Here is a 54,794-nt window from a genome sequence, read left to right on the forward strand (position 1 = left end):
CGGAGACGGCCCGCTGCCGGTCTACGCCAACGACTGGCACCCCGAGGACGGCCTGCTCGCGCCGATGTACAGCGCCGGCGGCGACCTGCTCGGCGTCCTCTCGGTGGACCGCCCGCGCAGCGGCAAGCGGCCCGGCGCGTGGACCAGGGAAGCCCTGGAGATGTTCTCGCTGCAGGCCTCGATCGCGATCGGCAACGCCCGCCTGCGGGCCGAGATGCAGCGTGCGCTGGCCCGCCTGGAGAAGGAGCAGCAGGCGCTGCTGGCCAGTGAGGAGAGCTTCCGCCAGGCGTTCGAGTACGCGCCCAGCGGGATGGCCATCACCGAGCTGCACGGCGCCGCCCGGGGGCAGCTGACCCGGGTCAACGACGCGCTCTGCCGCCTGCTCGGCCGCCCGCGCGCCGCGCTGCGCCAGCAGAGCTTCCTCGACCTGGTGCACCCCGACGACCGCGGCCTGCTGGAGCGCACCAGCGCCGAGAGCGGCCGGGCCGAGCTGCGGCTCTCCCGCCGGGACGGCGGCTACCAGTGGGTCTGCCTGCGCAACTCGGTGGTCGCCGACGCCGCCGAGGGGCCGAGCTTCCTGCTCACCCACGTCGAGGACATCGAGGACCGCAAGCGCCACGAGTTCCAGCTCGCCCACCGGGCCAGCCACGACGCGCTCACCGGCCTGCCGAACAGCGCCGAGCTGCGCAGCCGGCTGGCCCGCCGGCTCTGTCCGCTGCCGCAGGGCCCCGGCGGCGCCGCCGCGCACGGCGCGGCCACCTGCGCGCTGGAGGGCGCGGCCGCCTCGCACAGCCCGTCCGGCTCGTACGGGCCGCACAGCCCGCGCAGCGGCCAGGAGGCGCTGGAGGGCGCGCCGGGTGGCGCGGGGGCGCCTGGCGGTGCGTCAGGGGCACTGGAGGGGCTGTCGGGGCCCGGCGCCGGCCGCACGATGCTGATGCACGGCTACGGCGAGCACGAGCGCTACTCAGGATCCGGCTACGGCGGGCGGGACGTCATCCCCGAGCGGCCGCCCGGCTACGGCGAGCCGCCCCCCGACCACGTGCACGCGGTGGTCCCGGCCGACCCGGGCACCGCCGCGGAGCCGTGGAGCGCCCCGTTCCGCGCCGGCTCCGGTGCGGGCGCGGCGCCCGCGGCCCAGAAGGGTCTCGCGGTGGTCTTCTGCGACCTCGACGGCTTCAAGTCCGTCAACGACCGGTTCGGCCACAACGCCGGGGACGCGGTGCTGGTGGAGGTGGCCCGCCGGCTGCAGCAGGTGGTCCGTGAGGGTGACACGGTGGCGCGGCTCGGCGGTGACGAGTTCGTCGTGCTCGCCGACGGCATCGGCTCGGAGGAGGCCACCGAGCTGGCCGTCCGGCTGCGCAACGCGATCATCCCGCCGATGCGGATAGCCGGACGCGTGATGCGGGTCGGAGTCAGCCTGGGGATCGGCTGGGCGGGCTGCGGGATGAGCATCGAGGAGGTGCTGCACGCCGCCGACAAGCGGATGTACGACGAGAAGCGGGCCCGCGGCGGCGCCGTCCGCGGTGCCCGCGGCGAGCGCTCGCACCGCCGCGCGGGCTGATCCGGGCGCCCGCACGGGCGCCGGTGAGCCGACTCTTACTTTTTTCCCTGCCATGTGCTGCGGGTAGTGTGCCGTGCGTACGGCCAGACAGGGCGTCGGGGCAGGACACGGCATTGGGGAGTTGAGCACCGCGATGACGGACGGCAGCAGCGGAGCGCCCGAGAACGGTGCGGGCGGGCCCGCGCAGGACGACGACGTGTTCGCGTACCTCTACCGACCCGCCGAGGGCGAGGAGGGGGCGGAACGCGCGCCGGTGGCGCCGCGCAACGCCTACCAGCGTCCGATGGAGGTCGGCCGGGCGCAGTACGGCCAGCAGCAGCCCTACCGCCAGTACCCCCAGCAGCAGCCGCCCCAGCAGCACCAGCAGGGCCAGCGGCCGCAGGGCCCCGGCGCCGAGTCGACCACCCAGCTGCCGCAGCAGTCCCGCTACGCCGAGCGCTCCCGTCCGGCGCCCGGTGAGGACACCCCGCGCGGGCGCGGCAAGGGCCCGGTGATCGGCGTGGTGGCGGTGGTCGCGGCCATCGCGATCGGCTCCGGCATCGCGCTCTCGGGCAACGACGCCAAGGACACCAGCGCGGGCGGCCACCCGGTGTCGAGCACCGGCTCGACCCACGCCGGCTCCTCCGGTTCGCCCGGCTCCACCTCGCCGTCGGCCTCCCCGTCCCCGTCGGCCGGCCAGACCGGCAGCGCCGGCAGCGTGCTGGACGCCTCCAAGGCGCAGGCGCAGAACGCCCCGTCGGCGAACACGATCAAGGGTGCGGTCTCCTCGGACGGCAGCTACCTGACGCTCCAGACGGGCTCCTCGGTGACCTGGACGGTCACCGTGCCCACAGCCGGTAAGTACAAGTTCTGGATCCACTTCAACAACAGCGGCGACCTGGTGCAGGCCGCGGTCGCCGTCAACGGCACCGACCGCAGCGGCGGGGTGCCGTTCAAGAACTACGGCGCCAAGGGCGCTGACCCGACGCAGTCCTGGTACTCCACGAACATATGGCCGGACCTCCAGGCGGGGACCAACACCCTCACGGTGTCGGCCCCGTCCGGAGGGTCCGTCCTGATCGACCAGGTGGCGGTCACCACGTTCGACGTGAACAGCTACCCGACCGGCGGCGCCGCCCCCGCGCCGGCGTCGAGCTGAACCGGGCTCCTGCGCCTGCGGCCTGACCAATCGTCAGGTTGCGGCCGCAGGGGCGAAGCGGTCGCCGCCGACGATCCACTCGCCGCGGCGGACCACCGCGAGCAGGTCGTACGAGGCGGAGTCCAGCACCACCAGGTCGGCGTTCTTGCCGGCCTCCAGGGTGCCGATCGAGTCGGACAGGCCGAGCAGCCTGGCCGGCGTGGTGGAGATCGACTGGACGACCTGCGGCAGGCTGAGCCGGTTGATCGTCACGGAGCGCTTGAACGCCACGTCCAGGGTGAGGGTGGAACCCGCGATCGAGCCGCCCTCGACCAGCCGGGCCACCCCGTCGGTGACCTGCACCTGGAGCGGGCCGAGCGGGTAGCGGCCGTCGCCCATGCCGGCGGCGCCCATCGCGTCGGTGATCAGCGCGACCCGCTCGGCGCCGGCCGTGCCGTACGCCAGGTCGAGCACCGACGGGTGCAGGTGGGTGCCGTCGTTGATCAGCTCGACGGTGACCCGCTCGTCCTCCAGCAGGGCGACGATCGGGCCCGGCGCGCGGTGCTGGACGCCCGGCATCGCGTTGAACAGGTGGGTGGCGACGGTGGCGCCGGCCTCGATCGCCTCCAGCGTCTTGGCGTAGTCGGAGTCGGTGTGGCCGACGGCCGCGATCACGCCCAGCTCGGCCAGCATCCGGACCGACTCCAGGCCGCCGGGCAGCTCCGGGGCGAGGGTGACCATCCTGGCGTGGCCGCGGGCGGCGTCCACCAGCTTGCGCACCAGCGCCGGGTCCGGGTCGCGCAGCAGGTCGGGGCGGTGCGCGCCGCAGCGGTGCTGCGAGATGAACGGGCCCTCGAAGTGGATGCCCGCCAGCACGCCGTCCTCGACCAGTTCGGACAGTACGGCCGCCTGCCGGCAGAGTTCGTCGATCTCGCCGGTGACGGTGGAGGCCATCGTGGTGGTGGTGCCGTGCTCCAGGTGGGCGCGGGCCGCGGTCAGCGCCTCCTCGGCGATGCCCTCGGTGAACGCGCCGCCGCCGCCGCCGTGCACGTGGAGGTCGACGAAGCCCGGCACCACCGTGCAGCCGGTCAGGTCGAGGTCGCCGGCCTGCGCGGTGCCGCCGACGGACTCGATCGTGCTCCCCGCCAGGGTGAGGCGACCGTCCTCGACCACGCCGGTGGGCAGCACCAGCCGCGCGCCGGCCAGCACTGTACGCACAGCAGTCACTCGGTCACCTCCGTTGAGAGCAGATCCCAGGCGAGCAGACCCGCGCCCAGGGATGCCGCGGTGTCCTTGAGCGTGGCCGGGACGACCTTCGGGGTCATCTGGAAGGTCAGCCGGTCGCTCACCGCCGCGCGCAGTGGTGTGAAGAGCGTGTCACCGGCTTCGGCGAGCCCGCCGCCGACGATCACGGTCGACGGGTCGAGCAGGCTCTGCGCCAGCGTGATGCCGTCCGCGAGGGCGGCCACGGCGTCCTGCCAGACCGCCAGGGCCCGCTCGTCGCCGGCCTCGACGGCCGTCGCGCAGTCCGAGGCCTCGGCGCGCGGGTCCCCGCAGGCCTCGGCCCAGGCCCGGGAGACGGCCGAGGCCGACGCCAGGGTCTCCAGGCAGCCGCGGGCGCCGCAGCCGCACCGGGGACCGCCGGGGCGGACCACCACATGGCCGATCTCGCCCCCGTAGCCGTGCGCACCGGCCTCGATCCGGCCGCCGATCCCGATCGCCCCGGCGATGCCGGTGCCCAGCGCGATGAAGAGGAACCGGTCGACCCCGCGGCCGGCGCCGAGCCGCCCCTCGGCGAGCCCGCCGGAGCGGACGTCGTGGCCCAGCGCGATCGGCATGGCCTCGCCGCCGGGGCCGGCCAGCCGCTCGCCGAGCAGCTTGCGCAGTGGCAGGTCCCGCCAGCCGAGGTTGGCGGAGAAGACCGCGATCCCGTTCCTCTCGTCGATCGTCCCCGGTACGGCGACGCCCGCGGCGAGCGGCCGGCAGCCGAAACGGCTGAGGCCCTCGTCGGCGAGGTCGGCGGCGAAGTCGAGGATGGTGGCGACGACGGCATCGGTGCCGTGCTCCCGCCCGGTCGGTCGGCGTGCCTCGAACAGCACGGAGCCGTCCTGGGCGAGCAGCGCGGCCTTCATGCCGGTGCCGCCTACATCGAGTGCGATGACGTGCTTCACGGGGGACAGTTTCCCTTGGCCGAGGACGAGAGGTCTAGTCCAGTGGCGTGATTGGTCTGAGCCACGGGCAGTGAGCTTGGTCGCGTCCTCCCAGGATGGACCACCTGGGTGTCTCTCGGGAGGGGTCAGAGCTGGACCGACCGGGTGAGTGCGCGCGGGTGGTCGGGGTCCAGGCCGCGCGCCTCGGCGAGGGCGACCGCGAGGCGCTGGGCGCGCACCAGATCGGCCATCGGGTCGAGGCCGTCCGGGCCCGAACCGGCCACCAGCAGGCCGCCGGTGCGGGCGATGTCCTCGGCCAGGCCGTCCGGCAGGGCGCCGAACATCCAGGCCGCGCGGCCCGGCGCGGTGATGGCGATCGGGCCGTGCCGGTACTCCATCGCCGGGTAGGACTCGGTCCAGGCGCTCGCCGCCTCACGCATCTTCAGGCCCGCCTCCAGCGCCAGGCCGTTGGTCCAGCCCGCGCCCAGGAAGGTGACCTGCTCGGTGGCGACCAGGCCCTGCGGCAGCGGCTCGGTGACCGCGCGCTCGGCGTCGTCGGCGGCCTCGGCCAGGCTCTTCAGCCCGGGTGCGAGGGCGCCCTGGGTCTCCAGGTGGGCGCGCAGCAGGGCGAGTGCGGTGGTCGCGAAGCGGGTCTGCACCACCGAGCGCTCGTCGGCGAAGTCCAGCACCACGACGTGGTCGGCGGCCTGCATCACCGGGGTGGCCGGGTCGCCGGTGAGGGCGGTGGTGGGGGTGTGGCCGCGCAGCCGGTCCAGCAGCGCGAGCACCTCGGTGGTGGTGCCGGAGCGGGTGATCGCCACCACTCGGTCGTAGCGGCGCCCGTACGGGAACTCGGAGGCCGCGAACGCGTCGGTCTCGCCGTGCCCGGCGGCCTCCCGCAGGGCGGCGTACGCCTGCGCCATGAACCAGGACGTGCCGCAGCCGACCACGGCGACCCGCTCGCCGGCGGCGGGCAGGGCGGGCGAGGACGGGCCGGCCAGTTCGGCGGCGCGGCGCCAGCAGGCGGGCTGGGTGGCGAGCTCCTCGGCGGTGAGCGAGCTGCCCGTGGTGGTCATGCCAGTCATGCCGACGTCTCCCTTGGTTGCGTGAAAGTGATTGATTTATAGCTGTTTTGCGCATGAGTGCGCAATACCCTGATCCGAGGGTCGAACGCGCGCCGCCCCTCGCGCGGCTCTGTGCGACGCTGTCACCGCAGTGCTCGTCGAGAAGAGGGAGTGGCACGGCGTGTCCAGATATGAGCGGTGGAACAGTCTCCTTGAACTCCTTGCCGAACACGGCAAGTTGGAGGTCGAGGAGGCGGCTGCGGCGCTCGATGTCTCGGCGGCCACGATCCGTCGCGACCTCGACCAGCTGGCCCGCCAGCAGATGGTCACCAGGACCCGGGGCGGCGCGGTCGCGCACAACGTCTCGTACGACCTGCCGCTGCGGTACAAGACCGCGCGCAACGCCGGTGCCAAGCAGCGGATCGGCGCAGCGGTGGCCGGGCTGATCGCCCCCGGGGAGGTGGTCGGGCTGAACGGCGGCACCACCACCACCGAGGTGGCGCGCGCGCTGGCGGTGCGCCCCGAGCTGACCGAGCGCGCCGAGTCGGGCGCCGGCCAGCCGCTCACCGTGGTCACCAACGCGCTCAACATCGCCAACGAGCTGACGGTCCGTCCGGCGGTGAAGATCGTGGTCACCGGCGGGGTGGCCCGGCCGCAGTCATACGAGCTGATCGGCCCGCTGGCCAGCGCCGTGCTCGGCGAACTCACGCTGGACGTCACGGTGCTGGGCGTGGACGCGCTGGACGTCGAGGTGGGCGCCACCGCGCACCACGAGGGCGAGGCCAGCGTGAACCGGCTGCTCGCCGAGCGGGCCCGCCGGGTGGTGGTGGCCGCCGACTCCAGCAAACTCGGCCGCCGCGCCTTCGCCCGGATCTGCGGCCTCGACCGGATCGACACGCTGGTGACCGACGAGGCGGTGGACGAGGAGCTGGTCCTCGCCTTCTCCGACGCCGGGGTGCGCGTGCTGGCGGTGTGACCTGGACCTGTGTGACCTGGACCTCCCGGTCGGTTGCACGCTGTGCAACGCGACCGGGCACTTCGGTAACGTTCGGCGGGCGGAGCCCTCTGGTGTGGACCACTGGGGGTCCGATTTGGCAACGTTTCGGACACCCCTCGTAACCCCTGACGAGGTCCCCCCGTAGCTCGAAGGCGGTCCCCCGTGTTGAACTCCCGGCTCTGTGCTGCCCTGGCGACGGCCACCCTGCTGCTCTCCGGGTGCGGAACGCTGGGGCTGGGCTCGGACGGCACGGTCACCCTGAAGCTGGTCGCGGCCGACTACGGCGACAGCGAGGCGAACAGCTCCACCCACTACTGGAACGACGTGGTCAGCCGCTTCGAGGCGGCCAACCCCAAGATCAAGGTCGACGTCCAGGTGCTCGCCTGGACCGACATCGACGCCAAGGTCGCCGCGATGGTCAAGTCCGGCCACTCGCCCGACATCGTGCAGACCGGCGGCTTCGCCGACAAGGCGCAGGCCAACGAGCTCTACCCGGTGCGCGAGGTCCTCTCGATGGACACCGAGGCGAACCTGCTGAACGTCTTCGACCAGGCCGGGCAGGTGCTCGGCACCCAGTACGGCATGCCGTTCGTCTCCTCCTCGCGGGCCTTCTTCTACAACAAGGCGATCTTCGCGCAGGCCGGCATCAGCCAGCCGCCGGTCACCTGGGCCGACCTGAAGGCGGACGCCGACCTGATCCGCGCCAAGGTGCCCGGCGTCACCCCGTACGCGCTGCCGCTGGGGCCCGAGGAGGCCCAGGCCGAGTCGATGATGTGGATCAACAGCGGCGGCGGCCAACTCGCCGACGACGCGGGGAACTACGCCCTCAACAGCTCGCAGAACATCAACACCTTCACCTGGCTGCGCACCAACCTGGTGGAGACCCACGACACCTACCCCGACCCGTCGACGGTGGACCGCGGGAAGGCCTTCGCCGACTTCGCGGCCGGCAAGGTGGCGATGCTCAACGGCCACCCCACGCTGATCCAGCAGGCCGCCCAGGGCAAGATCGACTACGGCACCGCGCCGATCCCGCGCAAGGACGCGGCCGCCAAGCCCACCACGCTGGGCGTTGCCGACTGGATGATGGCCTTCACGGCGAACGGGCACCGGGACCAGATCCGGACCTTCCTCAACTTCGCCTACCTCAAGCAGAACATGCTCAAGCTCGACGAGACGTACAACTTCCTGCCGGTCACCCAGGACAGCCTGGACGCCATGACCGCCGGCGGGCAGCACAACGACCTCAAGCCCTTCCTCGACGCGCTGCCCAACGCCAGCTTCTACCCGTACGGCGACCCGGCCTGGGACACCGTCAGCGGACGGCTCAAGAAGGACATCGGCAAGGCCGTCAAGGGCGACCCGGGCCAGCAGCTCGGCACGCTGGAGCAGTACGCGACGGACCAGGCCAAGAGCGCCCGCCAGCAGTAGCACACTTGCGGTATGAGTGGTGGAGAACTGAGCGAGCGCGAGATCGCCGTGCTGGCCCTGGAGGGCCGGGCCTGGCGGACCCAGGGGGCCAAGGAGCAGGCGGTCCGGGAGGAGCTGGGGATCTCCAGCACCCGGTACTACCAGCTGTTGAACGGCCTGCTGGACCGGGAGGAGGCGGTCGCGCACGCCCCGGTGCTGGTCTACCGGCTGCGCCGGATCCGCGACGCCCGCCGCGCCGAGCGTTAGGGGCGGGCGGGCCTGGGTAGGGTCGCTGCCATGGGCCCTGCTGCGTTCGAACCGAGCACACCGTCCGGCCGCGCGGGGCTGGCAGCCCTGCTGGCGGCACCCGCCGAGGCGGTCGTCGCGCTGGACTTCGACGGCACGCTGGCCCCGATCGTCGCCGATCCCGAGCAGGCCCGCGCCCACCCCGGCGCGGTCCCCGTGCTGGCCGAGCTGGCACCGCTGGTGCGCGCGGTGGTGGTGGTGACCGGCCGCCCGGCGCAGGACGCCGTCCGGCTCGGTGGCTTCGCGCGGGTGCCCGGCCTTGAGCACCTGGTGGTGCTGGGCCACTACGGCGCCGAGCGCTGGGACGCGGCGACCGGGGAGCTGCGGGCCACCCAGGTGCACCCGGGGGTGGCCGGGATCCGGGCCGGACTGCCGCCGCTGCTCAAGGAGTTGGGGGCTCCCGAGGGCACCTGGACGGAGGACAAGGGCCGTTCGCTGGCGGTCCACACCCGGCGCACCGCCGATCCGGACGCCGCCCTGGAGCGACTGCGCGAGCCGCTCGCCGAGCTCGCCGCCGCGCACGGCCTGGTGGTCGAACCCGGCCGGATGGTCGTGGAGTTGCGCCCGCCGGGGGTCGACAAGGGAGCCGCCCTGACGGAGTTCCTGCGGGCGGTGGGCGCCGGCTCGGTGCTCTACGCCGGTGACGACCTCGGCGATCTGGCCGCCTACGCGGCGGTGCGCGAGCTGCGCGCCGAGGGCCTTCCCGGACTGCTGGTCTGCGCCGGCCCGGTGACCGGCGAGTCGCCGGTGCGCGAGGTGGCCGAACAGGCGGACCTGGTGGTGCCCGGGCCCGGCGGGGTGGTCGCGCTGCTGGAGAACCTCTATACGAGCGCGTCCAGTTGATCGAGGAACCACTGCTGAGGGGATAGCGCGACGGCCGCCGCGGCCAGCCGCTTGGTCCGCTCGGTCCGCTCGTCGGCCGGCATCGACAGCGCGCGGTGCAGCGCCTCGGCGGTGGCGACCACGTCGTACGGGTTGATCGTCAACGCGTCCTCGGCGAGCTCCGCGTGGGCACCCGCCTCGCGGGAGAGCACCAGCGCGCAGCCCTGGTCGCTGACCACCGGGATCTCCTTGGCGACCAGGTTCATGCCGTCCCGGATCGGGTTGACCAGAGCCACGTCGGCGAGCCGGTAGGCGGCCAGCGAGCGGGCGAAGTCGTCCTCGACCTGGAGTATCAGCGGCTGCCAACTCATCGTTCCGAACTCGGTGTTGATCTCCTCGCTGATCCGCCGTACGGCCGCGGTGTAGGAGCGGTACTCGGCCAGGTCCTGCCGCGAGGGGTAGGCGAAGGCGACGTGCACCACCCGCTCGCGCCACTCGGGCCGGGTGCGCAGCAGATGGCGGTAGGCCAGCAGCCCGCGCACGATGTTCTTGCTCAGCTCGGTGCGGTCCACCCGCACGATGGTCTTCCGCTCGCCCACCGCGCGGCGCAGTGCGGCCAACCGCTCGTCCACGTCGGGTCGGTGGGCCCGCTCGCGGAGGAACTCGCCGTCCGCGCCCAGGCTGTGCACGCCGAGCTTGGTGGTGCGGCCCTGGAAGGTGACCGAGAGGTCGACTCGGTCGACCTGCGCGCCCAGCAGCTCCGCGCAGCAGTCCGCGAAGGCGGTCGCCCAGCGGCGGGTGTGGAAGCCGGCCCGGTCGGCGCCGAGCACGCCGGTCAGCACCTGCGCGGCGATGTCGTCGGGCAGCAGCCGGAAGTAGTCGACCGGGGCCCAGGGGATGTGCGAGAAGTAGCCGATCCGCAGGTCCGGGCGCAGCTCGCGGAGCAGTGCCGGGGTCAGCGCGAGGTGGTAGTCCTGCACCAGCACCGCCGCGCCCGGCGCGGCCTCGGCGGCCAGCGCCCGCGCGAAGGCGGCGTTGTACTCCTCGAAGGAGGCCCATTGCTCGCGGAAGCCGGCGTCGAAGGACGGCGCGGTCGGGGTGTCGTACAGCAGGTGGTGGACGAACCACAGGGTGGAGTTGGCGATCCCGTTGTACGCCTGGTCGAAGACGGCGGGATCGATGTCCAGCATGCGGACGGCCTGCCCGCCGACGTCGAAGCCGCCGCGGTCCAGCCGGCCCTGCGGGGACTGCCGGGCGGCCGCCCGGTCGGCCTCGCCCAGCGCCGCGCAGACCCAGACCGCGTTCGGGTCCTCGATCGCGGAGAGCCCGGAGACCAGGCCCCCACCGCCGCGCCGCAGGGTCAGCGTCCCGTCCGGCGAGCTGCTGAAGGAGACCGGACCCCGGTTGGAGGCCACCAGAATGCGTGCGGTCGTCAGTTCGGCCATAACTCCAACCTTGCCGTGGTCAGGGGGTGGCAAACCCCCGGTACTCCTCGACCTCGATCATCGGCGGGCGTTCCAGCGCGATCACCGGGTGGCTGTCGGCGGTGAAGGCGCGGGTCCGGGCGTCCCGGGAGAACTGGGTCAGCACCGGTCGGGCGAGGTCCTCGGCGGCCTTCAGGCGGTGCGTGCGGTCCAGACGCTCCAGCGCGGTGCGGTAGATCGTGGCGGCCATCCGGCCCAGCGCCTGGCCGTCCTGGTGGCGGTGGTGGCGCACGCCGACGTCCACCTGGGCCAGTGCGTCCAGGCCGGCCAGCTCCAGGGCGTCCACCAGCAGGCCCAGTTCGACGCCGTAGCCGGTCGGGAAGTGCAGCCGCTCCAGCAGCGAGCGGCGGGCCGCGTACTCGCCGCCGAGCGGCTGGACGAAGCCGGCCAGCTGCGGCCAGTGCAGGTTGAGCAGCGGCCGGGCCACCAGCTCGGTCACCCGGCCGCCACCGGCTGCCACGACCGCGCCCTCGGTCTCCAGCGGACGGTCGTACATCGCCTTGACCAGCTGGATCGCCGGATCGGTGAGCAGCGGGCCGACGATCCCGGAGACGAAGGTCGGGTCGAACTCGCGCAGGTCGGCGTCGACGAAGCAGACGATCTCGCCGGAGGTCACCAGCAGCGAGCGCCACAGCACCTCGCCCTTGCCGGGTACGGCGGGAAGCCGCGGCAGGATCGTGTCGCGGTGCACCACCCTGGCGCCGGCCGCCGCCGCGACCTCGGCCGTCCGGTCCTTCGAGCCGGAGTCGACCACCACCAGCTCGTCCACCAGCGGCAGCCGTTCCATCAGCTCGCGGCGGATCACCGCGACGATCTCGCCGACCGTGGACTCCTCGTCCAGCGCGGGCAGCACCACGCTCACCGTGCCCGCCCGCCCGGCGGCCCGCTTGGCCGCGAGCAGCGCGGACTCGGGCCGGTCGGCCGCCGTCCAGGAGCGGCGGCGCAGCCAGGATGCGGCTTCCGGGAGTAGTGCGGGACTCTGCTCGGCTGGCAAATCTCGCTCCTTGTCTGGTCCATCTCGCGTTGCGGACGGTCGAGGCCGTGACGCGGGCCTTCGGATACAGTCTTCGTACAGCGGTCAGACCTTCGCACGCCGGGGTCGGCCGCACCGCATGACCACAACTTCACAGAGCTCATCCAGAGGGACTGAGGGAACGGCCCGTCGAAGTCCCGGCAACCTTCTCGCACGGCTACTGACCACTTCGCTGGTCGAGGCCCCGGCGGGACAGGTGCCAATTCCGTCCTGTGTCGCAACCGCGGCACGGGGAAGATGAGGAGAGAGGCCTCCGCCATCATGGCTGTTGACGCACCCGCACCCACTTCTTCGACCGTAGACCTCGGTCCCGCCGCCGCGCTGTCCTGTCGCGAGTGCGGCACCCGCTTCGAGCTCGGCCCGATCTTCGCCTGCGTCGAGTGCTTCGGCCCGCTGGAGATCGCCTACGACTTCGGCTCGTACGAGGCCGAGGAGCTGCGCAAGCGGATCGAGTCCGGCCCGGCGTCCATCTGGCGATACGCGCCGCTGCTGCCCGTTCCGGCCGACGTCGCCGACAAGCCCAACCTGAACCCGGGCTGGACCCCGCTGGTGAAGGCCGACAACCTGGGCCGCGAACTCGGCTTCACCGCCCAGCTGCACGTCAAGGACGACTCGGGCAACCCGACCCACTCCTTCAAGGACCGGGTGGTGGCCTGCGCGATCGAGGCGGCCCGCGCCTTCGACTTCACCACGCTGTCCTGCTCCTCGACCGGCAACCTGGCCGGCGCGGTGGGGGCCGCGGCCGCCCGGGCCGGCTTCAAGTCCTGCGTCTTCATCCCGCACGACCTGGAGCAGGGCAAGGTCGTGATGGCCGGTGTCTACGGCGGCGAGCTGGTCGGCATCAAGGGCAACTACGACGACGTGAACCGGTTCTGCTCGGAGCTGATCGGCGACCCGGCCGGCGAGGGCTGGGGCTTCGTCAACGTCAACCTCCGGCCGTACTACGGCGAGGGCTCCAAGACCCTGGCGTACGAGATCTGCGAGCAGCTGGGCTGGCGGCTGCCCGAGCAGCTGGTCATCCCGATCGCCTCGGGCTCCCAGCTCACCAAGATCGACAAGGGGCTGCAGGAGCTGATCAAGCTCGGCCTGGTCGAGGACCGGCCGTACAAGATCTTCGGCGCCCAGGCGGCCGGCTGCTCACCGGTCTCGGCGGCGTTCAAGGCGGGCCACGACGTGATCCGCCCGGTCAAGCCGGACACCATCGCCAAGTCGCTGGCGATCGGCAACCCGGCGGACGGGCCGTACGTGCTGGACATCGCCCGCCGCACCGGCGGCGCGGTCGAGGACGTCACCGACACCGAGGTGGTGGAGGCGATCCGGCTGCTGGCCCGCACCGAGGGCATCTTCGCCGAGACGGCGGGCGGCGTGACCATCGGCGTGCTCAAGAAGCTGGTGGAGAACGGGCTGCTCGACCCGTCGAAGGAGACCGTCGCGATCAACACCGGCGACGGCCTGAAGACGCTGGACGCGGTCTCCGACGCGGGCCTGACCGCCACCATCCAGCCCACCCTGGAGTCCTTCCGCGCCGCCGGCCTGGCGTCCTGACCACCTCGAAGCCCGTCGAAAGCTAGGAGATCCCCCATGAGCTCCACCGTCCGCATCCCGACCATCCTGCGCACCTACACCGGCGGCAGGTCCGAGGTCCCCGCCGAGGGCGCCACGCTGGCCGAGGTCGTCAGCGACCTGGAGAAGAACCACCCGGGCATCAGCGCCCGGATTCTGGACGACTCCGGCAAGCTGCGTCGCTTCGTGAACGTCTATGTGAACGACGACGACGTGCGTTTCGCCGAGGGCCTGGGCACCGTGATCGCCGACGGCGCGGGGATCTCGATCATCCCCGCGGTGGCCGGCGGCTGCTGAAGTCCCACCGTCCGCAGGGCGCCCCGAGCCTGACTTCTCGTCAGGCCCGCGGCGCCCTGCGGCGTGTCCGCGGCCGGGTCCGCCAGGGCATAGGCTTCGTCCGGCCGGTGAGACGTCCCGTCCGGCGTTCCGTTCGAACATGTCGGCGACGTGTCAGAATTCCTCGGACAATTCGCACGATTGGTCCGCTATGCCCGGCATGAATTGCTGAGTTCTGTCGCATTCATCCCCGAAAGTCCCTTAAAGGCGTTCCTGAATTCCCCGCCAGTGGGCCTGTTGCAGAGGGCTTCGATACGGATACATTCAGCCGCGGTCGACGCATCCGTCCCTGCCAACGGCGCCAACTGGCGTTCGGGGGTTGGGCGCTGCGGCGTTCAGGGCTGCGCTCCGGGGGGTATCCCGAGCCGGTCCGACCAGAGACCCGGGCCCGCGACCTGCGGACCTGTGAAGGGCCAGCACAGTACTAGGGGAGTTCGGAATGGCTCAGGGCACCGTCAAGTGGTTCAACGCGGAGAAGGGCTACGGCTTCATCGCGGTCGACGGTGGTGCGGACGTGTTCGTCCACTACAGCGCGATCCAGATGGACGGCTACCGCACCCTCGAGGAGGGCCAGCGGGTCGAGTTCGAGATCTCCCAGGGACAGAAGGGCCCGCAGGCGGACATGGTCCGTGCGCCCGCGGTCTGACCTTTCCGAACCTCGGAACCTCGGCTCGCTCGCGGGCTGGTGATCCAGCAGGGTCTGCACGCTTCCCCGGCACCGGGGGAGGGTGCGGACCCTGCTGTCGTTCCGGGTGGCTCGTGCGCGCGGCTTGCCGGTAAGAGCTTGCACTCGCCACCCGAGAGTGCTAATCATTGGCGTTAGCACTCACAGCATGAGAGTGACAACGGACCGGGTCGGTGAGGCCCCCGGGAGCGGTAGGGGACGAGACCCCCGCACACCAGGGCCGTCCGTCGCGGGCACCTGTCGGTCCGGTGCAGTCGACGTCGTCCCGGAGGACCACTTCACATGGCAAAGATCATCGCGTTTGACGAGGAAGCTCGCCGCGGCCTTGAGCGCGGGATGAACCAGCTTGCCGACGCCGTCAAGGTGACGCTGGGCCCCAAGGGCCGCAATGTCGTTCTTGAGAAGAAGTGGGGCGCCCCCACGATCACCAACGATGGTGTTTCCATCGCCAAGGAGATCGAGCTTGAGGACCCCTACGAGAAGATCGGCGCCGAGCTGGTCAAGGAGGTCGCCAAGAAGACCGACGACGTCGCGGGTGACGGCACCACCACCGCCACCGTGCTCGCCCAGGCTCTCGTCCGCGAGGGTCTGCGCAACGTCGCGGCCGGCGCCAACCCGATGGCGCTGAAGCGCGGCATCGAGAAGGCCGTCAAGGCCGTCTCGGACGAGCTTCTCGCGCAGGCCAAGGAGGTGGAGACCAAGGAGCAGATCGCTGCCACCGCCTCCATCTCGGCCGCCGACACCCAGATCGGCGAGCTCATCGCCGAGGCGATGGACAAGGTCGGCAAGGAAGGTGTCATCACCGTCGAGGAGAGCAACACCTTCGGTCTGGAGCTCGAGCTCACCGAGGGCATGCGCTTCGACAAGGGCTACATCTCGGCGTACTTCGCCACCGACCTGGAGCGTATGGAGACGTCCTTCGACGACCCGTACATCCTGATCGCCAACTCCAAGATCGGCTCGGTCAAGGACCTGCTGCCGCTCCTGGAGAAGGTCATGCAGAGCGGCAAGCCGCTCCTGATCATCGCCGAGGACGTCGAGGGCGAGGCCCTGTCGACCCTGGTCGTCAACAAGATCCGTGGCACCTTCAAGTCCGTCGCCGTCAAGGCCCCGGGCTTCGGTGACCGCCGCAAGGCCATGCTCGGCGACATCGCCATCCTCACCGGTGGCACCGTGATCTCCGAGGAGGTCGGCCTCAAGCTCGAGAACGCCGGCGTCGACCTGCTGGGCACCGCCCGCAAGGTGGTCATCACCAAGGACGAGACCACCATCGTCGACGGTGGCGGCGACAGCGAGCAGGTCGCCGGTCGCGTCAACCAGATCCGCGCCGAGATCGAGAACAGCGACTCGGACTACGACCGCGAGAAGCTCCAGGAGCGCCTCGCCAAGCTGGCCGGCGGCGTGGCCGTCATCAAGGCCGGCGCGGCGACCGAGGTCGAGCTCAAGGAGCGCAAGCACCGCATCGAGGACGCCGTTCGCAACGCGAAGGCGGCCGTCGAGGAGGGCATCGTCGCCGGTGGTGGCGTTGCGCTGCTGCAGGCTTCGGTCGCGTTCGACAAGCTGGAGCTCGAGGGCGACGAGGCCACCGGTGCCAACATCGTGCGCGTCGCGCTCGAGGCCCCGATCAAGCAGATCGCGATCAACGCCGGCCTCGAGGGTGGCGTCGTCGTGGAGAAGGTGCGCAACCTTCCCTACGGCCACGGCCTGAACGCCGCGACCAACGAGTACGTCAACCTGATCGAGGCGGGCATCATCGACCCCGCCAAGGTCACCCGTTCCGCCCTGCAGAACGCCGCCTCCATCGCGGCGCTCTTCCTGACCACCGAGGCTGTCATCGCTGACAAGCCCGAGAAGGCCGGCGCCCCGGCCGGTGGCGGCATGCCGGGCGGTGACATGGACTTCTGATCCCTCGTCGGATCAGTCGCTTCCTCGATCGCGTGGGCGGTCCCCTTCGGGGGGCCGCCCACGCGGCGTTCGCGCCCCCGCGCGTTTGGGACAATGGACGGATGTCCAGCGATATCGAAGCCGCCCTGCACAGCGCCCGTGCGCTGATCCTTGCCGACCTCACCGCCCGGGACGTCGCCGACGCGACGGTGGTCTCGCTGGTCGAGGACGCCGTGACGCACCGGCGGTGGTGGCTGGAGCAGTGGCCGGACGGGGTGGGCTTCGTGCTCGGGCTGATCGCCCAGGACGTCCAGGACGCGCTGCTGGAGGCCTACGGGCGCTGGCCGCTCTGCCTGGCCTGCGCGGCCGAGGACGACCCGCACGCGCTGAGTGTGGAGCCCGAGCTCGGCCCGGACCCGCACTGGGTGTGCGGCAAGGAGGCCGTCGTGGTGGCGCCGGTCGGCTCGCTCACCCCTCCAGCGTTGTGAGTTCGGTGGTCAGGTTGGCGCGGGCGCGCTGCTCGAAGCGGGCGTGCCCGGCCGGGGTGCGGTAGAGCGCCGGCAGCGCGAGCAGCTGGCGCAGGACGGCGGCCCGGCCCAGCCGGAAGGCCTCCGCCGGGACGAAGTCGTACTCCGCGCGGACGGCCGCCGCGTACGCCGCGTACTGCTCGGCGGTGCCGCCGAGCACGGCGAGGTCGGCGTCGCACAGGACTTCGCCGTCGCGGTCGCCGGGCAGCGGGTCGTGCCCGACGGTGAGCCTGACCAGGCGGACCACCTCGGCGATCGGCTCGGCCGCCAGCCCGGCCTCGCGTAGCGCGCGGACGGCCAGCTGGGCGCTGCGCTCCTCGTTCTCGGAGCGGTCGGGCCGGTAGACGGCGTCGTGGAACCAGGCCGCGAGCCGGACGGTGTCCGGGTGTTCGGCGTGCTCGGCGAGCGCGTCGACGTGGTCCAGCACGGCCAGCAGGTGGTCCGTGGTGTGGTACCGGCGCTGCGGCTCGGCCCAACGGGCCAGCAGGGCGCGGCCGTAGGGCTCGGGGTCGACGGTGGCGCCGGAGCGCTCCAGCGCGGAGTGCCAGCGCCTCAGCAGGACATCGGTGGCCGGGTGCGGGTCGGTCGGCATGCGCTCATTGTGAACCCGGGCGCCGGTACTGCCGCGGGTGGGGGGTCTCGCCCGCCGGGCGCCGATATGGCAGGCTGTCGATATGTCTAGACCAATTTTCGAAGTCATCGCGCTGACGGCGCAGGATGCCCAGGCCGCCCAGTCCGGCGGCGCCGACCGCCTCGAACTGGTCACGGACATGGCCGCCGACGGTCTCACCCCCACGGTGGCGGGCTTCGCCGAGATCCGCGCCGCGGTGGACCTGCCGCTGCGCGTGATGCTGCGCGGCCGGGTCGGCTTCGAGCCCGGCAGTCTGGACGAGCTGCGCGCCGCCGCCGCGGCACTGCGGGCCGAGGGCGCCGACGAGTTCGTCTTCGGCTTCCTGGACGCGCAGGGCGGGCCGGACCTCGCCGCGGTGCGGGGGCTGGCGGAGGCCGTCGACGGCTGCCGCTGGACCTTCCACCGGGCGATCGACCACAGCGCCGACCGGTCCGCCGTGCGCGACGCGCTGGCCGAGCTGCCGGGCCTGGACACCTTCCTGACGGCGGGCTCGCCGGCCGGCGTCTCGCACGGGCGCGAGGTGCTGGCGGGCGAGCTGGCCAAGGCCGGCGAGCCCGGCTACCGTCCGCAGATCCTGATCGGCGGCGGGCTGTGCGCCGAGCACGTCCCGGAGCTGCGCGCGGCGGGCTTCGACGCCTTCCACGTCGGCGGCGCGGTGCGGGCCGGCGGCTGGGACTCGCCGGTGGACGCCGGCAGGGTCGCCCACTGGCGGGCGCTGATCGACGGCTGAGCGCCGGGTCCCTTCGCCGCGAAGGGACCCGGTCCCCGCGTCAGCCCAACTCGGCGGGCAGCGGCTCGGCGTGCAGCACCGTCAGGCCGGAGACCGCACGGGTGAGGGCGACGTAGAGCCGCCGCAGCCCGGTCCGCTCGTCGGGCTCGCCGGCCACCACGGCGGCCGGTTCGTCCAGCACCACGTAGTCGTACTCCAGGCCCTTGGCCAGCGAGGCCGGCACCAGCGTGAGCCGGGCCTGCTCGGTGGTCTCCGCGCCCGGGGTCAGGTAGGGCAGCCCGGCGTCGGTCAGCGCCTTCTCGAAGAGCGGGATCCGCGCGTCGGCGGCGATCAGGCCGGTCGAGCCCTCGTGCCCGAGCGCCGTGCGGCAGGCCGCGACGACCGCGTCGGTCAGCGCCGCGTCATTGGTGTGACGGATCGTCAGCGATCCGGGGGTGTCGCGGATCGAGGTGGCGGGGGCCAGCCCGGGGGCGATCGCGGGCAGCAGCCGCGAGGCGTAGGCGATCACCTCCTCCGGCACCCGGAAGCCGGTGGTCAGCTCCTCGATGTGGGCGGCCGGCTTGCCCAGGTGGTGCAGGGCGTCCGCCCAACTGGCGGTCGCCCAGGGGGTGGTGCCCTGCGCGAGGTCGCCCAGGACGGTGGCCGAGCCGGTGCTGCAACGGCGGCCCACCGCGCGGTACTGCATGGGCGAGAGGTCCTGCGCCTCGTCGACCACCACATGGCCGAGCGAGGCAGTGCGCTGCACCAGGTCGTTGGCCTCGTCGATCAGCACGGCGTCGGCGGGCGTCCAGGGTGCGGTCTTCAGCGAGCGGCCGGCCGTCCGGTGGATCAGTGCCTGCTCGTCCTCGTCCAGCAGGCCCTCTGCGCACTGCGCCAGGAACGCGGCGTCGGTGAGCAGCCGGTGCACCAGCTTGGCCGGGTCGACCGGCGGCCAGCAGGCCTTGACGGTGGCCTTCACCTGCGCCGAGCGGGCCACCGCGTCCTGGACGCGGTCGTCGGGCGCCTCGCCGCCCTGCTCCATCTTCAGCAGCACGGCGTGCGAGATGCGCTGCGGCAGCGCCTCCATGGCAGCTCCGTAGCGCATCTCCCGGGCGGCCAACTCCTCGATGATCTCGACCAGTTCGTAGGCCGGGACGCGCCAGCGCCGGGAGCCGCGGATCACCACGCAGGGCTCGGTGGGCAGCGTGATGCCGGACCGCACGGCGCGCCGCAGCACCTCGGCCATCCGGGCGTCGCCCTTGATCCGGGCGGCCGGGGCGGAGTCCTCGGCGCGGACCTCGACGTGCGCCACCAGCTGCTGCACGGTGGCCTGCGCGACGTCCAGCTCGCCGAGGGCGGGCAGCACCTGCTCGATGTAGGAGAGGAAGGAGCTGTTCGGCCCGATCACCAGGGTGCCGGTGCGGGCCAGCCGGTCGCGGTGCGCGTACAGTAGGTAGGCGACTCGGTGCAGGCCGACCGCGGTCTTCCCGGTGCCGGGGGCGCCCTGGACGCAGACCGTGCCGGTGATGTCGGCGCGGACGATCTCGTCCTGCTCGGGCTGGATGGTGGCGACGATGTCGCGCATCGGGCCGACGCGGGGCTTCTCGATCTCGGCGGCCAGCAGGGCGGAGGCGGTGTTCTGCTCGCTCGGGTCGCTGAGGTTCTCGTCCTCGTAGGCGGTCAGCTCGCCGCCGGTGTAGCCGAACCGGCGGCGCTTGTCGACGTCCATCGGGGCCGTCCGGCTGGCCCGGTAGAACGGCTGCGACACCGGCGCCCGCCAGTCGATCACCATCGGGTCGCCGCTGGCGTCGTGCACGTGCCGGCGCCCGATGTAGAACCGCTCTCCTCCCGCGCCCTCCGACTCGTCCGAGGAGATGGCGTGCAGGTAGTCCAGCCGGCCGAAGAAGAGCGGGGTGTGCGCCAGGTCGGCCAGCGCGGCGATCCGGTTCTGGATCTGGTTGTGCAGGACGGCGGCGGTGACCCAGGTGCCGGCGACGTCGGAGATGTCCAGCGCCTGGGCGTCCTCGCGCATGGCGCGCAGTGCGGCACGGGAGGAGGCGAGGTGGTCGCGCTCCCGTTGCAGGGGGTCGGTGGTGGCGGGGGAGTGCACAGCGAACCTTCCCGGCCGGGTGTTCGGTCCCGGCGGTTCTCGTCGTAGCTCACGGTGAGAGCCCGGAGGCTCTGGGGGAACCTGGCCGGTTGCCGAGCGGCCAGGGCCTCCCCCGGCTGCCGACGGACGGCACCACGGTTCGGGAGGGGGCAAGACCGACCACCCTAGACCCAGCAGGCGGTGGGGCGCCAAGGCTTTTCGCCGTAGGGGTGGCGTACGCCGGGAGGACGAGACCGGTCCCGAGAGTGGTGACCTTTGGGGTGATGTGTCCGGGATGTCGGGAAACTACGGTGGAACACATGAGCCCCGTATCCATGACGGCGCCCCCGGCAGCGGCCAAGGCCCCCCGGGCGCGCACCCCGATGACCGAATCCGTCCCGACCCCGACGCCGACTCTCCCGACCCACGGCAGCACCGCGGCCGACCCCGACCGCCGCCGCGGCCCGCTGCTGACCGCCGTCCGCAACGTCGGCATCGTGCTCGACACCGCCGCGCGGGTGGTCTTCCTCGGCCGCGACGGCGTCAAGCTCTAGCCGTAGCGCCTAGCCCTGGCGCCTAGACGTCGTCCGCGTCGATGATGCGGTACGCGTACCCCTGCTCGGCCAGGAAGCGCTGCCGGTGGGCGGCGAAGTCCTGGTCGACGGTGTCCCGGGCGACCACCGAGTAGAAGTGCGCCGAGTGCCCGTCGGCCTTCGGCCGCAGCACCCGGCCCAGCCGCTGGGCCTCCTCCTGACGGGAGCCGAAGGTCCCGGAGACCTGGATGGCGACGGTGGCCTCCGGCAGGTCGATCGAGAAGTTCGCGACCTTCGACACCACCAGGACGCTGATCTCCTTGGTGCGGAAGGCCTCGAACAGCTTCTCGCGCTGCGCGTTGCTGGTCTCGCCCTTGATCACCGGGGCGTTCAGCACCTCGCCCAGCTCGTCCAGCTGGTCGATGTACTGCCCGATGATCAGGGTCTGGTCCTTCTCGTGCTTCTTGACCAGCGCCTCCACCACCCGGCGCTTGGTCGCGGTGGTCGCGCAGTACCGGTAGCGCTCCTCCGGCTCGGCGGTCGCGTAGGCGAGCCGCTCCGAGTCGGTGAGGGTGACCCGGACCTCGCAGCAGTCGGCGGGCGCGATGTAGCCCTGCGCCTCGATCTCCTTCCACGGCGCGTCGAACCGCTTGGGCCCGATCAGCGAGAAGACGTCGCCCTCCCGGCCGTCCTCGCGCACCAGCGTGGCGGTCAGCCCGAGCCGGCGGCGGGCCTGGAGGTCGGCGGTGAACTTGAAGACCGGCGCGGGCAGCAGGTGCACCTCGTCGTAGACCACCAGGCCCCAGTTGCGGGCGTCGAACAGCTCCAGGTGCGCGTAGCTGCCCTTCCGCTTGGTCGTCATCACCTGGTACGTGGCGATGGTGACCGGGCGGATCTCCTTCCTGGTGCCGCTGTACTCGCCGATCTCGTCCTCGGTCAGCGAGGTCCGCTTGACCAGCTCGTGCTTCCACTGCCGTGCCGAGACGGTGTTGGTGACCAGGATCAGCGTGGTCGACTTGGCCTCCGCCATCGCCGCCGCGCCGACCAGCGTCTTGCCCGCGCCGCAGGGCAGCACCACGACACCGCTGCCGCCGTGCCAGAAGCCCTCGACCGCCTGCTGCTGGTACGGGCGCAGCTGCCAGCCGTTCTGGTCCAGCTCGATCGGGTGCGCCTCGCCGTCCACGTACCCGGCGTGGTCCTCGGCCGGCCAGCCGAGCTTGAGCAGCGTCTGCTTGATCTGCCCGCGCTCGGAGGGGTGCACGAGCACGGTGTCCGGGTCGACCCGGGCGCCGACCAGCGGCATGATCTTCTTCGACCGCAGGATCTCCTCCAGCACCGGACGGTCGGTGGTGGTCAGCACCAGCCCGTGCACCGGGTGCTTGCTGAGCTTCAGCCGCCCGTACCGCGCCATCGTGTCGGCGACGTCCACCAGCAGCGCGTGCGGCACCGGGTAGCGCGAGTACTTCACCAGCGCGTCCACCACCTGCTCCGCGTCATGCCCGGCAGCCCGCGCGTTCCACAGCCCCAGCGGAGTCACCCGATAGGTGTGGACGTGCTCGGGCGCGCGCTCCAACTCGGCGAAGGGCGCGATGGCTCGGCGGCACTCGGCGGCTGTGGGATGGTCGATCTCCAGCAGCAGAGTCTTGTCGCTTTGTACGATCAGCGGGCCGTCGTTCACTTTGAGCGATCCTCCATCGGTCAGACGCAGACCCTCCAGTGTCGCTCACTCCGGGCGCTTTCGGTCCTCCAGCCAGATGTACGAGGCGAAGCGGCCGGTCAGCGGATCAGGACGACCTTGGTGTGGAAGAGGTTCTCCAGGTCCTTCCAGGCCCGGTCACTGGTCATCGCGGGCAGGCCGAGGCGCTCGGCCACCGCGATGCAGATGCCGTCACCGAGTGACAGGACTGCGGTTTTCTCCTCGCCCCGCCTGGTGCGGCAGTCGCGCTCGTCGTAGGAGAGCCGGATCAGTTCGGCCGCGCGCACCGCGTCGGCAGGGGTGACGGTCTCCTCCAGGGTCAGCCCGGCGCTGACGAGATCCTCGGCGAGGTCGGCGGTGGCCCGCTGATATCCGCGCTGTTCAGCCCGGCGGCATACCTCCGCAAGGTTGGTCGTGGTCAACGTGGCACCGGTCAGGACCGGGTCGACGACCTCTTCGCCGCGTTCCTGGAACAGCCAGGCGAGGACGGCCGAGGAATCGAGGACATGAGTCACGGGGCGCCGTGCCGGGCGGTGTCGTTCTCGGCAGCCTCTTCTTCCGCGGCGTCCTCGCGGGCCTCGGCGGCCGAGTCCCCGTCGCCGACGGGGGCGGCTGCGCGCAGTCGGCGCTTGACGGCGTCGAGGGTCTCCACGATGAAGGTGCCCTCGCCCAGGGAGCGGATGACGACCTCGGTGCCCTCGCCCACGTGGACGGTGTTCTGGATTGCGACAGGGATCACCATCTTGCCGCGCTGACCGATTCTCGTCCGGCTCACCGGGAGTTCATGTGTGACGCTCATATCACGATGGTACTCCCGGATCTGGATGGTGAGCAGATCCTTACATGGTGACCGAGCCTTGGCTTCGGTCCTCCAGCCAGATGTACGAGGCGAAGCGGCCGGTGCGGTGGTCGCGGCGGTGGGAGAAGAGGTCGGGGTCCTCGATGGTGCAGCGGGGGTCGTGGCGGATCTCGGTGAGGCCGGCGGCAGTGAGTTGGGCGGTGATGGCGGCGCGGATGTCCAGGGCGGGGGTGCCCTGGCGGGTGGTGGACCAGAGGGCGGGGAGGGTGGCGCTCGCTTCGGCGCGCATGGGCTCGGGGACCTCGTAGCAGCGGCCGCAGGCCATCGGGCCGACCAGGGCGGTCATCCGGGCGGGTTCGGCGCCGGCCTCGGCCATCGCGGCGACCAGGTTGGGCACCACGCCGGCGAGGGTGCCGACGCGTCCGGAGTGTGCGGCGCCGACCAGTCGGGCCACCGGGTCGCCGAGCAGGACCGAGGCGCAGTCCGCCGCCAGCGCGGCAAGGGCCAGGCCGGGCTCGTCGGTGAGGACGGCGTCCAGGCCGGGGGCGTCCGATCCCCAGGGCCGGGAGACCCGGGCCACCGTGGCGCTGTGGACCTGCCGCATCCAGACCACCCGGTCCGGCGCCAGGCCCAGCTCGCGCGCGGTCGACTCGCGGTTGCGCAGCACGTCCTGGTAGCTGTCCTCGGTCGCGCCGCCCAGGTGCCGGGAGTCGAACGGAGGCCCGCTGAAGCCGCCGTGGCGGTCGGTGACGGCGTAGCGGATGCCGGGGGCGAGTTCGGTGCCGGCGGGTTCCATGCTGACGGGCCTCAGTTCTCGTCGAGTTCGGCGACGCCGGTGATCCGGTGCAGGGCGAAGGTGTTGAGCTTCTCGGCGTGGTGGTCGAAGGCGGTCACGAAGCCGCCCTCGACCTTCACCGGGTCGATGACGCGCTGCGAGGCCAGGCCCTCGGCGTTGATGTAGCCGATCCACATCCGTTCGCCGAGCATCACGGCGGTCTGCAGCGCGGCGAGGGTGTCGGCGGCGGCGGTGCGCGGGAGTTGGCGGGTGTCGGTGCGGGCCGGGCCCTGCGGGGGGCGGTTGGCGGCCGGCCCGGTGACGGTCTCGCGGCGGACGGCGGTGGCCGCCCGGTCGCCGGCCCGGATCGCCTTGACGGCGGCGCCGAGCAGCACGGCGTCCGGCGTCGAGGGGCCTTCCGAGACGGGGGTGGGCGCGCTGCGGTGCGGGGTGCGGTGGCTGTCGGGCCGGGTGATCAGCAGGTCGCCCTCGAAGGACTCGGCGGCCGGCGCGTACCCCATGGTGCGCAGCACGGCGAGCACGGTCTCGGGCGGGGCCTGGGCGGCGAGCACGGTGGGCGCGAGCAGCCGCAGCCGCAGCTCGACGGTGCGGCGGTCGGCGAGCACCTCGGCGAGCAGGCCGCCGTCGTCGCAGCGCAGGTACGCCGAGGCGGCGCCGACCCGCATGACGCCGTGCCGTCGGGCCACGTCGTCGATCAGGTAGCTGAGCGGCTGCGGTACGGGCGTGCGGGAGTGCTGGCCCAGGAAGACGTGCAGGTCGGCGGCGCTGCGTCCGGCGTCCAGTGCGCGGCGGATCGATTCGGCGGTGAAGCGGTAGACCGTCGCGCCGCCCTTGGACTCGATCTCGGCGCAGAGCGAGAGGGCCTGCGAGAGCGGGGTGAGCAGCGGGCCCGGTGCGATCGCGGTCAGGTCGGGCTGCAGGATCACGTGGTCCAGCGGGCGGGGCAGCAGCGGGGCGAGCACCGGGCCGGGGTCCTCGCCGGCCAGCAGGGCGCGGGTGTGGGCGGCGAGGGCGCCGCGGCCGGTGAGGCCGAGCAGCTCGGCCTCGGTGAGGGTCCAGCCGGTGAGCTGCTCGCGCAGGTCCAGGCCGTCGGGGCCGGCCGCGCCGCCGCGCAGCGGGCGGTGCCAGCGCTGGACGGCCAGCAGGGTGGCCGGGTCCGCCACGCCGCCGGGCGGGAGCTGGGCCAGCAGCTCCAGGACGGCGCGCCGGGTGGCGGGGGCGAGCACCCGGTCGAGCTCGGGGCCGAGCGGGGCGCGGGCCTTGCCCTTGCCGTCGGGGGCGCCGATCAGTCCGGCGACCCGGGTGGCGGCCAGCCAGGTCCGGGCCAGCAGCTCCCAGCGTTCGGTGACCGGCTGCTGGAGCCAGAGGTCGTACGCGGGGGTGGGTGCCCAGACCTCGCCGATCCGGGCGGGCGACTCGGAGCTCTCGCCGTCCGGGGCCAGCAGGCCTGCGCCGTAGGCGAGTTCGAGCCAGAAGGCGGCCTGCTGCTCGGAGCAGTCCAGGGTGAGCGCGGTGCGCTTGAGGTCGCGGACGCCGAGGCCGCCGGCGCGCAGCGTGGCGGGGGGCTGCAGCCCCCAGAAGTCGAGCAGCTCCTCGATGGTGCGCACCGCCGTGTACGCCTGGCCGGCCGCCGCGCTGTCCACAGCCTGTGGATCGCGCTCGACGGTGGGCACCAGCGCGGGCGCCGCCGGCTCGACCACCTGGTGGCTGCGCCCGCCGCGCAGGTGCAGTGCCAGCTCGCGCGGCAGCACCACGGTGCCCGGGCCCGAGGGCAGCAGCAGACCGCGGGCCAGCAGCCATTCGACGGGGCTGCGCGCGTCCCCGACGGTCACCGGGCGGCCGGCGTCCGGGACGGTGCCGGTGGGCGGGCCCCAGACCAGCTTGTCCAGCACGCCGAGGGCGGCCTCCGGAGCCTGCGCGAGCAGCGCGGCGCACCGCTTGCGGTCGGTGAAGAGCCCGCTCAGCGCCGCCACGCCGGTCACCGGGTCGGCCGTGCCGGGCAGGCCGGCACCGGTCACCAGCTGCTGCAACCGGGCAGGGGACATCCCCAGGGTGGCCTCGGCCAGGGTCGGGCCGAGCCGGGTGCTGCCGGGGGCCGAGCTGGTCGGGGCGAGCGCCTCGCGGACCGCGATCACCAGGCGCAACGCGGAGTCCGGACCCCAGAGCAGGGCCCGGTCGCGCAGTGCGGCCAGTGCCTTGGGGAGCGCGGCGACGACGGCCGCCCGCTCCACCGGCTGGGCGGCCGGGTGCGGTTTGACCCGGGCCGGGCCGGCCAGCAGGTCGCGCGCGACGGTGTCCGGACTGCCGTCGGGGGCCGCGGCCAGCGCCTCGGCGACCTGGAGGGTGAAGCGGTCCAGGCGCTCCAGCGCCCGCAGCGCCGAGGCCCGACTGGAGAGCCGGGCGGAGAGCTGGGTGAGATCGCTCGGGACCGGGTTGAGCAGATCGGGGCGCAGCCGCAGCAGGGTGGCCAGCGCATCGTCGCTGCGGGCACGGAGCTCTTCGGCGAGGGTGCGGGCCCTGCCGGGCTGTCCGTTCGGCTCAGTGGTCATCCGATCCAGAGTAGTCGGCCCAGGTGAAGCCCGGGAGCCGTGACCGGGTACGGGTTCTGCTGGGCGGGTAGGTGGGTCGCGTCGAGGGGCGGCAGTCGGTAGCGTCAGCGGGCGGCAGGGCCTGGCGTACGGAACAGGGTGGCTGGCAATGGCGGGTGGGCAGTCGGACGGACAGCCGGGCGGGCGCCCGGAGGACCGGTCGCAAGGGCACGCCGACGGGTACACGGGCGGCCTGTCGGGCGGTGAGTGGTGGCGGGTGGACGGTCCCTGGCGGGTCATCGGCGCCGCGACCCCGCCGGAGGAGGCCTCGGACGAGGCGTCGGACGAGCCGCAGGGCGGCGACGGCGGCGACGGCGTCTACGTCGTGGACCCCGCCGAGTTCGCGGCACCCGGCCCGGTGCGGCCGGGTCCGGTCCGACCCGGACCGAGCCTGGCGAAGCCGGTGCCGCCGAGCCGGTCGACCGAGAGCCGGTCCGTCGCCGGTCCCGCGCAGCCCGCCGGGCCGCCGGCGCCGGAGGTCCCGGTGCAGCAGTCCCGTTCGATCTTCCGCAAGCGCTCGGTGGCCGCGCCGCCGGTACTCCCGCCGATGCCCGAGCAGCCGCCGGCCTGGCTGATCGCGCCGGTCTCACCCGGTCCGGTGCTGCCGAGGGCCACGGCCGCCGACTACCCCGGCTGGGACTCCGTGCAGATCGCGTTCCCGCCCGACGACACCGAGCCCGCCGAGGCCGCCGAGCCGCCGGAGGAGGTCGCGGCGGTGGAGCCGCCGGCCGCCCGGTCGCGCTGGATCCCGGTGCAGCGCCGCCCGGGGATCGCGCCGGTGACCGCTGCGGCGGACGTCGTGGACGCGCAGCCGCTGCCCAGCCGCGGGTTCCTGGCCGGCCGCCGCCCCTCACCGCTGCTGCTGCTCTCCGCGGCGGTGCTGGTGGGCGGGTCGGTGACCGGGCTGATCCTGGTGATGCTGGCCGGCTGGGTGCTCGGCTACCTCTCGCAGCAGCTGGGTGAGCTGACCAAGCGGTTCGCGGTGATCGGCATCCCGCTGATCACCATGACGGTGTCCGCCTTCTGGTTCTGGGGGCGCAGCACCGGGCGCTGGGGCGAGCCGCTGGCGAAGGGGGCGCCGATGACGCACGCCGTCTTCACCTCCACCCCCGGGGTGCTGCGGTTGGCCGCGGTGCTCTCGGCGCTCTTCCTGTTCGTCGTGGCGATGCGCCGGCGCTCCCAGGCGTAGAGCCGCTGCTCAGTTCACGTCAGCTCGGCTCAGCCGGTCGACCAGCTGGACGAGCGCCGCGCGGCGGCTCTCGGTGCTGTCGTTCGGCAGGTCCGCCATGATCATCGCGATCACCCGGGGAGCCGCGAACCACCAGGCCGCCATCGCGAAGGCCGCGTAGAGCAGGTGCTGCGGCGCGACTTCGGAGGTCGCCGTCCCGGCCTGCTGCGCGCGGACCACGGCGGCGACCTTTTCCGCGTAGTGCGCCGCGCGCTCGGCGTCGCCGACCACCGGACCGTCCCCGACCAGCAGTCCCTCCCAGCGCAGCAGCCGCAGGAAGGTGGGGTCGGCGGTGTGCGCGTCGAAGAGCCGCCCGGCGTACTCGCCGAGGCTGGCGCAGTCCTGCGGATCGGGTGAGGCGACGGCCATCACTCGGCTCAGCTCCTGCTCGATGACGTGGCCGAAGAGCTGCTCCTTGTTGCCGAAGTACTGGTAGATCCGCTCCTTGTTGACGCCGGCGAGCTTGGCGATCCGGTCCACCCGGGCGCCCTGCGGGCCGTGTTCGGCGAACTCCCGGACGGCGGCGTCGAGCAGCAGCTGCTTGGTCTTTGCGGTGTCCCATGCCATGGGTGCAGCGTACGGCAATCTCCAACTGAATGGTTGGACTCTGGTCGGAGTCCGTGGCAGACTCCAACTATCCAGTTGGAGATTCTCTCCTTCGACGCCTCAGGGGGCTCCCGTGCAACCGAACATCCACCACCGCGCACTGATCACCTGGCTGGCCGTCTACCCGACGATCACCCTCGCCTCGACCCTGCTCGGCCCGCACACCGCCCATCTCCCGCTGGCAATGCGCACCCTGATCCTGACCGCGCTGGTGGTGCCGGTGGTGTCGTACGGCGTCATCCCGGTGCTGTTCCGGGCGCACTCCGCCGTCACGAAGCGCGCGTCCGCTACCCGCTGAGCGCCGTGGTGTACCGGATCGCCGTCCGGCGGACCAGGCTGCCGTCCGGCCGGGCGAGCGGGGCCAGCTCGGCGAGGGCGGCCGCGCGCGCCTCGTCCAGCCGCTCGGCCGGGATGCTCTCCAGCAGCCCGCGCCAGCCCCCGGCGCGCAGCGACTGCCACCAGGCGGTGGCGTCGGGGTAGTGCGTCGCGGCGGGGTGCTCGACCGTCCGCAGGTCGGTGAACCGGGCCCGGTGCAGCAGTTCGGCGGCCTCCTCGGCGCTGCGGCCCAGCGGGTTGAACTTGGCCGCTCTGCTCTGCCGGCGGCGCGCCGCCTCGGGCGGCAGGAAGGCGTTCAGTGCCGCCATCGGACGGTCCCAGCCGGGTTCGTCGGCGCCGAAGGCGGTGAAGCCGAGCCGCCCGCCCGGGATCAGTACCCGGTGCAGCGAGTCCAGCGCGGCCTGCGGGTCGGGCGTGAAGATCAGCGCGAACGAGGAGAGCGCCGCCTCGAACGAGCCGTCCGGGAACCCCAGCGACTCGGCGTCGTCCACCCGGACGCTGACGTTGCGCAGTCCCCGTCCGGCGGCCTGCGCGGCGGTGGCCCGGACCATCCCGGGCGCGAGGTCCACGCCGGCCACGTACCCCTCGGGTCCGACCTCGGCGAGCGCGGCGAAGAGCACCGCTCCGCGGCCGCAGCCGACGTCCAGGACGCGATCACCGGGCCGCAGCCCGGCCAGCTGGGCGAGTCGGACGCCGACCGGGTTGAAGAACGGGCCGTTGGCCTCGTCGTACTCGTCGGCGGCGAGCGAGAAGGCGCGGGCCAGCGCGGCTTTGCGCCGCCGTGCCCCGGATCCGGACTGCTCGTCGGATGCTGACTCACCTCTGGTCTGAGTGTTCGTCATATCGCCATGGTGGGCCCGCTGTGGCGTACGTCACAAGATGTCGGGAGGCCCTATCGGCCGGACAGGCCCTAAGAGCCCAGCAGGCACTGGAGCTGGGCCAGTACCAGTTCGGCGCCGGTGTACCCGATGCCCTCGAACCAGAGCTGGTCGTCCACCGGGAAGGCCCGGTGCGCCCGCACCGCGCTCAGTGCCCGCCAGCCCGGGGAGGCCAGTGCGGCGGTGGTGCCGGCCGCGGCCGGATCGCCGTAGGTGGCGTAGAGCAGGACGTCGCCGTCCGCGCCGGCGAGCTGGTCGAGCGTGATCTCGACGTCGAACTGGTCGACGTTCTGTGCGGCGGGCCGGCCGAGCTGGAGGTCGGCGAGCAGCGTGCCGGGGAAGTTCTGCCGCCCGTAAAGCCGGATCCGCCCGCCCGGGACGAACCGCACCAGGCTGACGTGCTTCGCCGAGGTGCCGCCCGGGCCGCCGAGGGCGCGCGACACCTGCGCGACCTGGCCGCGGTAGGCGGTGACGATCGCGGCGGCCTCCGTCAGGCGGCCGAGCGCCTGGGCGTGCAGCTGGAAGTTGGCCTTCCAGGGGGAGCCGGTGGTCTCGCTGAGCACGGTCGGGGCGATCTCCCGCAGTGCCTCGTAGCGGGCGGCGTCGCGCACCCGGCTGCTCAGGATCAGCTCCGGCCGCAGTGCCCTGACCAGCGCGAAGTCCGGATCGGCGACCGCCCCGGTACCGGCCACCGCGGCCAGCCGGGAGGCCGGCCAGTAGCCGGGCAGGGTCCGGTCGGCCGCCGGGCGGGAGGCGCCGACCGGCGTGATCCCCAGGGTCATCACGGAGTCCAGCTCGGCGGTGTCCAGCACCACCACCCGCAGGGGTGCGGCCGCCACCGCCACCGGCCCGTTCGCGGTGCCGACGATGCTGCTCGGCTGGGCTGTCGGCGCCACCGCGGCTCGGCCGCCCAGCGGCGTACAGGCGCCGAGTGCGGCCGCCGCCGCCGTGCCCAGCACGGCCCGGCGCGTCAGTTGACGAGGCATCGGCGCTCCCTGGCGGTCGGTGCGCCCATCATCGCGCAGAACCCGCTCGCGGGCCTGGCTAGGCTGGCCCGTATGCCTACCTCTGCCGCTCCCGCCCTGCTCACCGTCGGTTTCGACCTCGACATGACCCTGCTGGACACCCGTCCGGGCATCAAGGCGACCTACGAGGCGCTCGTCGCCGAGACCGGGGTGCCGATCGACGCGGACCTGGTGGTCACCCGGCTCGGTCCGCCGCTCGCCGACGAGCTGGCCAACTGGTTCCCCGCGGAGCACATCCCGCAGATGCTCACCCGCTACCGCACGCTCTACCGCGACCACGCCTTCGCGCCGACCGTCCCGCTGCCGGGCGCGCTGGAGGCGGTGGCCGCGGTCCGCGCCCACGGCGGCCGGGTCGTCGTGATCACCGGCAAGTACGAGCCGAACGCGCGCCTGCACCTGGAGCACGCGGGCATCGAGTCCGACGCGGTGGTCGGCGACCTCTGGGCGGAGACCAAGGGCACGGCACTGCGCGAGCTGGGCGCCAGCGTCTACGTGGGCGACCACCTGGGCGACATCGTCGGTGCCCGCGCGGCCGGTGCGGTGGCGGTCGGGGTGACCACCGGCCCGTACGCGGCCGAGGAGCTCACCGCGGCCGGCGCCGACGTGGTGCTGGCGGACCTGACCGCCTTCCCCGGCTGGCTGGCCGGGCACCTGGCGCGCTGAGCGCAGCGGCTACGCGGCGTCGGCGCGGCGGCGCTGGGCGCGGGCGGAGCGGTACAGGCCGACCAGCGCGAGCAGGAAGCCGAGCGGCATCAGCATGCTCGCCCAGTACGCCGGCGTCGGCAGCGGCGTGAGGTGCAGGAAGAGCGGCACGAAGGTCACGATCGTGGCCAGCGCGCCCACGCAGAAGACGATGGCGCCGGTCCGGACCAGGCGCTCGCCGGCATCGCTGCTCACCACGGATCTCCTGACATTTGGGTGCTGGCGGACGTCCCAGTCTCGCAGACGGGAGCTCCGGCGGGGCTCCCGGCGGCCTGACGGGCCGTCACTGCCTGCGGTTCCTCGTGGACAGGGAGTTTTGACCGCAGGCAGACAGGGGTATGCAAGGTCTCGCACGGGGTCACCGACGACCCCGCTTCCTGCCAGGGGGTGTGAGCCAGTGGAGAGTGCCGCGTCGCGACCCGGTCCCGCCGTACCCTGGCCGCCCGCCCGCGCCAGAGCCGGGCACCGTGCCCCGGCCGTACGCGAGTGAAACCCTTGAGCGGTCGTTAGTCTGCGGCGAAAGCCCGCGAATGACGGCCCGTTGCCCAGCCGTCCATCTGCTCCGCGTCCACCTGTCACTGATTCCGGACGTGCCGAGCCAGGTCCGGCCCCACCACTCCGTTCGGTTCCCCGGTTCAGCTGCCGGGGTGCCCACCTCCACACCAAGGAATGTCGAGATGCCCACCGGCCAGGTCAAGTGGTTCAACGAGACGAAGGGCTTCGGCTTCCTGTCGCGCGACGACGGCGATGACGTCTTCGTCCACAGCAAGGCGCTCCCCGCCGGGGTGAGTGTGCTCAAGCCGGGTCAGCGGGTGGAGTTCGGGGTGGTCGCCGGGCATCGCGGCGAACAGGCGATGTCGGTGACCCTGCTGGACGCGCTGCCCTCGGTGGCCGCCGCGCAGCGGCGCAGCGCCGACGACATGGCACCCATCGTGCAGGACCTGATCACCACGCTGGACGGCATCCTGCCCGGGCTCCAGCACGGCCGCTACCCGACCAAGCCGGCCGGCCCGCAGCTCGCCGCCCTGCTGCGCGCGGTGGCGGACCAGTTCGACGTCTGAGCCGCACGCGCTGGCCGTCCGCTACGGGAAGGCCAGCGCGTCCGGTCCGATCGCGGGGACCAGGCCCTCGGCCGCCGCCCTGGTCAGCAGCCCGCGCACGGCCGCGTAGCCGGCCTCGCCCAGGTCGGCGGTGAACTCGTTGACGTAGAGCCCGATGTGCTGGTCGGCGACGGCCGGGTCCATCTCCTGGGCGTGCGCCAGCACGTACGGGCGGGAGGCCGCCGGCTCCTCCCAGGCGGCCCGCACCGAGCCGCGGATCGCCTCCGCGATCTCCTGCAGCCGGGCCGCGCCCAGCGAGCGGCGGGCGACGATGGCGCCCAGCGGGATCGGCAGGCCGGTGCTCCGCTCCCAGGCCTCGCCCATGTCGGCGAGCTTCGCCAGGCCGTACTGCTGGTAGGTGAACCGGGCCTCGTGGATCACCAGTCCGGCGTCCACCCGGCCGTCCCGGACGGCCGGCATGATCTCGTGGAACGGCAGCACGACGATCTCGCCGAGCCCGCCGGGCACCGCTTCGGCGGCCCAGAGCCGGAACAGCAGGTACGCCGTCGAACGCTCGCTCGGCACCGCGACCCGCTTGCCGCTGAGGTCGGCCGAGGCGTCCGGCCGGGTCAGCACCAGCGGCCCGCAGCCGCGTCCCAGCGCCCCGCCGCAGGGCAGCAGCGCGTACTCGTCCAGCACCCAGGGCAGCGCGCCGTAGCTGATCTTCAGGACGTCCAGCTCCCCGCGCTCGGCGAGGCCGTTGGTGACGTCGATGTCGGCGAAGAGCACCTCGGGCGCGTCCGCGCCGGGGACCAGGCCGTGCGCCCAGGCGTGGAAGACGAAGGTGTCGTTGGGGCAGGGGGAGTACGCGATCCGCAGTGGCTCAGCCACCGTCCACCTCCAGGAGGAGCTTCTCGTACGGAAGGGCGGCGAAGGCCCGTTCCAGCGCCCCGAGCGCCTCGCCGATCCGCCAGGCGGAGCGGTCGCGCGGGCCGACGGTGTTGGAGACGGCGCGCAGTTCGCCCACCGGCACGCCGTACCGGGCGGCGGCCTCGGCGACGCCGAAGCCCTCCATCGCCTCGGCCGCCGCGCCGGGGTGGCGGGCGCTCAGCTCGGCGGTCCGGGCGGCGCTGCCGGTGACCGTGCTGACGGTGAGGATCGGGCCGGTGACGGCGCCGGTGGCGGCCGCCAGCAGCGCGACGGTGCCGGGCGGCGGGGTGTGCCGGACGGTGCCGAAGCCGAGCGCGGCGACGTCCCGGAAGCCGTCCGGCGTCTCGGCGCCCAGGTCGGCGGCGACGATCGCGTCGGCGACCACCACGGCGCCGATCGGCGCGTGCGGGGCGAAGCCGCCGGCGATCCCGGCGGAGAGCACCAGCGGGTGGCGCCGAACGGCCAGCGCACCGGCGGTGGCCGCGGCGGCCGCCGCCGGGCCGACGCCGGCGGTCAGCACCTCGACCCGGCCGGCCGGGGCGCCGCGCAGCACCGCCTCGGCTTCGGCCGCAACGGCGACGACGACCAGCAGCCGGGCCTCCGGCTGCTGGTCGTCGGGTGCTGCGACGTGGTCCGTCACTGCTGCTGGGACGGGTCCTGGCCCTGCGAGGGGTCCTGGCCCTGGCCCTGACCCTGCGACGGGTCCTGCGACAGCGGCGAGGCGGGCGGCTGGGCGTTGTCCCGCAGCGTCACGAACCAGACGGCGATGATGTTCGGCTGCTGCGAGTTGGCCGTCTTCGGGTCGAACTCGACGATGGTGACCGTGGTGTCGCGGGTCGAGGTGAGGAGGTTCGCCGCCGGCTGCAGGCCCGAGAAGGTGTTGTTCTTCTGCTGCTTGGCGATCGGGGTGCCGCCGCCGCCCTGGCTGCTGCTGCCACCGTTGGTGTAGGCCTGCCAGCCGTTCTTGGCGGTGTTCGGGTCGACGCCGACGCCGATCTGGTCCGCGGTCTCCACGTTGATGACCGGGAACTTGCCGGTCGACTTCGACAGCGCGCCGCAGGCCGCGTTCGCGGCGGCGTCGAACGGCTTGCCCGCGTTGTAGCAGGAAGGCTCGTACGCGTGGGAGTTGCGGCCGACGGTGACGGTGGCGCGGCTCCCCACCGGTGCGTTCTTGCCGGATGCATAGGCGATCGACCCGCCGAGCGTGCCGGCGCCGATCACGACAACGGCGCCGAGACCGGCGATGACACGGGTGCTGAGGCTCATGGACCGAAGGCTACCCAACTCTGACGATCACGCGACGCGGGGGTGCGGTGCGCCGCTGCGAACCCCCGAGCGGAGCAGCGCGACGACCGTCCACAGCAGGACCACCGCGAGCACCCCCGCGGCGATCGACAGGCCCAGCGTGCCGTTCAGCGGCAGCAGGATGCCGAGCGTGCCGCCGGCCACCCAGGAGAGCTGCATCAGGGTCTCCGAACGGGCGAACGTGGAGGTCCGGACCGCCTCGGGGACGTCGCGCTGGATCAGCGCGTCCAGCGCCAGCTTGGCCAGCGAGCCCGCCACTCCGGCGACCGCGGCCACCACCAGCATCGTCACCAGGCCGTACCAGAGGGCGGATGCCGCGGCCGCGGTGGTGGCCAGCAGCAGCATGGCGGTGACGGTGACCTCCCCGCCGCGGGTGCGCAGCCAGGAGCCGAAGACCGAGCCGAGCGCGTTGCCGACGCCCGCGGCGACGGCCACCAGGCCCAGCGCGGCGGTCGGGGCCAGGCCGCCGACCGGATCCGCGCGCAGCAGGAAGGCCAGGAAGAGCATCAGGAAGCCGGAGAGCCCGCGCAGTGCGGCGACCGCGCGCAGGCCGAGCACCACGGCCGGGCCGACCGTGCGCAGGGTGGCCTTCGGCGGCTTGGCGGCCTCGTCGGGCTGTTCGTGATGAGGGGCGGGGGAGGCGTGCAGCACGGCCCGCTGCTCGCCCTTGGCCGAGTCCACCTGGTGCGGCAGGTGGAAGGCCATCAGGGTGCCGATCACGAAGACCAGGAACGCCCCCCGCAGCGGCCAGGACGGCCCGATCAGGTGCAGCAGCGCGCCCACCGGCGCGGCGATCCCGGTGGCCAGCAGGCCGGCCAGGGTGACCCGCGAGTTGGCCTTGACCAGCGTCACCCGAGCCGGTTTCAACCGGGGGACGACCACGCTGCGCACCACGCCGTACGCCTTGGAGGCGACCAGGCAGCCGAGCGCCTCCGGGTAGAGCGCGAGGTTGCCGTCGGTGATCGTGCCGGCCATCGTCCAGGCGAGCACGGCGCGGCCCAGCATCGACATCGCCATCGCGGCCCGGCGGCCGTGCGGGACGCGGTCGAGCAGCGGGCCGATCACCGGGGCGAGCAGCGCGAACGGCGCCATCGTGACGACCAGGTAGAGCGCCACCCGGCCGCGGGCCTCGCCGGTCGGGACGGAGAAGAAGATGGTGGAGGCCAGCGCGATGGTGATCAGCATGTCGCCGAAGGAGTTCAGCGCGTGCAGTTCGATCAGCTTGGCCAGGCCCGACTCGCCCGCGCCGTCGGCGGAGGTGGCCTTGCGGATCCGGCGGCCGGTGCCGTGCACCACCCGGCCGGTGGTGAGACCGGCCGCGGAGGCGCCGCGGACCAGGACGTTGCGGCGCGCTTCGACCGCCGCGAACTCGACTGTGTCGATTTGGGTCGGGGGCGCCGGGGAATCGCCCTCCGGCGGTGGATCCGTAGAGTCCACCGGGGGGACCGAGGTCTGCTGTCGCGGCACGGGCACCGGCTCCGCCGCCGGTCCGCCGCGCCCGTCCTCGGGTTCGACCTGGTCCGACCTGGCAGGCGGTGAAGCGTGCAGGGCGTGCTGCGACGGGTTTTCGTCCGCCACACAGGCAATCCTGCCTGACAATCCGGTGTGCGACGAGAGATTCCGCTTCACTCGGCGCGGCTCGGCCTGTTCGAGCAGCGTTTGGAGGTCCTGCGAAGACCGCGCCGGACCGGGCCTGGCCCGGGTCGCGGGCAGGTCGCGAGCCGGTCGCGGCCGGGTTGCGGAGTGGCCTCGGACTTCCCGGACTGTCGCCGGAGCCGGGGCGACGGGTAGCCTGCACTACGCGTACCGCTGCCTTGGTGATCGCGCAGGGGGACGGACGGTATCGCCCGACGGCGGCGCGGTCGGTCCACGGACCGGCCCGGTTCGCGCAGAATAGGGAGCGGTACCACGAGCGAGCGGTACCAGCGGTTCGTCCGACACGACGCCACGCCCGGGGGGATTCCCGCACCCGGCGGCGGGCCCGTGCACGACGGCCGCGACTGCCCGGCACCGGCCCGGCCGGGCTGCCGGCGATAGGCTGCAGGTAAGAGACTGGGAGAGAACCGACGCCGTGAGTGCTGCGATGCGAAGCCGTACCCCCGATCGGCTCTGTGCCGAGGCCGTCGAACTCGCCAGGCAAGCAGCGGTCGACGCAGTCGGTGCAGAGGCCGTCGGTGCCCACCTGGGGGTTCAGGCCGAGGGCGAGCGGGTCGTCACCCACACCTTCGAGTGCGTGGACGCCGCCTACCGCGGCTGGCACTGGGCGGTCACCGTGGCGCGCGCGCCGCGCTCCAAGCTGGTGACCCTGGACGAGACCGTGCTGCTGCCCGGACCGGACGCCGTGCTGGCGCCGCAGTGGGTGCCGTGGAGCGAGCGCCTGCGCCCGGGCGACCTCGGCCCCGGCGACCTGCTGCCGACCGACGCCGACGACCTGCGCCTGGAGCCCGGCTGGACCGGCGAGGACGAGCCGGCCCCGAACTCGGCGATCTTCGACGGTGACGAGGATCTGGACCTCTCGGACCCCACCGTCCAGCCCGCCCCGGCCCGCGCGCAGATCGGCGCGATCGCCGCCGAGCTGGGGATGTCCCGTCCCCGGGTGCTCTCCCGGCTCGGCCTGCACCTGGCGGCCGACCGCTGGGAGAAGACGCACGGCGCAGAGACCCCGATGGCGCAGTCCGCGCCGGCCTCCTGCACCAGCTGCGGGTTCCTGATCGCGATCGGCGGCTCGCTGGGCCAGGCGTTCGGCGTCTGCGGCAACGAGTACGGTCCGGCCGACGGGCAGATCGTCTCGCTGGCGTACGGCTGCGGCGGCCACTCCGAGGCCGTCGTGCTGCCGGCCGCGACGGCGCCGTCCGAGCTGATCCTGGACGAGCTGGTGGTCGAGCCGATGCAGCTTCACCCCGACCGCACCAGCGGCTCGGTGGAGCCCGACGCCCCGGCCGAGGAGCTCGGCCACTCGTAACAGCACTGATGGCGGCCCCGTTGGTCGGCCGGCCTGCCCGTACGGGGGAGAATGCCCCGACGGCAGGTCAGGTGTGACGACGGGGAAGGCGGCAGGTCCAGTGGAGCCTCGCATCATCGGCAGCGGCGGCGACGAACAGGCCGCCGACCACTTCGACACGGCCGCCCTGCGGCGCCGGGTCCTGGACGCCTGGGCGGCCTCCCCGGCGCGCTTCCGCGAGGACGCCAACGCCGAGGAGGAGTTGGCCCTCGGCGGCTACCGCGACCGGCTGGTGGTCGAGCTCGCGCAGAACGCCGCGGACGCCGCCGGCCGGGCCGGGCAGGGCCCCGGCCGGCTCCGGCTGACCCTGCGGGACGGCGTGCTGGCCGCCGCGAACACCGGCGCCCCGCTGGACGCCGCCGCGGTCGAGTCGCTCTCCACCCTGCGCGCCTCCTCCAAGCGCGCCGACGCGAACCCGACGGTGGGCCGCTTCGGCGTCGGCTTCGCGGCCGTACTGGCGGTCAGCGACGAGCCGATGCTGCTCAGCACCCAGGGCGGGGTGCGCTGGTCGCTCGCCGCCGCGCAGGCGCTGGCCGACCAGCGGGCCGGCGAACACCCGGAGCTGGCTGAGGAGTTGCGCCGCCGCGACGGCCATGTCCCGCTGCTGCGCCTGCCGTTGCCCGCCGAGGGCGAGCCGCCGGCCGGCTACGACACCGTGGTGCTGCTCAAGCTGCGGGACGCCGCCGCCGAGGATCTGACCCGCCGCCTGCTGGACGGCATCGACGACGCGCTGCTGCTCACCCTGCCCGGCATCGCCGAGGTGGTGGTCGAGACCCCGGACGGCCGCAGCCGCACGCTGACCCGCTCGGCCGCCGAGCGCACCGAACACGGCCTGGGCGTGGTCACCCTGACCGACCACGACGAGACGCACGCCGGGCAGTCCGTCTGGCAGACCGTCACCGCCACCGGCGCGCTCCCCGCCGAACTGCTGGTGGACCGCCCGGTCGAGGAGCGGGCCCGCCCGTACTGGACGGTCACCTGGGCCGTCCCGGTCTCGGCATCCGGCACCCCGCAGCCGCTGCCGGTGGCGCCGGTCCTGCACTCGCCCACCCCCAGCGACGAACCGCTCGGCGTCCCGGCCCTGTTGATCGCCTCCTACCCGCTGGACCCGACCCGCCGACACGTCGCGCCGGGCCCGCTGGCGGACTACCTGACCGAGCGCGCGGCCGACGCGTACGCCGAGCTGCTGCGCGCCCGCGGGGCCGACCTCGGCTCGCTGGCGCTGGTGCCCGGCCCGCTCGGGCAGGGCACGCTGGACAACGCGCTGCGCGCCGCGATCCTCGGCCGGCTGCCCGGCACCGCGTTCCTGCCGCACCCGGCCCCCGTCGAGGAGGGCACGCCCGCGCTGCGCCCGCGCGACGCCACGCTCGTCGAGGGGGCCGACGGCTCGGTGGTCGAGGCGCTCGCGCCGATCTTCCCCGGGCTGCTGCCGGCCGGCCTGGAGCGCCGCTCGGAGCTGCGCGCGCTCCAGGTGCGGCGGATCCCGCTGGCCGACGTGGTGGACCAGCTCGGCGGCCTGGAGCGCGAGCCGTCCTGGTGGCGCAGCCTGTACGCGGCGCTGCTCGGCGCCGATCCGGAGGCGCTCGGCTCGCTGCCGGTGCCGCTGGCCACCGGCCGTACGGTGACCGGGCCGCGCCGGGTGCTGCTGCCCTCGGACGCCGCCGACTGGGCCGGCTACCCCGGCTACCCCGAGGCGCTGGCCGAGGCCCTGGAGCGCCTGGACCTGCGGCTCGCGCACCCCGACGCCGCGCACCCGCTGCTGGCCAAGCTGGGCGCGGTCACCGCCACCCCGGCCGGGATCCTGCAGACCCCGGAGGTGCGGGCCGCCGTGGCGCGCTCGCTGGAGGCCGGCGAGGACGACTTCGAGGCCGCCGCCGAACTGGCCGACGCCGTCCTGGCGTTGGTCAAGGCGGCCGAGGCCCGGCCGGGCGACCACCCGTGGCTGGCCCGGCTCGCCCTGCTGGACGACGAGGGCGAGCTCTCCCGGGCCGGCGAACTGATCCTCCCGGACAGCCCGCTGGCCCGGCTGGCCCGCCCGGAGGACGCGCCGTACGTGGACGAGGAGCTGCTGGAGCGCTGGGGCGCCGAAGTCCTCTCGGCGGCGGGCGTGTTGAGCGGCTTCGTGCTGGTCCGCGCGGAGGACGTGGTGCTCGACCCGGACGACCTGGAGCGCCTCGACCCGACCGCCCCCGCCGACCGGGCGGCCGGCGGTTCGCCGACCGGCCTGCTGGACGAGGCGCCCGACGGCCTCGCCGACTGGTGCGAGGACGTGTTGGAGGCCCTGCACGCGGACGATGTCGAGTACGGAGTGCCGCCGGTGGCCGCCGAGTTGCTGGCGGTCCGGGACCTCGACCTGGTGGACGAGGAGGCCTGGCCCGAGGCGCTCGCACTGCTGGCCCGCCCGCCGTACCGGGACGCGGTGGTCACCCCCGTCCGGGTCCTGCTGCCCGGCGGCACGTACACCGACCTGCCGCCGTACACCGCCTGGTGGCTGCGCGACCACCCGGTGCTGGACGGCAAGGAGCCCGCCGGGCTGCGCGCCGCCGGCGCCGACCCGCTGCTGCGCGGCCTCTACGACGAGGCCCGCACCACGCTGGACGAGCAGTTCCTGCACGCGCTCGGGGTGCGCACCACGCTCACCGCGCTGCTGGCCGAGCCGCACGGCCCGGACGAGCTGCTGGACCGGCTGACCGACCCGGCCAGCGAGGTCTCGCACCGCCAACTGCACGGCATCTACTCGGCGCTGGCCGCCGTGGACGACGTCGAATCCCTCGACACCGTCCGGGCGCTGCCGCCGTTGGACGAGCAGAGCGGGCGGCGCCCGGCGCACACCGTGCTGGTGGACGCCACCGAGGCGGTCGTCGCCGACGCGCCCGACCTGGTGCAGCTGCTGCACCCGTACCCGCTGCTGCCGGTCGCCCCCGCGCTGGCGGCGGCCCTGGCCGAGCGCCTGCACGTCTCGCTGGCCAGCGAGATCGCCGGCGGCCGGGTGCTCTCGGACGGCTCGCTGCACCGGGTCCCGGCGTTCGTAAGGGAGTTGCTGCCCGGCTGCCCGGCCGTCTACGAGGAGCACGAGGAGCTGCTGGTGGTCGGGCCGGACGGCGAGGAGGCGGCGATCGACTGGCGCTGGGACACCTCGGCGTCGGCCCCCGAACTGCCGTACGACCCGGAGTCGGCCGAAGTTGCCGATGAGGACGATGAGTTCGAGGTGCCGCCGGTGCCGGGGCTGCTGCACGCGGCCACCCCGGAGGGGTTGGCGGCCGGGCTGGCCTGGTCGGTCGGGCAGTGGCACCGGCGGTTCGAGGTGCTGGCCGCGCTCACCGAGCCGGACCGGGCCTACGAGCTGTCGGCCGCACGGGACTTCGAGGGGTGACTCACTCCTTGAGGTTGTGTCGGACGTAGACCCAGACCAGTTCGAGCAGCAGCCCGGCCGCCAGCGCGATGGCGACGCCGGTCAACGGGTCCCGGAGGCCGACCAGCTTCAGCTGGAAGAAGTTCGAGAGCCACGGCACGGTCAGCACCAGGGCGAAGGCCCCGCCCATGGTGCCGATCAGCAGCAGCCGCCACCAGCTGTAGGGCCGGGCCACGATCGCCAGCACCCAGATCGCCACCAGGAAGAGGGTCAGGGTGGCGACGCTGGTGTCGGCGGTCAGGTCGGTGGCGTGGTCGGAGCGGGCCAGCGCGTACGCGGTGAAGGTGGCGGTCCCGGCGATCACGCCGCCGGGCACCGCGATCCGCAGCACCCGCTTCACGAAGCCGGTCCTGGCCCGTTCGTTGTTCGGCGCCAGCGCCAGGAAGAAGGCCGGGATGCCGATGGTCAGCGAACTCAGCACGGTGGAGTGCCGGGGAAGGAACGGGTACGGCAGCTGGGTGAAGACCACCAGCAGGGCCAGCAGCACCGAGTAGACCGTCTTCACCAGGAAGAGGCTGGCCACCCGCTCGATGTTGCCGATCACCCGACGGCCCTCGGCGACCACCGAGGGCAGCGTGGCGAAGCGGTCGTCCAGCAGCACGATCTGCGCGACCGCGCGGGTCGCCTCGCTGCCGGAGCCCATCGCCACGCCGATGTCGGCGTCCTTGAGCGCCAGCACGTCGTTGACGCCGTCGCCGGTCATCGCCACCGTGTGGCCGCGCGACTGAAGCGCGCCGACCATGTCGCGCTTCTGCTGCGGGGAGACCCGGCCGAAGACGGTGGTGCGCTCCACGGTGTCGGCCAGCTCCAGCGGATCGGCGGACAGCGTCCGGGCGTCCACCGGGCGCTCGGCGCCGGGCAGGCCGAGGCCGGCGGCCACCGCGCCGACCGAGACCGCGCTGTCGCCGGAGATCACCTTGGCGTCCACCCGCTGGTCCGCGAAGTACCGCAGGGTCTCGGCGGCGTCCGGGCGGACCCGCTGCCGGAGCACCACCAGGGCCAGCGGCTGGAGGTCCTTGGCCGGGTCCGGGGCGTCCAGCGGGACGGGCGTGCGGCCGAGCAGCAGCACCCGCAGGCCCTGGGCGCCCAGCTCGTCCACCTCGGCGAGCGCCGGGTGGCCGTCCGGCAGCAGCACGTCGGGAGCGCCGAGCAGCCAGCTGGCCTCGGTGCCGCCCGGCTCCAGCAGCTCCACGCCGCTCCACTTGCGCGCGGAGGAGAACGGCGCGGCCTCCAGCACCCGCCACTCCCGCCCGTCCGGCTCGCCCGGGCCGTAGGCGTCGATGACCGCCTGCATGCTGGCGTTGGGCCGGGCGTCCGCGCCGCCCATCGCGCTGAGCGCGCTCCGCAGCGACTGCTGCTGCGCGCCGTCCAGCGGGCGCAGCTCCAGCACGTCCATGCCGCCCTCGGTGAGGGTGCCGGTCTTGTCCAGGCAGACGGTGTCCACTCGGGCCAGGCCCTCGATCGCGGGCAGCTCCTGCACCAGGCACTGCCGGCGGCCCAGCCGCACCACGCCGATCGCGAACGCCACCGAGGTCAGCAGCACCAGGCCCTCGGGGACCATCGGCACGATGCCGGCCACCGTGCGGCGGATCGCCTCGCGCCAGTCGTTGTGCTCCACCGACCACTGGCTGATCACCAGACCGAGCGCGGTGGGCACCAGCAGCCAGGTGATGAACCGCAGGATGGTGTCGATGCCGCTGCGCAGCTCCGACCTGACCAGGGTGAACCGGCTGGCCTCCTCGGCGAGCTGCGCCGCGTACGCCTCGCGGCCCACCTTGGTCGCGGTGAACGCCCCTGCGCCGGCCACCACGAAGCTGCCGGACATCATCGGGTCGCCCGGCTGCTTGAGCACCGGATCGGGTTCGCCGGTGAGCAGTGATTCGTCGATCTCCAGGCCGTCCGCCTCGCTGACCAGGCCGTCGACGATCACCTTGTCGCCGATGCCGAGCAGCACGGTGTCGTCCAGCACGATCTCGGCGACGGCCACCTGCTGCGCCTGCCCGTCCCGGCGGACCTCGGGCCTGGCCTCGCCGATCAGCGCCAGGCTGTCCAGGGTCCGCTTGGCGCGCACCTCCTGGACGATGCCGATCGCGGTGTTGGCGACGATCACCAGGCCGAACAGCCCGTCCTGGATCGGGCCGACCACCAGGATGATCCCGAACAGCACGCCGATGATCGCGTTGAAGCGGGTGAAGACGTTGGCCCGGACGATCTCGGCGATCGAGCGGCTGGAGCGCACCGGGACGTCGTTGACCTCGCCGCGGGCGACCCGCTCGGCCACCTCGGCGGCGGTCAGCCCGTGCCGCCGGCCCTGGCCGGGGCGGCTGGCGTGGGCGCCGGGGGCCGGATCGACCGCCGCCTCCGCCCGGGCGGGGCCGGGGTCGGCTGTGTCCTCCGCAGGGTGGGTCATGGCACCGACTCTACGGGCGCGAAATGTCCGGTGCGTGCTACTTACATCCGATTTCGGGCCGTCCGAGTGCCCTAAGGCTGATCGGTGCCGGCCGCGCGGTCGCGCAGGATGGCCGCCCGGCGGGCCCGGCAGTACCAGAGGCCGATCAGTCCGAGCAGTCCGCCGCTGAGGCAGACCCACTGCCAGTTGCCGTGTCCGTGGCCCTGGGCCTGAAGGGTGCTGTGGAACGGGAGCAGGACGACGAAGGCCAGGAACCAGAGTGCCGTGCCCGCGCCGACGATCGCGACGTCGTTGGTTTCCAGCGGCGGGGGCGAGGGGCGCAGCGCGATCTTCGGCATGAGGCCCAAGCCTACGGGGGGCCGCCCGCGTCCGTCCGTCCCGGCTCCGGGTGTCTGTCCCGGCGCCGGGTTCTACGCGCGAAGATAGCGCGTGCACGACCGGCAATTCATACTTGGAGGCCCCCAACCCCCATGCTTTCGCCCCATCCTTCTGCGCCCCCACCAGAGGACATCGCATGCCATCCGTGGCCCAGCCGACCACCGAGTCGCCCGAGCCCCACCAGCAGGCGCCGCACACGCCTGCGGGCGTTCTGGACCGCTACTTCAAGATCTCGGCACGCGGCTCCAGCATCCCCCGGGAGATCCGCGGCGGTGTCGCCACCTTCTTCACCATGGCGTACATCCTGGTGCTGAACCCGATCATCCTGTCCAGCGCCGTCGACATGCACGGCACGCACCTGGGCACCGGCCAGCTGGTCACCGCCACCGCCCTCACCGCCGGGCTCACCACCCTGCTGATGGGCGTGATCGGCAACGTCCCGATCGGCCTGGCCGCCGGCCTCGGCGTGAACACCATCGTGGCGCTCCAGCTGGCCCCCAAGATGACCTGGCCGGACGCCATGGGCATGGTCGTGCTCGCCGGGCTCGCCATCATGCTCCTGGTGGCCACCGGCCTGCGCGAACGGGTGATGAACGCCGTCCCGCTCGGCCTGCGCAAGGCCATCGCGATCGGCATCGGCTTCTTCATCACGCTGGTCGGCCTGGTCGACTCCGGCTTCGTCAGCCGCATCCCGGACGCCGCGCACACCACCGTCCCGCTGGAACTCGGCTCCACCGGCCACCTGGTGGTCTGGCCGGTGCTGGTCTTCATCCTCGGCCTGCTGCTCACCATGGTCCTGGTGGTGCGCAAGGTGCCCGGAGCGATCCTGGTCTCGATCGTGACGATGACGGTGGTCGCGCTGATCATCGAGAAGTTCGCCACCATCCCCGCCGACGTCTGGGGTCTGACCGTGCCCAAGTGGCCCGGCAACCCGGTCGCCGCGCCGGACTTCTCGCTGGTCGGCAAGGTCAGCCTGTTCGGCGGCTTCCACCAGGTCGGCCTGCTGACCGGCGTGCTCTTCGTCTTCACGGTGCTGATGTCGAGCTTCTTCGACGCGATGGGCACCATCCTCGGCGTCGCCGACGAGGCCCACCTGCTGGACGAGAACGGCGACCTGCCCGGCATGAGCCGGGTCCTGATGGTGGACGGCATCGCCACCGCCCTCGGCGGCGCGACCTCCTCCTCGGCCAACACCTGCTTCGTCGAGTCGACGGCCGGCGTCGGCGAGGGCGCGCGGACGGGCTTCGCCAGCATCGTCACCGGCGCGCTCTTCATGATCGCGCTCTTCCTCACCCCGCTGGCCACCATGGTCCCCGCCCAGGCCGCCACCCCGGCCCTGGTCACGGTCGGCTTCCTGATCCTGGCGAACTCCATCCGGGAGATCGACTGGAACGACTACACCATCGCGATGCCGGCCTTCCTGACCATGGTCCTGATGCCGTTCACGTACTCGATCACCAACGGCATCGGCATGGGCTTCATCACCTTCTGCATCCTGCGCATCGCCACGGGACGGTGGCGCGAGGTCTCGCTGCCGCTGTACGCGGTCGCGGCGGTCTTCGTCTTCTACTACATGATCCCGGCCCTCGGCCTGGCGTAGCCGACTGCCCCTGCTCTAAGGCCCTTCCGCGCGACCGGCGCGGGAGGGCCCGCGGCGTTGGGGCGCAGGCGGTGTGTCAGGTGGTCGGCTCGGCGAGGAACTGGCGGGGTGGGGCGAGGAGTTGGGCGGCGGTGGCGCGGTTGCCGGGGCGGGCGGCGGCGGTCATGGCGGTGGCGGCCTCGGTGGCGGTGGCCCATGGGGGGACGACCAGGAGGAGGAAGTGGTCGTCCAGGCTGCGGGTCACGCTGACGGTGTCGGCGCCGGCGGAGAACCGGCCGATGCGGATGGCGAGGCCGTCGACGGTCAGGCAGCGCGGGATGTCGTCCCAGCCGGAGGTGTCCAGGCCGACGCGGCTGATGTGACCGAGGTGGGCCGTCAACGCCGTGATCAGGCACGGCAGTTCGGCTTCGACGTCGCGGGAGCGAGGCCACCAGGCGCCGTCGAACATGCCGGCGCGGGTGAGGGTCGGCTCCAGGCTCAGCCGGGGGCGGGAGGGCAGCGGGTAGAGCGGCGAGAGGTGGCGGCGGGAGGTCCGGTACGGACGTAGGGGGAGGTCGTTCGATGCCGTGCTCTTCGACACCATGGCGCGTGCCGCCTGTCTCGGCTCCTGCGGAGGCCGACTCTGCTGCCCAGGGCGACACCGGCGCGGTCGCCGACGTGCGGTAGGTCCTCGGTACCTTCGACGGTACTCCGCTGCCGGGCTGAACGGCGGAGTAGGGTGGGGCTACCCAGGGCACTTCGTATTCCGGTCCTCGTTCCGGCGTCGTCCAGGGTGAGCGACAACACCGGGCGGGTGCAGGCCCGCCCCGGGACAGGCAGCGGTGCGACCGTGACTATCGCCATCACCCGAACGAGTAGCTCGACCACCGCGACGGCCGGCAGCCGTCCTTCGACCGTCGCCAAGGCGATGAACCGACCCGGGCACCAGATCTCCGACGACACCCTCGTGGACAAGGCGCTGGAGATCCTCTGCGGCGCGCAGGTCGACCACCTGCTGGTGTCCGGCAGCGACGGCCGGTGCGTGGGGCTGGTGACCCGGGCTCAGCTCGCGCCGTACCTGCCGCGCTCCTGGTACACCGCGCGCACCCCCGTCCGGTCCATCGTGCGCCAGAGCGGACCGTTCGCCTGGCCCGGCATGGCGATCGGTTCGGCGGCCGAGGCGATGCGGATCAGGGAGTTCGACGCCTGGCCCGTCGTGGACGACGACGGCTACGCCGTGGGCGTCCTGTATTTGGAGAAGGCTGAGGCGGCCGTGGCCGTGGGGTCATTCGTCGGGGCGATCGCCGCGTAGGGCGGTGAGGACGGCCGTCGGCGTCCAGGTGCCGGCGGCTCCCGGGCGGGTGGCGAGGTAGTCGGCGCTGCGTACGGGGGACCAGCCGTGGGCGGTGTGCAGGCCGCTGGCGAGATGGCGCAGGTAGCGGGCGGCGGGGGCGTTGAGCGGCGCGTCGGCGATGCGCCAGGGAGCAGTCACGGTGAGGACGGGGATGCCGTCCAGCAGCCCCGGGCAGATCAGTGTCTGGTACCGGCCCGGCCCGAACTCGTCCCGGCCGCAGGCGAGGACGGTGCTCAGGTCGAGATCGTGGCCGGTCGGGTGGCGCATCTCCTGGGCGGCGAGGTCGGAGAACTGCTCGGCGCTCAGGAGGTAGGCGCGAGCTGGCGTTTGGTCTGGGGCGAGCGGGTCGTAGAAGGCCATGGCGCCGGTCCAGACGGTGGACTCCCACGCGAAGTGCAACCGACCGGGCAGCACGACGGGTTCGTCCCGTCGGGGCGGGCGCGGGTCGCGGCAGCCCGGGTTGCGGTGCGCGCCGCCCGGGGGCACGCCGCCGGCCAGGTAGCAGGTCAGCCGGTCGAGGTGCATGTTGGAGCCGTAGGCGGCGTACCACACGAGTTTTGGCGTGAGAGTTGAGTGGCCGTCAAGTCGGGTGAGGGGGAGCACGTTTCGTCCTGTGATGGGTGGGGAAATTGGCCGTGCGGCGCTCTGCCCATTCTTCGATGCGCGTAGCACAGTGAGGTGCGGGCAGACTGCCCGGTGAGGGTAGCGGGAGGGGGCACAGACTGATGGTGCGACGGGACCCAACCAGGGTGGACGAGGCGGACTTTCTACCGGAGCCGTTCCAGACGGCAGACCAGGCATCTCTTTCCGGACAGCGGATGACCCTGCGCTGGTACCGGGGACTGATCCTGATGCTGGTGGCGGCAGCGGCGGTCGGAGCGGTCACCGGACCGGGGAAGCTGGGCAAGACCGATCTGGCGCCACTCGTCTCGGTGGCCGCCTTCGCAGTGGCGGGATTCTTCTGGTCCCGGCTGCGGCGGCACAATCCGCAGGCCGGGTGGTACGAAGCGCGAGCCGTCGCCGAGTCGGTGAAGACGCTGGCCTGGAAGTACACCGTCCGGGCCCGTCCGTTCGGCGGCCCTGCGGACTCGGCCGAGGTGGACCAGGAGTACCTGGGCCAGGTGACCGATCTGCTGGAGGCGTTCCAGGACTCCGGCGCGATCCCGCACGGCGCGGCGGCTGAGATCACCGACGGGATGCGGGAGTTGCGGGCAGCCACGCTGACTGACCGGCGGCTGCTGTACATGCAGTTGCGGGTGCAGGGCCAGCGGACCTGGTACCTGGCCAAGGCGGACGCCTGCGAGTCGCAGTCGGTGTCCTGGGGACTGGGCACGGCCGCACTCATGATCGTCGGTGGCGCGGCGGCGGTGGCCGAGGCGCTCGGGGCGCTGTCGGTGCAGATCTTCGGTGCCTGCTCGGCGGCAGCGGCGGCGATGATCGCCTGGACGCAGCTGAAGCAACTGCGGCCGCTGGTCTCGGCGTACCAGCTGGCGGCCAAGGAACTCGACGTGGTGTACGGCAAGTTGTCGACACTTGACCCGAACGAGCCGGACGCCGAGGCCGGTTGGGCGCGCCTGGCGGGCGACGCCGAGGACGCGGTCGCACGCGAGCACACGAGCTGGCGCGCACGGCGGGCCTTCCCCCGCTGACGGTGGGGAGGCCGGGGGAGAGGCCCGCCGTGCGTTCGGCTCAGGAGAAGATCACTGAGCGCAGCTTGAAGCTGTTGTTGCGGCTTTTGTACGGGTTGATCGAGTTGTAGTCGCCGGTGCAGTTCAGGCCGGTCCAGGCCGTCGCCGTCGAGTCGGTCTGGTTCTCCGGGTGGAAGGCGGGGTCGTAGGCCAGGTCCGTGACCTCGGGGAGGTTGATGCACACCCGGCTGTCGGGGTCGATCAGGGTGCTGATGTGCGGGGCGTCGACCGACCCGTACCGGTAAATGAAGCTGCCGTGGGCACTGGCGGCCGCCGAGGCCGAGCCGGGGATGGAGAGGACGAGGCCGATCGCGCCGAGGGTGGCCACGACGGAGTTGCGCAGACGCATGAGGTGATCCCTTTGAATGGCATACGGGTGAATCGGGATCACCTTAGAGCGGGGCGAATCGGACGAAACGGTTCTTCCGACGAGTACCGCGTGTCGGGGCCGCGGCCACAATTGGCGGCACGACGCAGCACGCGGCACAGCGGCGGTACGTCGACCTGGTGGCGAGCCTGAAGGGCTGACCTGCACAGCGGTGTGCGGGGCGGCTCCACCGGGAGCCGCCCCGCACACGTGCACGTCACAGGGCGAACGATGCCTGACGCAGCATCAGTCGATGGCCTTGACGGCGGCGTCGTAGTCGGGCTCGTCGGCGATCTCGCTGACCAGCTCGGAGTGGATGACCTTGTTGTCGCCGTCCAGGACGACGACAGCGCGCGCCGCGAGACCGGCGAGCGGGCCGTCGGCGAGGGTGACGCCGTAGTCGGCCAGGAACTCCCGGCCGCGCAGGGTGGACAGGGTGACCACGTTGTCCAGGCCCTCGGCGCCGCAGAACCGGGACTGCGCGAACGGCAGGTCGGCCGAGATGCAGAGCACCACGGTGTCGGCCAGTTCGTTCGCCACCTGGTTGAACCTACGCGTGGACGCAGCGCAGGTGGGGGTGTCGATGCTGGGGAAGATGTTCAGGACCTTGTTCTTGCCGGCGTAGTGCGCGAGCGTGACGTCGGAGAGGTCCTTGGCCACCAGGGAGAAGGCCGGTGCGGCGGTCCCGGGCACGGGGAAGGTACCCGAGACGCTCACGGGGTTGCCCTGGAGAGTGACGGTGCTGCTCATGGAGAGGCTCCTGAAGAAGTAGCGGAGTGGGGCGGTGGACGCTCGCATGGGCCCGCCCTGCGGCCAAGTCCACTCGTCGCGTCCAGGAGCAGCCAATCAGATGCGCGCGACCCGCCGCCGGTGGGTGGGCAAGCTGATGCCCCGTCTCAGACCGGCCAGAGCGTCACCTTGAGGATGCGGACACAAGGACCGTCGTCGATGTTCTCGTCGTCGCCGCGCCGGTCCTCCAAGTACCAGATGAGGTAGGGGCCGCGGGCGTAGGTCTGGACAGGAGAGATGCCCGAGGTCCCGTATTCGATCGGGCCGGTGTATTTCACGGCGGCTGCATCCGCCAGCTCCTGGGCGATTCCCTCGACCACGCGGCGATCGGAGTCGCCAAGTCGCGCGCCGCCAGGGGTGTCGCCGACGACGTTGTCTGCGTCCGGTTCGAAGACCCAGGTCCAGTCGCTCACCGCGCCAGCTCGCGCTCGGCTCGGGTGAGGAGGGAGGAGATTTCTGCGGACGCCGCGCGTCGGGTGGTGAGGTCGTCGGAACTACCGACCGTGGCCTCCAGCTCGCGCATGCGGGCCGAGTGGACCGGGTGGCGTTCAATCCAGACCCACACGGCCCACCGGTGCAGAAAGACATGCATGGGGATGACGCTCTCGGTCTGGATGGCCGCTTCCCATGCTGCCCGGAACTCCTGTTCGAAAAGAGCTCCCGATCGTGCGTGCAGGCGCATCACAGCCGCGCGCAGAGCAGCCTCGGTCGTGGCCGGCTGTGCGAACAGCGGCTCACTCACTGTTGACGTTCTCTGTCTGGGCAGTCACCGGATATCGCCTCCTGAGGACCGAGCGTTCTAGTGGCAGCGTACGCCCGCCGCGATGGGTGGAGGCGCTGCCCAGCGGAGGCTCAGACCTCGCCGAAGACGCCTGCGGCGGTGGCGGACACGAACGCCTCCCAGGCGGACGTGGGGAAGAGCAGGGCGGGGCCGTGCGGGTCCTTGGAGTCGCGCACGGGGGTGAGGCCGGGGATGCCGGTGGTGGCCACCTCGACGCAGTCCCCGCCGTTGCTGCCGCTGTAGCTGCTCTTGCGCCAGGCGACGGGGAGCTTGCTTGCGGTGGTGGTCATCTCAGGTCCTTTGCGGCGGCGGCGATCCGATCGATCGACGCGTCGGGCGACAGGGCAACGGCTGTGAGCAGATCATAGGCGCGCTCGGCGGCTCTGACGTCTGCGGGATCGGCCTTGATCTGCCCTTGCAAGAAGCCGTCGACGTAGACAACGCCTGGCCCTTCGTCCAAGGTGAGGGCGGAAAACGCACCATCTACCCCTGCGTGCACCCCGGAGCTGAAGGGGAGGATCTGAATCACCGTGCTCGGCTCCTCCGCTGCGGCGATGAGGCGCTCCAGCTGATTCCGCATGATCTTGTTGCCGCCGAGTGGGCGACGCAAGACGAGTTCGTCGAGGACGACCCACAAGTCGGGGCGATTTTCGCGCGTCAGAATGTGCTGTCGCTCTAGCCGAGCGGTCACCTGCTCGTTCACGAAGTCGGGGTTCTGTCGACGCGCGCCGAACACCGCTCGCGCGTAGTCCTCGGTCTGGAGCAACCCAGGGATCAGCTGGACCTGGAACGACCGAATCGCCGTCGCGGCCTCCTCCAGGTCGACGAACGGCCGGAACCACGCCGGGTACGCGTACTTGATGACCAGCGGCCAGAGTCGTTGGAAGTGGTCCTCCAGCCCGAACGTCTCGTCGGCCAGCTTCGACAGTTCCTTGGTCGGCAGCCGCGTCCCGGCCTCGATCTTGTTGAGCAGCGAGGGCGCCATCAGCGCCAGCTTGGCGAACGCCCGCTGCGAGATTCCGGCCTTCTCCCGCTTGCGTCGCAAGTCGGTTGCGTAGAACGCGAGTACGGATGACGTCGGGTCAAGAAGGTCTGCCAGAGACATGGTTGCGCCCCTACCTGATTGACGGAGGCGAGGTCAACGGCCGCGCCCCTGGAAAGCGTAGACCCGGAGTGCGACTCCTGGCATACAGATAGTGAGGGTGGGGTCAAGACGAGTGAACGGACAGGAAGATGACGTCGAAAATGACCAAGCACACCGCCGAGGCGCGGCAGGACGCGGCGGACGCGCTGGAGGAGTTGCTGGACGCGCTCAGCTTCTCCAGCGTCCCGCTCGTCTCGGTCGGCGTGGACTGGCACTCGGCCAAGTTCACCGGCCGCTACCTGATCGACCTGGGGGCCACCCGTCCCGATACGGCCCGCCGCATGGCGAAGGTTCTCCGGGCGGGCGCGGCGCATGTCGAGCCCTGAGAGTGCGCGTCCGCGCACCAGGGGCGGCGGTGGCAGGCTGGCCGCGTCGCTGCTGCTGATCGTCGCCAGGGTCCGGCCGTCCGGGCCGAAGCCGTGCCCGCTGGCGTGGCCCAACTGCCCGTTGTGCGAGGTGATCTGATCCGATGGACAACGCCAGCTCGATGACCATCCGCACCTACCGGATCACCGGTGACGGTCGGCGCATCGAACTCTCGCCGCGCCAGGAGGTCGACGCCGAGCGCCCGTCGCACGACCCGCTCAACTGGCCGGCCTGCGCGTGCCCCCGGCACCGCGACGGGGAGGCCCGCAGCGAGGTTTGAAGGCCCCGTCAGGGGCTGACGTCGAGCACCCGGACCGGTCGGCCCTTCCAGCCGGCCGGTTCGGCGGTAGCGATGACGGCGTCCTCAGTGCTGTCCGGGCTTTCGGCCAATGGGCATGACCGCCACGGCCCACCGCAACGCACCCGCTTCCAGGCCAGGGCCAGCGCCACGGCCAAACCGGCGGGAGAACCGACGAACCTGACGTGCGTGGCGAGCACCCCCGCTGGTCGGCGGGGGCAAGACCCGAACTGCGGCGGGTTATCCCGGTGATCACTGCGTGGGAGTCTTCGACTGTTGACGCATGATCGAAACGGAGTGCCCGAATGGACAGTCAGGAGAACTGGCCTGACGCCGGCTATGTCCCCGTCGTCGCGGCGGTGGTTTCCTCCGTGGCCTGTGCGGCCGCCTCCCGCGATCTCCCGGACGCGCTCGGGTTCCTGGTGAGCGTCGGCATCGGTTCGGTTGTCGGGGGAGCGGCACGCTGGTGGACGTCTCGCGCGCGGCTGCGCGAGTTCATGGAGGCGGAGCAGCGGTCGCAGCTCAGGACTTGATGCAGAGGCAGAAAGGATGCCCTGCGGGGTCGATGAGTACCCGCCACGTCTCACCGGGCTGGAACTCCGGGAAGGTGGCGCCGAGTTCGACGGCGCGGGTGGCGGCCTTGGCGAGGTCGTCCACGTAGAAGTCCAGGTGGAACTGCTTGCTGCCGTTCGGGTTCGGCCAGGGAGCCGGCTGGTAGCCCGCGACCTGGCCGAAGCCGATCGGGGCGCCGCCCTCCAGCGGGTTGGTGATCATGGCGTACTCGGCCTGGCTGTGGCCGATCTCCCAGCCGAGCAGCTCGCTGTAGAAGCCGGCGAGCACGACCGGGTCGGCGCAGTCGATGGTGACCATGGCGAGGCTGGCGAAGCCCGTCGGGGTGCTGCTCTTCTCCGTCATGAGCCGCAGCCTGCACCCTCCCACTGACAATCGCGCCGTTACCGCGCCGAAGGCCCGGTCAGCTGCTGCCTGCGGCGCCCTGCTGTGCGGAGACGGCGTGGTACGCCTGGAGCGCCAGGGCCGAGACGGTGTCCTTGTCCGGGGTGGCGGGGCTGGCGGTGTAGACGGTGATGACGGTGTTGCCTGCCTGGACGAATATTCGGGCCAAAGCGTTGCCGTACTTGTCGAGCCCGGTCTTGACGAAGATCTTGTTGTTCGGGATCTGCGGTACTGAGGAGGAGCCGCCCGCGTCGTACTTGGACGCGTCCTCGGCGAGACGCGCGTCGTAGAAGCTCTCGGCGCCCTTGGGCGTGCTGAAACGGATGAGGTAGGTGTCGACGAACGCGCTGGAGACGGACATCCAGTTGCGGCGCGCCGCGAACTGCAGCCCGCGTGCCGACTCGGTCGCGTGAGCGCTCGCCTGGGCTGTCGGGGAGAAGAAGCTGCTGACGAACTGGTCGAGGGTGAGCGCTCCCAGCGGCTGGCCGTCGTCGAAGTGCTTCGAGTCGCTCGGCGCCGGCGGGAGGTCGGCTACCAGCTTGTCGATGTCCGCGCTGGAGGGTGACGGCACGGACGTGGGTGTGGGAGCGGCGCTGCCGGACGGGCTCGGCGCGACGGGTCTGGGCTGTGCGGCCGTGCTGGTGTGGGCGGTGGAGCAGCCGGTGGCCAGGAGCAGCAGGAGTACTGACGCGGTGCCCACGAGAGGCCGGCGAGCGGTGGTCGAACGGTCGAACATGCGGGTGGAGCCTCCGGTAGCGGCACGTGGTGGGGCGGGACGCTCGATTCGATCATGGACGTGACAGGAGTCACCAGGGGGACTGGGGTTATCGATTTTCGTTAGACAGGGTAATGACGTAGGCTAAGGATCATGCCCGCCGAGATGTCCGAGGGCGACCTCGCAGCCGTGAGTCAGCTGCGGTCGTCCGTGATGCGCCTTGCCCGCCGCTTGCGGCACCAGCACGTCGAGCAGTCGCTCAGTCCGACCGAGATGGGTGTGCTGGGCACGCTCGCGCGGTGTGGGCGGGCGACGCCGGGTGAGTTGGCTCGGCGGGAGCACGTCCAGCCGCCGTCGATGACCAGGATCATCGCGATGCTGGAGGAGAAGGGCCTGGTGCGGCGCGAGCCGCACCCGGACGACCGCCGGCAGGTGGTGGTCAGCATGACGGAGCAGGCTGAGGAGATCCTCAACGAGAGCCGCCGGCGGCGCAACGCCTGGCTCGCGGAGCTGGCTTCGGGGCTGACCGAGGAGGAGTGGGAGGCGGTCCGAGCGGCCGCGCCCGCGCTGTACAAGCTCGCGCGCCTGTAGCGCGGGGGGAGAGAACGACAGGGCAGGGCCGGACAAAGGGGAGACGCATCACCGCAGCAGGACGCAGCAGCAGGACCATGAGCGCGGCATCGGCCGCGCACCGAGGGGAGAAAGACGTGACACCGCCGGCCGCAGCC

The 54,794-nt window shown here is 72.6% G+C and carries 58 protein-coding genes and 1 riboswitch (1 of these 59 only partly in view); of the genes, 26 read left to right on the plus strand and 32 right to left on the minus strand.

Translation table 11 applies throughout. The features are described from left to right. On the plus strand, positions 1-1,561 hold the 3' portion of the coding sequence (locus P3T37_RS16330) for a diguanylate cyclase (protein ID WP_280724382.1). The gene continues 365 nt to the left of window position 1, outside the view; 1,561 of the gene's 1,926 nt are visible here — the last part of the coding sequence; its start codon lies off the left edge, out of view; it ends in the stop codon at positions 1,559-1,561. Between the two features lie 133 nt (positions 1,562-1,694). Beyond that, complete coding sequence (locus P3T37_RS16335) at positions 1,695-2,699, plus strand: hypothetical protein (RefSeq protein ID WP_280724383.1); 1,005 nt, start codon at positions 1,695-1,697, stop codon at positions 2,697-2,699. A gap of 33 nt (positions 2,700-2,732) precedes the next feature. Here P3T37_RS16335 and nagA read toward each other — a convergent pair whose 3' ends face one another. From nagA to P3T37_RS16350, 3 genes are all read right to left on the minus strand, one after another. Continuing rightward, positions 2,733-3,905: an N-acetylglucosamine-6-phosphate deacetylase gene (gene nagA, locus P3T37_RS16340; RefSeq protein ID WP_280724384.1), complete on the minus strand. Its 1,173-nt coding sequence runs from the start codon at positions 3,903-3,905 to the stop codon at positions 2,733-2,735. Further along, a complete protein-coding gene (locus P3T37_RS16345; RefSeq protein WP_280724385.1) occupies positions 3,902-4,849 on the minus strand; it encodes an ROK family protein in 948 nt (315 codons plus the stop codon). Before P3T37_RS16345 ends, nagA begins: the two co-directional genes overlap by 4 nt. A gap of 125 nt (positions 4,850-4,974) precedes the next feature. Continuing rightward, on the minus strand, positions 4,975-5,904 hold the full coding sequence (locus tag P3T37_RS16350) for an SIS domain-containing protein (protein WP_280724549.1): 930 nt from the start codon (positions 5,902-5,904) through the stop codon (positions 4,975-4,977). A 169-nt stretch (positions 5,905-6,073) separates the two neighbouring features. Between P3T37_RS16350 and P3T37_RS16355 the strand changes: the two genes are divergently transcribed. The 4 genes from P3T37_RS16355 (at position 6,074) to otsB (ending at position 9,448) form a co-directional block, all read left to right on the plus strand. After that, positions 6,074-6,868: a DeoR/GlpR family DNA-binding transcription regulator gene (locus P3T37_RS16355; protein ID WP_280724386.1), complete on the plus strand. Its 795-nt coding sequence runs from the start codon at positions 6,074-6,076 to the stop codon at positions 6,866-6,868. Between the two features lie 183 nt (positions 6,869-7,051). After that, positions 7,052-8,320 carry an extracellular solute-binding protein gene (locus P3T37_RS16360; protein ID WP_280724387.1) on the plus strand — a complete coding sequence of 423 codons (1,269 nt, stop codon included), beginning with the start codon at positions 7,052-7,054 and terminating at the stop codon, positions 8,318-8,320. Between the two features lie 12 nt (positions 8,321-8,332). Continuing rightward, the gene (locus tag P3T37_RS16365; protein WP_280724388.1) at positions 8,333-8,566 is read left to right on the plus strand and encodes a DUF3263 domain-containing protein; all 234 of its coding nucleotides are present in this window, start codon (positions 8,333-8,335) and stop codon (positions 8,564-8,566) included. Between the two features lie 30 nt (positions 8,567-8,596). Further along, positions 8,597-9,448: a trehalose-phosphatase gene (otsB, locus tag P3T37_RS16370; protein ID WP_280724389.1), complete on the plus strand. Its 852-nt coding sequence runs from the start codon at positions 8,597-8,599 to the stop codon at positions 9,446-9,448. On the opposite strand, the gene P3T37_RS16375 is transcribed toward otsB, so the two are convergent. Together P3T37_RS16375 and P3T37_RS16380 are read right to left on the minus strand one after the other, a co-directional pair. After that, positions 9,427-10,872, minus strand: a complete 1,446-nt coding sequence (locus P3T37_RS16375; protein WP_280724390.1) for a trehalose-6-phosphate synthase — start codon at positions 10,870-10,872, stop codon at positions 9,427-9,429. The genes otsB and P3T37_RS16375 overlap by 22 nt on opposite strands. Positions 10,873-10,891: 19 nt before the next feature. Next, on the minus strand, positions 10,892-11,905 hold the full coding sequence (locus P3T37_RS16380) for a glucosyl-3-phosphoglycerate synthase (RefSeq protein ID WP_280724391.1): 1,014 nt from the start codon (positions 11,903-11,905) through the stop codon (positions 10,892-10,894). A 136-nt stretch (positions 11,906-12,041) separates the two neighbouring features. Then, positions 12,042-12,188, plus strand: a riboswitch (SAM riboswitch). A gap of 17 nt (positions 12,189-12,205) precedes the next feature. Between P3T37_RS16380 and thrC the strand changes: the two genes are divergently transcribed. The 5 genes from thrC to P3T37_RS16405 all read left to right on the plus strand — a co-directional run bounded on the left by thrC (position 12,206) and on the right by P3T37_RS16405 (position 16,900). Next, on the plus strand, positions 12,206-13,489 hold the full coding sequence (gene thrC / locus P3T37_RS16385) for a threonine synthase (RefSeq protein ID WP_280724392.1): 1,284 nt from the start codon (positions 12,206-12,208) through the stop codon (positions 13,487-13,489). Positions 13,490-13,525: 36 nt separating this feature from the next. Continuing rightward, entirely contained in the window at positions 13,526-13,804 is a 279-nt protein-coding gene (locus P3T37_RS16390; protein WP_280724393.1) for a MoaD/ThiS family protein, read from the plus strand. 478 nt (positions 13,805-14,282) lie between these two features. Further along, on the plus strand, positions 14,283-14,489 hold the full coding sequence (locus P3T37_RS16395; protein WP_035798772.1) for a cold-shock protein: 207 nt from the start codon (positions 14,283-14,285) through the stop codon (positions 14,487-14,489). Positions 14,490-14,810: 321 nt separating this feature from the next. Continuing rightward, the gene (groL, locus tag P3T37_RS16400) at positions 14,811-16,433 is read left to right on the plus strand and encodes a chaperonin GroEL (RefSeq protein WP_280724394.1); all 1,623 of its coding nucleotides are present in this window, start codon (positions 14,811-14,813) and stop codon (positions 16,431-16,433) included. Positions 16,434-16,534: 101 nt separating this feature from the next. Then, the gene (locus P3T37_RS16405) at positions 16,535-16,900 is read left to right on the plus strand and encodes a hypothetical protein (RefSeq protein ID WP_280724395.1); all 366 of its coding nucleotides are present in this window, start codon (positions 16,535-16,537) and stop codon (positions 16,898-16,900) included. On the opposite strand, the gene P3T37_RS16410 is transcribed toward P3T37_RS16405, so the two are convergent. Next, positions 16,881-17,531 carry a hypothetical protein gene (locus tag P3T37_RS16410; protein ID WP_280724396.1) on the minus strand — a complete coding sequence of 217 codons (651 nt, stop codon included), beginning with the start codon at positions 17,529-17,531 and terminating at the stop codon, positions 16,881-16,883. The two genes, P3T37_RS16405 and P3T37_RS16410, sit on opposite strands and share 20 nt — an antisense overlap. 82 nt (positions 17,532-17,613) lie before the next feature. Between P3T37_RS16410 and P3T37_RS16415 the strand changes: the two genes are divergently transcribed. Then, positions 17,614-18,300, plus strand: a complete 687-nt coding sequence (locus tag P3T37_RS16415; protein ID WP_280724397.1) for a copper homeostasis protein CutC — start codon at positions 17,614-17,616, stop codon at positions 18,298-18,300. Positions 18,301-18,340: 40 nt separating this feature from the next. On the opposite strand, the gene P3T37_RS16420 is transcribed toward P3T37_RS16415, so the two are convergent. Then, entirely contained in the window at positions 18,341-20,389 is a 2,049-nt protein-coding gene (locus P3T37_RS16420; protein ID WP_280724398.1) for an ATP-binding domain-containing protein, read from the minus strand. 299 nt (positions 20,390-20,688) lie between these two features. Between P3T37_RS16420 and P3T37_RS16425 the strand changes: the two genes are divergently transcribed. Then, the gene (locus P3T37_RS16425; protein ID WP_280724399.1) at positions 20,689-20,922 is read left to right on the plus strand and encodes a hypothetical protein; all 234 of its coding nucleotides are present in this window, start codon (positions 20,689-20,691) and stop codon (positions 20,920-20,922) included. 22 nt (positions 20,923-20,944) lie between these two features. On the opposite strand, the gene P3T37_RS16430 is transcribed toward P3T37_RS16425, so the two are convergent. From P3T37_RS16430 to P3T37_RS16450, 5 genes are all read right to left on the minus strand, one after another. Then, positions 20,945-22,579, minus strand: coding sequence for a DNA repair helicase XPB (locus P3T37_RS16430; RefSeq protein WP_280724400.1), 1,635 nt, complete (start codon positions 22,577-22,579; stop codon positions 20,945-20,947). A 98-nt stretch (positions 22,580-22,677) separates the two neighbouring features. Beyond that, positions 22,678-23,112 (minus strand): PIN domain-containing protein, encoded by a 435-nt coding sequence (locus tag P3T37_RS16435; RefSeq protein WP_280724401.1) that lies wholly within the window; start codon positions 23,110-23,112, stop codon positions 22,678-22,680. Continuing rightward, on the minus strand, positions 23,109-23,396 hold the full coding sequence (locus tag P3T37_RS16440) for a hypothetical protein (protein ID WP_280724402.1): 288 nt from the start codon (positions 23,394-23,396) through the stop codon (positions 23,109-23,111). Before P3T37_RS16440 ends, P3T37_RS16435 begins: the two co-directional genes overlap by 4 nt. Positions 23,397-23,436: 40 nt before the next feature. Further along, positions 23,437-24,192: a peptidoglycan editing factor PgeF gene (pgeF, locus tag P3T37_RS16445; protein ID WP_280724403.1), complete on the minus strand. Its 756-nt coding sequence runs from the start codon at positions 24,190-24,192 to the stop codon at positions 23,437-23,439. Positions 24,193-24,203: 11 nt separating this feature from the next. Continuing rightward, complete coding sequence (locus P3T37_RS16450; RefSeq protein WP_280724404.1) at positions 24,204-26,741, minus strand: helicase-associated domain-containing protein; 2,538 nt, start codon at positions 26,739-26,741, stop codon at positions 24,204-24,206. 148 nt (positions 26,742-26,889) lie between these two features. Between P3T37_RS16450 and P3T37_RS16455 the strand changes: the two genes are divergently transcribed. Further along, complete coding sequence (locus P3T37_RS16455) at positions 26,890-27,969, plus strand: hypothetical protein (RefSeq protein ID WP_280724405.1); 1,080 nt, start codon at positions 26,890-26,892, stop codon at positions 27,967-27,969. Between the two features lie 9 nt (positions 27,970-27,978). Here the strand turns inward: P3T37_RS16455 and P3T37_RS16460 are convergent, their stop codons facing one another. After that, a complete protein-coding gene (locus P3T37_RS16460) occupies positions 27,979-28,575 on the minus strand; it encodes a TetR family transcriptional regulator (protein WP_280724406.1) in 597 nt (198 codons plus the stop codon). Positions 28,576-28,687: 112 nt separating this feature from the next. On the opposite strand from P3T37_RS16460, the gene P3T37_RS16465 reads away from it, so the two are divergent. Then, entirely contained in the window at positions 28,688-28,912 is a 225-nt protein-coding gene (locus P3T37_RS16465; RefSeq protein WP_280724408.1) for a hypothetical protein, read from the plus strand. Here P3T37_RS16465 and P3T37_RS16470 read toward each other — a convergent pair. Together P3T37_RS16470 and P3T37_RS16475 are read right to left on the minus strand one after the other, a co-directional pair. Next, entirely contained in the window at positions 28,902-29,792 is an 891-nt protein-coding gene (locus tag P3T37_RS16470; RefSeq protein WP_280724409.1) for a methyltransferase domain-containing protein, read from the minus strand. The two genes, P3T37_RS16465 and P3T37_RS16470, sit on opposite strands and share 11 nt — an antisense overlap. A gap of 68 nt (positions 29,793-29,860) precedes the next feature. Then, entirely contained in the window at positions 29,861-30,814 is a 954-nt protein-coding gene (locus P3T37_RS16475) for an iron-siderophore ABC transporter substrate-binding protein (RefSeq protein WP_280724410.1), read from the minus strand. Between the two features lie 72 nt (positions 30,815-30,886). Here P3T37_RS16475 and P3T37_RS16480 point away from each other — a divergent pair, with 72 nt between their 5' ends. Then, entirely contained in the window at positions 30,887-31,516 is a 630-nt protein-coding gene (locus P3T37_RS16480) for an HAD hydrolase-like protein (RefSeq protein WP_280724411.1), read from the plus strand. Between the two features lie 9 nt (positions 31,517-31,525). Here the strand turns inward: P3T37_RS16480 and P3T37_RS16485 are convergent, their stop codons facing one another. Then, positions 31,526-31,750: a hypothetical protein gene (locus tag P3T37_RS16485; protein ID WP_280724412.1), complete on the minus strand. Its 225-nt coding sequence runs from the start codon at positions 31,748-31,750 to the stop codon at positions 31,526-31,528. A 482-nt stretch (positions 31,751-32,232) separates the two neighbouring features. On the opposite strand from P3T37_RS16485, the gene P3T37_RS16490 reads away from it, so the two are divergent. After that, complete coding sequence (locus tag P3T37_RS16490) at positions 32,233-32,616, plus strand: cold-shock protein (RefSeq protein ID WP_035798746.1); 384 nt, start codon at positions 32,233-32,235, stop codon at positions 32,614-32,616. Positions 32,617-32,637: 21 nt separating this feature from the next. Here the strand turns inward: P3T37_RS16490 and P3T37_RS16495 are convergent, their stop codons facing one another. Genes P3T37_RS16495 through P3T37_RS16510 form a run of 4 tightly spaced genes read right to left on the minus strand, consistent with a single transcriptional unit; the run spans position 32,638 to position 36,126 of the window. Beyond that, entirely contained in the window at positions 32,638-33,486 is an 849-nt protein-coding gene (locus P3T37_RS16495) for a 1,4-dihydroxy-6-naphthoate synthase (protein WP_280724413.1), read from the minus strand. Then, complete coding sequence (locus P3T37_RS16500; protein WP_280724414.1) at positions 33,479-34,165, minus strand: futalosine hydrolase; 687 nt, start codon at positions 34,163-34,165, stop codon at positions 33,479-33,481. Before P3T37_RS16500 ends, P3T37_RS16495 begins: the two co-directional genes overlap by 8 nt. Beyond that, on the minus strand, positions 34,162-34,791 hold the full coding sequence (locus tag P3T37_RS16505; protein WP_280724415.1) for a hypothetical protein: 630 nt from the start codon (positions 34,789-34,791) through the stop codon (positions 34,162-34,164). The genes P3T37_RS16500 and P3T37_RS16505 overlap by 4 nt, the downstream gene beginning before the upstream one ends. Before the next feature lie 27 nt (positions 34,792-34,818). After that, a complete protein-coding gene (locus tag P3T37_RS16510) occupies positions 34,819-36,126 on the minus strand; it encodes an MFS transporter (protein ID WP_280724550.1) in 1,308 nt (435 codons plus the stop codon). A 787-nt stretch (positions 36,127-36,913) separates the two neighbouring features. Between P3T37_RS16510 and P3T37_RS16515 the strand changes: the two genes are divergently transcribed. Next, positions 36,914-37,792 (plus strand): DUF3027 domain-containing protein, encoded by an 879-nt coding sequence (locus P3T37_RS16515; RefSeq protein ID WP_280724416.1) that lies wholly within the window; start codon positions 36,914-36,916, stop codon positions 37,790-37,792. 100 nt (positions 37,793-37,892) lie between these two features. Next, positions 37,893-41,204: a molecular chaperone Hsp90 gene (locus P3T37_RS16520; protein WP_280724417.1), complete on the plus strand. Its 3,312-nt coding sequence runs from the start codon at positions 37,893-37,895 to the stop codon at positions 41,202-41,204. Between the two features lies 1 nt (position 41,205). Here P3T37_RS16520 and P3T37_RS16525 read toward each other — a convergent pair whose 3' ends face one another. Both P3T37_RS16525 and P3T37_RS16530 read right to left on the minus strand, forming a co-directional pair. Further along, positions 41,206-43,653, minus strand: a complete 2,448-nt coding sequence (locus tag P3T37_RS16525; RefSeq protein ID WP_280724418.1) for a cation-translocating P-type ATPase — start codon at positions 43,651-43,653, stop codon at positions 41,206-41,208. A gap of 71 nt (positions 43,654-43,724) precedes the next feature. After that, positions 43,725-43,991 carry a DUF2530 domain-containing protein gene (locus tag P3T37_RS16530; protein WP_280724419.1) on the minus strand — a complete coding sequence of 89 codons (267 nt, stop codon included), beginning with the start codon at positions 43,989-43,991 and terminating at the stop codon, positions 43,725-43,727. Positions 43,992-44,167: 176 nt separating this feature from the next. Between P3T37_RS16530 and P3T37_RS16535 the strand changes: the two genes are divergently transcribed. Then, positions 44,168-45,631 carry an NCS2 family permease gene (locus P3T37_RS16535; RefSeq protein ID WP_280724420.1) on the plus strand — a complete coding sequence of 488 codons (1,464 nt, stop codon included), beginning with the start codon at positions 44,168-44,170 and terminating at the stop codon, positions 45,629-45,631. A 76-nt stretch (positions 45,632-45,707) separates the two neighbouring features. On the opposite strand, the gene P3T37_RS16540 is transcribed toward P3T37_RS16535, so the two are convergent. Next, positions 45,708-46,214: a DUF5994 family protein gene (locus P3T37_RS16540; protein WP_280724421.1), complete on the minus strand. Its 507-nt coding sequence runs from the start codon at positions 46,212-46,214 to the stop codon at positions 45,708-45,710. Positions 46,215-46,460: 246 nt separating this feature from the next. Between P3T37_RS16540 and P3T37_RS16545 the strand changes: the two genes are divergently transcribed. After that, on the plus strand, positions 46,461-46,922 hold the full coding sequence (locus tag P3T37_RS16545) for a CBS domain-containing protein (protein ID WP_280724422.1): 462 nt from the start codon (positions 46,461-46,463) through the stop codon (positions 46,920-46,922). On the opposite strand, the gene P3T37_RS16550 is transcribed toward P3T37_RS16545, so the two are convergent. Next, on the minus strand, positions 46,896-47,516 hold the full coding sequence (locus P3T37_RS16550) for a histone deacetylase (RefSeq protein ID WP_348533244.1): 621 nt from the start codon (positions 47,514-47,516) through the stop codon (positions 46,896-46,898). The two genes, P3T37_RS16545 and P3T37_RS16550, sit on opposite strands and share 27 nt — an antisense overlap. 173 nt (positions 47,517-47,689) lie before the next feature. Between P3T37_RS16550 and P3T37_RS16555 the strand changes: the two genes are divergently transcribed. Beyond that, the gene (locus P3T37_RS16555; protein ID WP_280724423.1) at positions 47,690-48,613 is read left to right on the plus strand and encodes a DUF4231 domain-containing protein; all 924 of its coding nucleotides are present in this window, start codon (positions 47,690-47,692) and stop codon (positions 48,611-48,613) included. Positions 48,614-48,653: 40 nt separating this feature from the next. Here the strand turns inward: P3T37_RS16555 and P3T37_RS16560 are convergent, their stop codons facing one another. From P3T37_RS16560 to P3T37_RS16585, 6 genes are all read right to left on the minus strand, one after another. Further along, positions 48,654-49,001 carry a hypothetical protein gene (locus P3T37_RS16560; protein ID WP_280724424.1) on the minus strand — a complete coding sequence of 116 codons (348 nt, stop codon included), beginning with the start codon at positions 48,999-49,001 and terminating at the stop codon, positions 48,654-48,656. Positions 49,002-49,265: 264 nt separating this feature from the next. Beyond that, positions 49,266-49,769 (minus strand): thiol peroxidase, encoded by a 504-nt coding sequence (gene tpx, locus P3T37_RS16565; RefSeq protein WP_280724425.1) that lies wholly within the window; start codon positions 49,767-49,769, stop codon positions 49,266-49,268. Positions 49,770-49,915: 146 nt separating this feature from the next. Further along, positions 49,916-50,221: a hypothetical protein gene (locus P3T37_RS16570; RefSeq protein ID WP_280724426.1), complete on the minus strand. Its 306-nt coding sequence runs from the start codon at positions 50,219-50,221 to the stop codon at positions 49,916-49,918. Beyond that, positions 50,218-50,550, minus strand: coding sequence for a DUF6247 family protein (locus tag P3T37_RS16575; RefSeq protein WP_280724427.1), 333 nt, complete (start codon positions 50,548-50,550; stop codon positions 50,218-50,220). The genes P3T37_RS16570 and P3T37_RS16575 overlap by 4 nt, the downstream gene beginning before the upstream one ends. 110 nt (positions 50,551-50,660) lie before the next feature. Further along, positions 50,661-50,879 carry a DUF397 domain-containing protein gene (locus tag P3T37_RS16580; RefSeq protein WP_280724428.1) on the minus strand — a complete coding sequence of 73 codons (219 nt, stop codon included), beginning with the start codon at positions 50,877-50,879 and terminating at the stop codon, positions 50,661-50,663. Then, the gene (locus tag P3T37_RS16585) at positions 50,876-51,694 is read right to left on the minus strand and encodes a helix-turn-helix transcriptional regulator (RefSeq protein WP_280724429.1); all 819 of its coding nucleotides are present in this window, start codon (positions 51,692-51,694) and stop codon (positions 50,876-50,878) included. The genes P3T37_RS16580 and P3T37_RS16585 overlap by 4 nt, the downstream gene beginning before the upstream one ends. Before the next feature lie 140 nt (positions 51,695-51,834). Between P3T37_RS16585 and P3T37_RS16590 the strand changes: the two genes are divergently transcribed. The 3 genes from P3T37_RS16590 to P3T37_RS16600 all read left to right on the plus strand — a co-directional run bounded on the left by P3T37_RS16590 (position 51,835) and on the right by P3T37_RS16600 (position 52,930). Further along, entirely contained in the window at positions 51,835-52,059 is a 225-nt protein-coding gene (locus tag P3T37_RS16590; RefSeq protein ID WP_280724430.1) for a hypothetical protein, read from the plus strand. A gap of 143 nt (positions 52,060-52,202) precedes the next feature. Further along, positions 52,203-52,379 (plus strand): hypothetical protein, encoded by a 177-nt coding sequence (locus P3T37_RS16595; protein WP_280724431.1) that lies wholly within the window; start codon positions 52,203-52,205, stop codon positions 52,377-52,379. Between the two features lie 323 nt (positions 52,380-52,702). Next, positions 52,703-52,930 (plus strand): hypothetical protein, encoded by a 228-nt coding sequence (locus P3T37_RS16600; RefSeq protein ID WP_280724432.1) that lies wholly within the window; start codon positions 52,703-52,705, stop codon positions 52,928-52,930. Here P3T37_RS16600 and P3T37_RS16605 read toward each other — a convergent pair. After that, positions 52,920-53,312, minus strand: coding sequence for a VOC family protein (locus P3T37_RS16605; RefSeq protein WP_280724433.1), 393 nt, complete (start codon positions 53,310-53,312; stop codon positions 52,920-52,922). The two genes, P3T37_RS16600 and P3T37_RS16605, sit on opposite strands and share 11 nt — an antisense overlap. Before the next feature lie 58 nt (positions 53,313-53,370). Then, the gene (locus tag P3T37_RS16610; protein WP_280724434.1) at positions 53,371-54,087 is read right to left on the minus strand and encodes a hypothetical protein; all 717 of its coding nucleotides are present in this window, start codon (positions 54,085-54,087) and stop codon (positions 53,371-53,373) included. 132 nt (positions 54,088-54,219) lie between these two features. Here P3T37_RS16610 and P3T37_RS16615 point away from each other — a divergent pair, with 132 nt between their 5' ends. Further along, positions 54,220-54,657 (plus strand): MarR family transcriptional regulator, encoded by a 438-nt coding sequence (locus P3T37_RS16615; protein ID WP_280724435.1) that lies wholly within the window; start codon positions 54,220-54,222, stop codon positions 54,655-54,657. Positions 54,658-54,794: the final 137 nt, after the last annotated feature.

Source organism: Kitasatospora sp. MAA4 (genome assembly GCF_029893355.1).
Taxonomy (GTDB): domain Bacteria; phylum Actinomycetota; class Actinomycetes; order Streptomycetales; family Streptomycetaceae; genus Kitasatospora.

Bases quoted from the DNA above. Each gene is read 5' to 3' on its own strand.
- P3T37_RS16335 (WP_280724383.1), top strand. From the start codon at position 1,695: ATGACGGACGGCAGCAGCGGAGCGCCCGAGAACGGTGCGGGCGGGCCC.
- P3T37_RS16350 (WP_280724549.1), bottom strand. From the start codon at position 5,904: ATGACCACCACGGGCAGCTCGCTCACCGCCGAGGAGCTCGCCACCCAG.
- P3T37_RS16365 (WP_280724388.1), top strand. From the start codon at position 8,333: ATGAGTGGTGGAGAACTGAGCGAGCGCGAGATCGCCGTGCTGGCCCTG.
- otsB (WP_280724389.1), top strand. From the start codon at position 8,597: ATGGGCCCTGCTGCGTTCGAACCGAGCACACCGTCCGGCCGCGCGGGG.
- P3T37_RS16375 (WP_280724390.1), bottom strand. From the start codon at position 10,872: ATGGCCGAACTGACGACCGCACGCATTCTGGTGGCCTCCAACCGGGGT.
- thrC (WP_280724392.1), top strand. From the start codon at position 12,206: ATGGCTGTTGACGCACCCGCACCCACTTCTTCGACCGTAGACCTCGGT.
- P3T37_RS16390 (WP_280724393.1), top strand. From the start codon at position 13,526: ATGAGCTCCACCGTCCGCATCCCGACCATCCTGCGCACCTACACCGGC.
- P3T37_RS16395 (WP_035798772.1), top strand. From the start codon at position 14,283: ATGGCTCAGGGCACCGTCAAGTGGTTCAACGCGGAGAAGGGCTACGGC.
- groL (WP_280724394.1), top strand. From the start codon at position 14,811: ATGGCAAAGATCATCGCGTTTGACGAGGAAGCTCGCCGCGGCCTTGAG.
- P3T37_RS16405 (WP_280724395.1), top strand. From the start codon at position 16,535: ATGTCCAGCGATATCGAAGCCGCCCTGCACAGCGCCCGTGCGCTGATC.
- P3T37_RS16410 (WP_280724396.1), bottom strand. From the start codon at position 17,531: ATGCCGACCGACCCGCACCCGGCCACCGATGTCCTGCTGAGGCGCTGG.
- P3T37_RS16415 (WP_280724397.1), top strand. From the start codon at position 17,614: ATGTCTAGACCAATTTTCGAAGTCATCGCGCTGACGGCGCAGGATGCC.
- P3T37_RS16425 (WP_280724399.1), top strand. From the start codon at position 20,689: ATGAGCCCCGTATCCATGACGGCGCCCCCGGCAGCGGCCAAGGCCCCC.
- P3T37_RS16440 (WP_280724402.1), bottom strand. From the start codon at position 23,396: ATGAGCGTCACACATGAACTCCCGGTGAGCCGGACGAGAATCGGTCAG.
- pgeF (WP_280724403.1), bottom strand. From the start codon at position 24,192: ATGGAACCCGCCGGCACCGAACTCGCCCCCGGCATCCGCTACGCCGTC.
- P3T37_RS16450 (WP_280724404.1), bottom strand. From the start codon at position 26,741: ATGACCACTGAGCCGAACGGACAGCCCGGCAGGGCCCGCACCCTCGCC.
- P3T37_RS16455 (WP_280724405.1), top strand. From the start codon at position 26,890: ATGGCGGGTGGGCAGTCGGACGGACAGCCGGGCGGGCGCCCGGAGGAC.
- P3T37_RS16460 (WP_280724406.1), bottom strand. From the start codon at position 28,575: ATGGCATGGGACACCGCAAAGACCAAGCAGCTGCTGCTCGACGCCGCC.
- P3T37_RS16470 (WP_280724409.1), bottom strand. From the start codon at position 29,792: ATGACGAACACTCAGACCAGAGGTGAGTCAGCATCCGACGAGCAGTCC.
- P3T37_RS16475 (WP_280724410.1), bottom strand. From the start codon at position 30,814: ATGCCTCGTCAACTGACGCGCCGGGCCGTGCTGGGCACGGCGGCGGCG.
- P3T37_RS16480 (WP_280724411.1), top strand. From the start codon at position 30,887: ATGCCTACCTCTGCCGCTCCCGCCCTGCTCACCGTCGGTTTCGACCTC.
- P3T37_RS16490 (WP_035798746.1), top strand. From the start codon at position 32,233: ATGCCCACCGGCCAGGTCAAGTGGTTCAACGAGACGAAGGGCTTCGGC.
- P3T37_RS16505 (WP_280724415.1), bottom strand. From the start codon at position 34,791: ATGAGCCTCAGCACCCGTGTCATCGCCGGTCTCGGCGCCGTTGTCGTG.
- P3T37_RS16515 (WP_280724416.1), top strand. From the start codon at position 36,914: ATGCGAAGCCGTACCCCCGATCGGCTCTGTGCCGAGGCCGTCGAACTC.
- P3T37_RS16525 (WP_280724418.1), bottom strand. From the start codon at position 43,653: ATGACCCACCCTGCGGAGGACACAGCCGACCCCGGCCCCGCCCGGGCG.
- P3T37_RS16530 (WP_280724419.1), bottom strand. From the start codon at position 43,991: ATGCCGAAGATCGCGCTGCGCCCCTCGCCCCCGCCGCTGGAAACCAAC.
- P3T37_RS16535 (WP_280724420.1), top strand. From the start codon at position 44,168: ATGCCATCCGTGGCCCAGCCGACCACCGAGTCGCCCGAGCCCCACCAG.
- P3T37_RS16540 (WP_280724421.1), bottom strand. From the start codon at position 46,214: ATGGTGTCGAAGAGCACGGCATCGAACGACCTCCCCCTACGTCCGTAC.
- P3T37_RS16555 (WP_280724423.1), top strand. From the start codon at position 47,690: ATGGTGCGACGGGACCCAACCAGGGTGGACGAGGCGGACTTTCTACCG.
- P3T37_RS16560 (WP_280724424.1), bottom strand. From the start codon at position 49,001: ATGCGTCTGCGCAACTCCGTCGTGGCCACCCTCGGCGCGATCGGCCTC.
- tpx (WP_280724425.1), bottom strand. From the start codon at position 49,769: ATGAGCAGCACCGTCACTCTCCAGGGCAACCCCGTGAGCGTCTCGGGT.
- P3T37_RS16580 (WP_280724428.1), bottom strand. From the start codon at position 50,879: ATGACCACCACCGCAAGCAAGCTCCCCGTCGCCTGGCGCAAGAGCAGC.
- P3T37_RS16585 (WP_280724429.1), bottom strand. From the start codon at position 51,694: ATGTCTCTGGCAGACCTTCTTGACCCGACGTCATCCGTACTCGCGTTC.
- P3T37_RS16590 (WP_280724430.1), top strand. From the start codon at position 51,835: ATGACCAAGCACACCGCCGAGGCGCGGCAGGACGCGGCGGACGCGCTG.
- P3T37_RS16595 (WP_280724431.1), top strand. From the start codon at position 52,203: ATGGACAACGCCAGCTCGATGACCATCCGCACCTACCGGATCACCGGT.
- P3T37_RS16600 (WP_280724432.1), top strand. From the start codon at position 52,703: ATGGACAGTCAGGAGAACTGGCCTGACGCCGGCTATGTCCCCGTCGTC.
- P3T37_RS16605 (WP_280724433.1), bottom strand. From the start codon at position 53,312: ATGACGGAGAAGAGCAGCACCCCGACGGGCTTCGCCAGCCTCGCCATG.
- P3T37_RS16610 (WP_280724434.1), bottom strand. From the start codon at position 54,087: ATGTTCGACCGTTCGACCACCGCTCGCCGGCCTCTCGTGGGCACCGCG.
- P3T37_RS16615 (WP_280724435.1), top strand. From the start codon at position 54,220: ATGCCCGCCGAGATGTCCGAGGGCGACCTCGCAGCCGTGAGTCAGCTG.